Consider the following 43,012-nt stretch of genomic DNA (forward strand, 5'->3'; position numbering starts at 1 on the left):
GAGACTCCGCATGAGCGGCCTGGTCGATTGGAGTTCCCGTCAGGTCGGCGAGGCCCCGTCAGCCATCACCGCCACGGCACAGGCCGCCGCCCGCCCGACGGCCATGCGCCCGACACGGCGCTTCCAGCCCTGGACGGACTGCCCGCACTGTTCAAGGATGCCGGCTGGTTCTGAACCCCTCGCCCGACAGGAGGCCCCGCCATGGCCCATGAGCTGCAAGCCGCCGACCCGTCCCGCCTCTCGAACATCGGCGAGATCGACTGGGCGGCGCTGCGCCAGGCCCGGATCGACTTGGCCGCCTGCTTCCGCATGGCCGCGCGGCTGGGGCTGGAGGAAGGCATCTGCAACCATTTCTCGGCGATGGTGCCCGGCCGCGACGACCTGTTCCTGGTCAACCCCTACGGCCTGGCCTTCGCCGAGGTCACGGCGTCGAGCCTGCTGGTCTGCGACTTCCACGGCAACGTCATCGACGGCGACGGCAGGCCGGAGGCGACGGCCTTCTACATCCATGCCCGGCTGCACAAGCAACTGCCGCGGGTGCGGGCCGCCTTCCACACCCACATGCCGAACGCCACGGCGCTGAGCATGGTCGAGGGCGAGCCGCTGGTCTGGGCCGGGCAGTCGGCGCTGAAATTCTACGGCCGCACCGCGGTCGACGACGCCTATAACGGCCTGGCCCTGGACGAGGCCGAGGGCGACCGGATCGCCGCGACTCTGGGCGACGCCGACATCGTCTTCCTGCGCAACCATGGCGTGATGGTGTGCGGACCGACCATCGCCGAAGCCTGGGACGACCTCTACTATCTCGAGCGCGCCGCCGCGGTGCAGGTCAAGGCGCTGAGCACCGGCCGGACGCTGCGCCCGGTGCCGGCGGAGATCGCCCGCCGCACCTACCGGCAGATGCGCGAAGGCGACCAGGAGAGCGCCCGGCTGCATCTGGAGAGCATCAAGCGCCGGCTGCTGCGGGAGGATCCCGGCTTCGCCGCCTGATCGATGGAATAAAGCGCGGAGCTCGATCGTCCCTGGTCTGAGGGGCGTCCGTCTGGGCGCCCGGAAAGGGGATTGATCGAGATGAGCTTGAGACGACGCATCCTCGTGCCGGCACTGACCGTCCTGGCGGTGCTGGCGACCGCCGGGCCGGCCTTGGCCCATCACAAGCCCTGGCATGGCGGCGGCCCGCCCTGGGCGCGGCCCCACTACGGCCACAGCTACTACTATGCGCGGCCGCGGCCGCCGGTCGTGGTCTATGAGCGACCGTATTACGGCTATTACGAGCGGCCCTACTACTACCGCCGGCCGGCGCCGGTCTATGTGGAGCCGCCGCCCTACTATTACGCCCCGGCCCCGGGCGTCACGATCAACATCCCGCTGCGGTTCGACTGAGTGGGCCGGACAGCCAACAGCACCGCCGGCAAGGCCAGACCCTGCCGGCGGCGTTCCCGTCCAGGATCGTCAGTCGAACGGGCGGAAGCCTTCGCGGGCCAGGGCCAGGTCGCGGTCATCGACCACGCCATTGCCGTCGACATCCAGATTGGTCGTCTCCCAGTCGCCCGTCGGGCCGGTGCCGGGCTTGACCTCCACGATCCGGTCGGCGAGCTCGGCCTCGAGCGCGTCGATCTTGTCCGGGTCCGCGAACGGATCGGCCTTAAGCTCGGCGATCCGCTCCTGCAGGGCGCGGATGCCCGTCTCCTGCGGCGTGCCGAAATTGGCCTGCATGGCGCCGACATCGGCGCCGTAGCCGAGTTCCTTGGCCAGGCCGACCAGGGTGGAGACGCGCTGACCGTGGTTGGAGAACGTCCCGTTGCCGACCGTCGGCGACCAGCCGGAGCCGATCAGCGCGGCGGTGGTGTCGTCGTCGAGCGAGATGGTGTCGACCTTGTCGGGCCGCTTGCCCCTGGCCTTGCCGCTGTTGCCGGGACCGTCGAGGTCATCGGTCGAGCTGGCGACGCCGGTTCCATGGCGGTTGCCCCTGGTCTTGCCGCTGTTGCCCGGACCGTCGGAGTCATCCGTCGCACTGGCGGCGCCGGTTCCGTGGCGATTGCCCCGGATCTTGCCGCTGTTGCCGGGGCTGTCATCGTCATCCCCGGAGCTGTCGACGCCGGTGCCGGTGCTGCTGGAACCACTGCCGCTGCTGCTGGCCTTCCCGCCGGCGTTGCCGTTCCCATTGCCGCCGTCATTACCCCCGCCGTTCCCGCCCCCGTTGCCGCTGTTTCCGCCCTTATCGCCCCCGTTGCCGTTGCCGCCGCCGTTCCCACCACCGTTCCCGCCCCCATTGCCCCCGCCGTTGCCCCCGCCGTTCCCCCCGCCGTTCCCGCCGCCGTTGCCGCCGCCGTTGCCGCCACCATTCCCACCACCGTGGCCATTGTCCTTGACGGTAATGAATTGCGGCTTGGAGACGTCCTTGAGATCGCCCCAGGCGGCGGCGCTCGCCGCGGTGGCGTAGAGCAGTCCGAAAGCAGCCACGATGGGCAGTGTCGCAGCAGAACGGATACGCATAGGGAACTCCGAAATCCTAGTGTCGAAGCGGGCCGCGACGGCCCGTGTCATAACTCTGACGTCCGGGGGGCCACGGTCATTCCCCGGAGCCACGCAAAAATATTCGGATCCGGATCGGGACGACAGGCCCTGTCGCACGTTAATACGTCGGCGCGGACGGATGATTCGCAACAGCAGGGTGGTGATATGTCCGATCCGGCGGAGCATGTGAGGGGGGCGCTGCTGGCGTCGCTGCCGCGGCTGCGCGCCTTCACCCGCGCCCTCGCCGGCTCCTCCCCCGAGGGCGACGACCTGCTGCAGGCCACCTGCGAGCGGGCGCTGGAGCGGGCCCATCAGGCGGCCGCGGCCGCCACCCTGCAGGGCTGGATCTTCCGCATCGCCTACAACCTGCATCTCGACCGGCTGCGGGCCGGGCGCCGCCGCGGCGACATGGCCGAGCCGGTCGATCCGGACACGCTGCAAGGCGGCGACGCCGAGGCCGAGGTCGAGGCGACGCTGATGCTGGCGGCGGTGCAGCGGGCGATCGACCGGCTGCCGGAGGACCAGCGCAGCGTGCTGCTGCTGGTCTCGGCCGGCGGCCTCAGCTACGCCGCCGCGGCGGACGCCCTTGACGTGCCGGTGGGCACGGTGATGAGCCGGCTGCATCGTGGCCGCCAGGCGCTGCAGCACCTGCTGGCGCGGCGCTCGGTCGCCGCCATGGCCATGGCGGTGCGACGGTGAAGGAGGCGACCATGACGATCGACACCGACTGGATCGCCGGATATGCGGACGGCACGCTGGACCCGGAGCGCCGCCGGCTGGTCGAGGCGGCACTGGCCCAGGACCCGACCCTGGCCGCGACGCTGCGGCACGAGCGCGAGATGGCGGCGCTGCTGACCTCCGCTTTCCCGGCCGTGGAGGAGCCGCTGCCGCCGGCCCTGGCCGGGCTGCTGGCACCGCGACCGGCCGCCATTCCTCAGAGACCGCGACGCCGCCCGGCCGCCCGCTGGCTCGGGGCGATCGCCGCCGCCGTGGCGCTGCTCGCGGTCATCGGCGGCGGCTGGACCGCGCTCAGCGTGATCGACCGGCTTGAGAACCGGGTGGCCCGGATCGAGACGGCGGAGCAGCTGCGCCTGGCCGCCCAGCAGGCGGTCGAGGCCCGGCGGGCCGAGGTGCTGGAGCAGGCGCCAAACGGCGTCGAGACGCCATGGCGCGACGGCCCGTCGACCGGCCGAGTGCGCCCGGTCTCGACCTTCATCGACGCTTCCGGCCGCTTCTGCCGCGAGTTCGTCGAGGCGGTCGAGGGGCCTGAGGGCCCGCGCAGTGGCGGCGGCATCGCCTGCCGTATCGGCCAGCGCGACTGGCGCATCTGGTGGCCCGACGGCAAGGACAACGCCCAGGCGCTGTAGCTTGGCGGCGCGCCGGCAATCCGCGACGCCGGGCTTGTCGCGGCTCGACCAATGGCGAGGCAGCGTGTTTGCTGGCATGATGATCAACATTGAACGCTTGCTTCGGGCCTTCGTCACAGGCTCGCAGCGGCCATAATTTATAAGCCGACGCGGATCACCCGCGCATTTTCTGACACCAGCCGGACCGATTACGATCAATGAATTGCAGTGGAGGTATTTGTGGATAACAATACAACATCTACGTCCGATACCGTATCCAGATCCGACGAGACTGAATCCCTGGCTCTCTGGGACAATCTAGAGAAGAAGGCGCGGGATTCCTTCGGCAACTCAGTCAATCGCAGATCGCCAGGCTTCGTCTTGGTTCTCAGGAGAATCACCCGGTATGCAAAGATCGATCGGGAGAGACGGGAGATCGTTCTCGATCTGAGGGCATTTTTTCTTGCGATGCTGTCGGTCGGTCTCCCAGACGAGGTCTCTCGGAATTACGGAAACGAAGCGGCCTGGTTTGCCGAATGGCTCTCGAAGCGGGTTGGCGACAGCAACAACATCCGCCTCCAGTCCGTTGCCAACGGGGCCATGACTGACGCGGAGGCCCTCCTTGGTGCTTTCAAAGAGGGCTTCGAGGTCATCCCCTCGACATCCGTTCGCGACGCTCTCAGAATCGCCACCGGCTACGCGAACCAGACCGTCAGGCGTGACTCCGCGGATCTGCGCCACCTCTTTGCCGCGATGCTGGCTTCGAGAAGCGCCGCAGACGCGTTCGCCAGCTTCGAATGGGCTCCGACTGCAGCCGATCTGGCGGATCTGCGGCGGGCGCTCTATGCCAGGATCGAACTGAATGCGGAGCGAGACGAAAATCTGAGGGCCTGGCGGGAGATCCTGCTGACCAATCCATCACCGCGCACGGAGTTCCTGCCCCGCTTCACCAACGATCGCCCTGCCGCTTATGACCCATCGAGCAAAGACCATCTCGGTACGGACCCGGATATTGTCGCTCTCGCACGGATGATTTGTCTCAAGGAGGGGACCACGCCTCTCTCGGTCGGCATTTTTGGTGGTTGGGGCGCCGGCAAATCCACATTCATGGACCGTCTCGAAGCGGAGATAGCCAGGATCACCGGGGAGGTGGCTGCGAAGGCGTCGACACGTCGCGACGTCGGCGAGACGGCAGACGCCAATCACGAATTCATCTCCCAGGTCGTCCAGATCCGCTTCAACGCTTGGCAATTCGCCGACGCCAATCTGTGGGCCAGCCTGACCGCCGAGTTCTTCGACCAGTTGCGCGCCGGCGGCTTCTCGCGCCAGGGCAAGGTGGCTCATGCCAAGCTTGTGACCCAGGTCAATGACCACGTTCAGCAGCTCACGAAGGCGGCGGGAGCAGCGGAGGAAGCGGTCAACAAAGGCGACCGCCTCATCGTCGAGGCGCGAAAAGAGCGCGACGCGGCGATCAAGGAGCTCAAAGCAGAACAGTCCAAGGTCTTTTCACACGCCCTGGTCGAGACGATCACGACGGCCTATGAAAAGCACAAGCCTGATCTCGTCGAGCTCGGCCGCCGCGCCTATCAGGACGACCCTACGAAGGGCATCGACGACTTCGTCAGCGCAGCCAAGTCGGCCCAGTCGATCCTGGGACAGCTGAGGCTCATCTGGGACTCGGTGAGGGCGACCTCCTGGCGGACGGCCGCGGCCGCTCTCGCCGTTCTGTTCGTCCTGGCGTCCATCGCAGCCGCGACGCTGCTCGATCCCATGAGCATCGTCAGCTTCGTCACCGGTATCGGCGGATGGTCGGCACTGGCCGCCCTGGGTGCGGCGACCGGCGCCGTCCTCCCGGGCATCAAGGCCGTCGCCTCAATCCTGCGCAGCACCGCCAGTTTCGCCCAGACGCTGAAATCCAGCGTCATAGACGGGTTGAAGACCGTCCTGGAGAAGGAAGCGGCGCTGAAGGCCATGGAAGCGGAAGCGGCGGCGCGACGGGACGCGGCGGCGCGGGCGAGCAGTGCCTTGGCCCGCTATGTCAGCTCCGACGGACTCAGCAACTCGCCGCGGCTGCTGCGCTACGTGCTGGAGGACGATCCGGACACCAAGGCGATCGACCGCGAGATCGGGCTGATCAGCCGGGCACGGCGGCTGTTCCAGGCGGTCGACACAATCGTCACCGAGAAGAAGCCCGCTAACCGCAACACCCATGAGGACGTTCCCGACCGCATCATCCTGTACATCGACGATCTCGACCGCTGCACGCACCGGCAGGTGTACGAGGTGCTGCAGGCGGTCCATCTGCTGCTGGCCTTTCAGGCATTTGTGGTCGTGGTCGCGGTCGACGTGGCGTGGATCCAGGCGGCGCTGGCAGCGCAGACTGAGATGGGCATGCCAGTTGGGCCCGCGGTGTCTGACGAGGCCGCGGATCCGGAACGGCAAAGGGGAGCGGTGGATCTGGAACGGCGGAAGCGCGCCATCGCCTATCTCGAGAAGATTTTTCAGCTGCCGTTCTGGCTGCGCCCGCTCAATGCCGACGATGAGAGGGGCGGAAGCTACGGCGCTTTCGTTCGCGGCCTGCTCGAACGCGATACAGTCGTTGGCGGAGGAGAGCAGGCAACCGACGGAAGCGATCAGTCGGCGAAAGCGAGAGGGGAACTGCCAAACGAGGGCTGGCCGAGCACTGCCGACGTACCGAAGCGATCGGGCGAATCCAGTGGGCAGACAACCGGAACCGGCAACAAGCGGGAGGATGATCTGGACATCGCGCTCGAAGCCGTCAAGCTGTCGCAGGACGAGGTCAATTTCCTGTCCAGCCCTACGATCGGCACGATCGCCCCACGCACCCCGCGCGGCGCCAAGCGGCTGGTGAATGTCTACCGGCTCGTGCGGACGCGGATGAGCGATCCCGCCTCATCGCCCCTACCGGCGGCGGATGCCGAGGCGAGTCGCCCTATCGTCGCCCTGCTGGTGGCGGTCGAGACCGGCCAGCCGGTGGAGGTGGCCGACGCGCTCTACGACGGGCTGAAGGCGAGCGCGCCGGAAACGGATATTCTCAAGGTCGCAACCGATCGGGAGGCGGCGGCGGATCCCGGAGGAGTCGCCCTGAATGCCCTGTTCCAGGCCTGTCCAGCACTGAGGGAGGCGGTCATCGCCGTGCAGGACGCCCGCGGCGAACGCCCCCTCACCGTCGGCGACTGCCTGCCCGTGGCCCGGCTGGTCCGGCGCTACTCCTTCAACCGCTACCAGTAGCGGCGTCAGTTCCCCACCGGCCGGGCGTCGGACACGAAGGGCCGGTACTGGAACAGCCAGGTCTCAGACGCAACCTGGTCGCCGACCTTGAGGAACAGCCGCATCTCGACCGGGTCGTCGCCGTCGACCGCCAGGTCGAACTGGACGCGCCAATGGCCGGGCACGTCGTCCGGCACCGCCTCCATCAAGGTGTAGGAGGAGAAGGTGCCGCGCGAGGCCCAGAACACCGGCTCCGGCTTCACCCCGAAGGGCAGGTCCTTCAGCGGGCCGCCGAGGAACTCGACCATGAATTTGCGCACGCCTTCCGGGCGCGGCTGGCCGGGCTGGCCGCCGCGGCCGAGGCGCGTCGCCACCACCCGCGCCAGATCCGTCGGGTAGGGCTCGTCCGCCAGCCAGTGGATGCGGTAGGCGAAGGGCAGCTCGTCGCCGGCCTTGGTCGGCGCCTCCGGGTGCCAGTAGGCGACGATGTTGTCGTGGATCTCGTCGTCGGTCGGCAGCTCGACCAGCTGCACCTGGCCGCGGCCCCAGTCGCCCAGCGGCTCGATCCAGGCCGAGGGGCGCAGGTGGTAGCGCACCCCGTCCTCGTAATGGTCGAAGTTGCGGTCGCGCTGCAGCAGGCCGAAGCCGCGCGGCGACTGGTCGGAGAAGCTGGAGACCACGATCCGGGCCGGGTTGTTCAGCGGCCGCCAGATGTGCTCGCCGCCGCCGGTCCACATCGCCAGCCCGTCGCTGTCATGCACCTCGGGCCGCCAGTCGATCGCGGTCTTCTTCACCGTCTCGGAGTACCAGAACATCGAGGTCAGCGGCGCCACGCCCAGGCGCTCGACCGGCTGGCGCAGGAACAGGGTGGTCTCGACATCCATCACCACGCCGGCGGTGCGGCGCATCAGGAAGCGATAGGCGCCGGTCAGGCTGGGGCCGTCGAGCAACGCGTAGACCGTCACCGCATCGGCGTCGGAATTCGCCGGTTCGAACCAGTAGCCGATGAAGTCCGGGAACTCCTCCGGCCCGCCCGAGCCCGGGGTGATGGTGATGCCGCGGGCCGACAGGCCGACCTGGCCGAGCTCGCCCTTGGCGCGGAAATAGGAGGCGCCGAGGAAGGCCACCCAGGGCTCCTCGGTCTTCCAGTCGCCCTTGTCCTTGGCCTCCTGGATCCAGAAGCCGGCGAAGGCCGAGGCCTCCGGCGCCAGCTTGGCGGCCGGGCTGTCCGGGCCGACGGTGAAGTATTGCGGGTCGTAGGTGATCTCGCGCGCCGTGCCGGCGGCGGGGTCGACCGCATGCATCTTCACGGTCTTCGGGAAGAACCGGCCGACATGCTGGAAGGTGACTGGATAGGCTCCCGGCTGGCCGTCGCCGTACAGCGCGTATTCCGGCTTGTACTTCAGCTTGCCATGAGCGTCGTAGTCGATCGACTCCACGGTCGCCGGATCCGGCCGCGGCGGCGAGGCGTAGGGCGCGGCCGCCAGCGCGCGGGCGCGGCCCTTCAGCCAGTCATAGGAGAACGGCCCGGCCTCGCCGTAGCGCAGCCCCGCCGGCGGCGCGGCCAGGGCGGAGGCGCCGCCGAACATCCCGAACATCTGGGTGGCAGCGGCCAGCTTGAGCAGGGTACGGCGGTCGAGCATGTCGGTCCTTTCGCTGCGGCCTCCGGGCGGCGGGGCGCCGCCTTCCTTACCAAGCCGGACGGCGGTAAGCCAAGCCTCCGTCATGCCGCTGCCGGCAGGCCCGGATCGATGCCGGTCATCGCAACCGAGGCGTCCCACAGCCGCCGGGCCAGGGCGGGGTCCCGGGCCTGCCGGGTCGGCGAGGCCTCGCCGGAGACGCCCCTGAACTCCCGGAAGCCGGTCGGTCCGTAATAGCCGCCGGGGGTCACGGGACCGGCCGCCGCCTGCAGGGTGGGCCAGGCGCCCATCGCGGCGCTGTTGAGGCCCAGCCTGACCAGCGACAGCAGGATCTTCAGCGCCCCCATATGCCGTCCCAGGTCGGTCGATGCGATACCCGGATGGCAGCCCACCGCTGCGACCGGCGAGCCCGAGGCCTGCAGGCGCCGGTCCAGCTCGAAGGCGAACAGCGCATTGGCGAGCTTGCTGGCGGCATAGCGCCGGTACCGGTCATAGCGTTTCTCGGCATTGAGATCGTCCCAGTCGAGCTTCGCCCCGCGATGGGCGATGCTCGAGGTCACGACCACCCGCGCCCCCTCGGTCTCGGCCAGCTTGGGCAGCAGCAGCGCGGTCAGGGCGAAGCAGCCCAGATGGTTGACGCCGAACTGCAGCTCGAAGCCCTGCCTGGTGCGCGTCAGGGGCGGGAACATCACGCCGGCATTGTTGATCAGGGCGTCGATCCGCGGTTCGCGGGCCGCCAGATCCGCCGCCGCCCGGACACTGGCGAGGTCCGCCTGGTCGAGCGGCAGGACAGCGAGGTCCGCCCTGGGGCTCGCCTGGCGAATCCGCGCCATCGCGGCCTCCGCCTTCGCCTGGTCGCGGCAAGCCAGCAGCACCCGCGCCCCACGCGCGGCGAGCACGCGCGACGCTTCGAAGCCGAGGCCGGTGTTGGCCCCGGTGACGATGAAGCACTTGCCCGACTGGTCGGGCACATCGGCTTCGGTGAAGCCATTGCGGTTCGACATCTCACTTTCCTTCATTGAGTGAGTCCACGCTCATTAACGAAGCAAATGGATCAGGCGGCCGAGCCCTTCCAGAACAGGTCGAAGCCGGCCTGGCGGATCGATTCACGGTCCTGGGGATTCGCGGTGATCGCGTCCATGGCGATTTCCGCGAGCCCGAGCAGGACCGTGTCGATGTAGAACGGCATCCGGGCCGGGTCGACGTGCCCGGCGAGGCATTGTTCGACCATGGCGCGGGCCTCGCGGAACTGGGCCTCGAAACGCCGCAGGCTGTCTGCCCTGATGCGATCCGACACCTTGAGCTGGCGCAGCGCCTTGCGCCGGACCGGATTGGCCAGCCCCCAGTCGATCAGCCGGTCCCAGAGGTGCCGGACGCGGTCGCGCGGATCGCCATCCGGGAGACCGGCGGCGAGTACCGAACCGGCGAGGTCGCTCTCGATCTCGAGAAACAGCTGGTTCAGCAGGTCGTCCTTGGTCGGGAAATAAGTGAACAGCGTGCCTTCGGCGACGCCGGCCGCCTTGGCGATCTTGGCGGTCGAGGCGCCGAGACCCTGCGCGGCGATCAGATCGGCGGCGGCGGCCAGGATGGCGTCGCGCTTTTCTTCACTGAGGGGACGGGCCATGATCCGGAAATGAGTGAGCGGTTGCTCAATCATATGGAGCAGATCGCCGTCCGTTCAAGAATCGCCGTCCGTTCAAGAGATGTGTTCGGAGCGGGCGCGAGTCCCGCCGGCGACGGTGAAGGACACGCGTTCGGCCGACCACGCCGCGCTGGAGAAGCAGAACGGAACCCCGTCGAGATCGGCATCGACCTTGTCCACAACCATGATGGGGGGATTTCGGCTGCCGGAGGAGGCGGGCCTCCTCCGAAGTCGACGTCCGAGCCTGGATCGAGGTCGACACCCGCTGATAGTCGTCGATGCGATCTCCGCCGCCAGCGCGTCCACCAGCTGGTGCCAGAGGACGCTGCCGGGCTTGCGCCGGATCGCGGCCACAACGGCGCCTCAGGCGCGTTTCTCGAGCCGGAACAGCAGCTTGTGGTCGGCGGCATAAGTGATCGCATCGATGATGCTGGGATAGTAGGACCGGTCCTTGGTCGCCGGGATGAAGCCGTCATAGCCGAAGCGCTTCACCGAGACGGCGAAGCCGGCCGCGGCGAAGGCGTCGATGAAGTCCTGGGGCGCGCGGTTCTGCACCGGCGCGTTGCTGGCGCCGCCGATCACCTCGCGCCACCGCGGCCAGAGCGGGTTTTCGGTGTGGCAGCCCGTGACCGCGTAATAGACACCGCCGTCGCGCAGCGCATCGAACATGCCCCTGGCATGGCCGGCCAGGTCGGGCAGCAGATAGATCACCTCGTAGCTGAAGGCGATGTCGAAGCTGTCCGCCCAGGGCGCCAGATCCGTCGCCACCTCGAACTGGAGCGGCAGGTCACCCTTCGCCGCGGTCGCCGCCGCGATCGAATCCGAGGCGATGTCGATGCCGACGGCCCGGCGGAACGGCCGCAGCGTGTGCAGCAGACGCAGGAAGCCGCCGCGGTTGCAGCCGAAATCCAGGACCGTCCGGGTCGCGAGGTCGCGGTCCGGCAACGTCTCGATGAAATGGCGCCACAGCGGGGCATGCGAGGGGCCCATCGCGGCCTCTTTCTGCGGGTCGGTGTGCCAGGTGGCGTAGGAAGGGGCGGTCATGACCTGTCCTCGGTGTCGGGCGGAATGCGGCGACCCTATACCCCGGTTGTGACAGAGCGGAGAATTTGTCCGGACGACCGATCTCGATGTGCATTCGCGGGATCGACGGCATCCCCGGCCAAACCTACAGTGGCGGCCCTCGACACCCCGGAGCCTGCCCGGAGCCGCCCCATGGACAGCCGCCTCGACCGCATGATCGCCCGCCTCAACACCCAGCGCCGGGCGCTGGAGCGGGCGGCGGAGGAGATGGTGCCCGGCCCGGTGCTGGAGATCGGGCTGGGCAAGGGCCGCACCTACAGCCACCTGCGCAAGCTGTTCCCGGAGCGCCGGATCATCGCCTTCGACCGCGACCTGCACGCCCCGGCGGATGCGGCGCCGGCCGGCGCCGACCTGGTGCTGGGCGATTTCCGCGAGACGCTGGCCACCCTGCCCGGCTGGACCCCGTGGATCCCCGCCGCGCTGGCCCATGCCGATTTCGGCAGCGAGGACCGCGCCCGCGACGCCGCCCAGGCCGGCTGGCTGGCCGGGCTGATCGACCAGCTGATGGCGCCCGGCGGCCTGGTGGTCAGCGACCGGCCGCTACAGGCGCCGCGCTGGACCGCCCTGCCCTTCGACACGCCGGACTGGCCGTATTTCATCTGGCGTGTGGGCTGAGCAGCTGAGCCGTCGGTCACGGGACCAGCAGCAGCTTGCCCGTCGTGGCGCGACGTTCCATATCCGCATGCGCCCGGGCGGCTTCGGCGAGCGCATAGGTCCCGCCGATGCGGATGCTCAGCTTGCCGTCGGCGATCCAGTCGAACAGCCGGGCCGAACGGCTACGCAGCAGCTCCGGCGTGGGGATGTGGTCGAAGAACACGCCGTAGCCGATCTTGACGCTCTTCGGCAGGCTCATGAGCTCGAGTGGCCCGGGGCCGCCGAGCACGGGCCCGAACCAGCAGAAGGTGCCCGACCGGCGCAGCGAGGCCAGCGAATCCCGGAAGGTCGCCGGCCCGGAGCCGTCATAGACGACATGCACGCCCTCGCCGCCCGTCAGGCGCAGGACCTCCGCGGCGAAGCTGCCGTCGCGGTCGACGATGACGTGATCGGCGCCGGCCTCGCGGGCCGCGGCGACCTTGTCGGCGCTGGACACGCGTCCGATGACCCGGCCGCCGCGCAGCTTGACGATCTGGCTGAGGATCCCGCCGAGCCCGCCCGCGGCGGCATGGACCAGGGCGACGTCGCCCGGCTGGACCGGATAGAAGTCGGTCGCGAAGTGGCTGGCGGTCAGCCCCTGCATCATCACCGAGGCCGCGGTCGCGTCGTCGATGGCATCGGGCACCGGCACCAGCGACGCCGCCGGCACCACGATGCGCTCGGCATAGCTGCCCGGCGCATAGACCCAGGCGACGCGCTGCCCCGGCCGCAGCCCGGCAACGCCGTCGCCGACCGCGACCACCCGGCCCGCGCCCTCGACGCCGAGGATCTTGGGGTCGGGCATCTCGGTCCAGGCCATGCCGCGGCGCACGCCGACATCCATGAAGTTGACGCCGGCGGCGGCAACCTCGACCAGCACCTCGCCCGGGCCGGGCACCGGCTCGGGCCGGTCGGCCAGCGCCAGCGCCTCGGTGCCGCCGACATGCGTCATCACGATCGCTTTCATCTCGATGCTCCTCAGATCCGGACGGAGGCCCCCGCGGCGCGCTCGGCCGCGTCGACCGCCGCATGAACGCCCTTGGCCCGACGGACCTGCTCGATGGCGATGGTCATTGGTGTCTCCTGTTGCCGCCGATATATTGGAAGCAAGAGAGGTCGGTCGAGCGATGAACGTCCAGTTTCATTGCTCGATCGTCCAAACCCGCGAGAGCGCCATGGACCCTCTGACCGAAATTCTGGGCGAGATGCGCATTCGCCAGGCGACCTTCACCCGGCTCGATGCGACCGCGCCCTGGGCCTTCGAATCCTCCGGCGATCCCGTCGTGAAATTCGTGCTGGTCGTCCGCGGGGTCGGCGTGCTGACCACGGCGACCCACCCGGACCCGATCCCGCTGCGCGGCGGCGACGTCTTCATCATGCTCGATAGCGAGCCCTACCGGATGTACGACCGCGAGGACTCGCTGCCGATGGATTGCGTCGACGTCGAGAAGCTGCGCGTCGGCAACCGGATCGAGGTCGGCGGCGGCGGCGCGCTCACCACCTTCATCAGCGGCTTCTTCGAGATGGACACGCTGGAGGCCCGGCCGCTGGTGAACGTCATGCCGCCCCTGCTCCACCTCAAGCTCGAACAGAACCGCAGCCTGGCCTTCCAGTCGGTGCTGGAGTTGCTCGCGGCGGAGACGGAGGCGCCCGGGCTCGGTTCCGAGGCGGTGGTCAACCGGCTGTTCGAGCTGCTCTTCGTGCACGCGATCCGCGCTTATTCCGCGCAGCCCGACGGGCCGGCCCATGGCTGGCTCGCGGCCGTCTCGGACCGGCAGCTGGCGCGGGCGATCGAGGCGATGCATGCGGAGCCCGCCAGGGACTGGACGGTGGACGCACTCGCCAGGGTCTCCGGCATGTCCCGCTCGGCCTTTGCCGCGCGCTTCCGGGCCGTCGTCGGGCAGGCGCCGTTCGACTATCTCACGCGCTGGCGCGTCTACCGCGCCTCGCGGCTGATCCAGCAGCATGGCGCCTCGCTGGCGGAGGCGGCGCGCAGCGTCGGCTACGACTCCGCGGCCGCCTTCAACCGCGCCTTCAAGAAGGAGGTCGGCGTCACCCCCGGCGCCTTCCGCAGATCCGCGGTATCGGCGCTGCCCGCCGGGTGAGCAAGGGAATAGGAGGCGCTGCCGCCGCGCTCCCCTTCGCATCCGCAGCAACCATTTCCGCACTGCAACACACCCATACCGGATCGGGGGTGGTCCAGGTCGGACATATCCTATCTTGTATACGGAATGCACGGGTCACCCGAGCAAGTTGCGAGAGAGTGATGAGCAAGACACGCCGGGCTAAGCCCGACTGGTTCATGATCGCCCTTCCCCTCGTCGCCCTCGCGGCGTGTCTCTGGCCCACACCGGGCGTCACGGGCGGCCCCCTGCACTGGGACTGGATCTCGACCTACGGCGTCTCGGTCGTCTTCTTCCTCTACGGCCTGACTCTGGCGCCGGAGAAGATGCGGGCCGGCGCGTCGCATTGGCGGCTGCACCTCCTGGCGACCGCCGGCACCTTCATCCTGTTCCCGGCCCTGGTGCTGGGCGCCGGTGCGCTCGGCAAGGGCTGGATCCAGCCGGAGCTGCTGCTGGGCTTCTTCTTCCTCGCCGTGCTGCCCTCGACCATCTCCTCCTCGGTGGCGATGACGTCGCTGGCGCGCGGCAACCTGTCTGCCTCGATCTTCAACGCCACGCTGTCGAGCCTGATCGGCGTCGTTGCCACGCCACTGCTGATGGCCTGGTACACCCACAGCCAGGGCGCCGCGATGCCGCTCGGCCCGGTGCTGCTGAAGGTGGCGCTGCTGGTGGTGCTGCCGATCGTCCTCGGCCAGCTGGTGCGGCCGCTGCTCAGCGCCTGGGCCAACCGCCACTACGCCCGGATCAAGATGGCCGACCGGGTGATCATCCTCGCGATCGTCTACGGCTCCTTCGCTGATTCCATGGCGTCCGGCATCTGGTCGCAGCAGGACCCGATCGTGCTGGTCGAGATTGTCGTGGGCGTGGTGCTGCTGTTCGGCATCGCCTTCGCCGTGATGTGGGGCGTCTGCCGCCTGGTCGGCTTCGACCTGCCCGACACCATCGCCGCGACCTTCTGCGGCTCGAAGAAGTCGCTGGCCACCGGCGTGCCGCTGGCCCGGCTGATGTTCGGCACCTCGCCGCAGCTCGGCCTGGTGCTGGCGCCGCTGATGCTGTTCCACTTCTTCCAGCTGATGGCGGTCAGTGTCATCGCCGGTCGCCTCGCCGCCCGGCCGCTGACGGATGCGGAGGCGCGTGAGGCCAACAAGAACAGCAAACCCGCGCGCAGCCGGGCGGCAAAGGCCGCCTGACGTCCCATCTTTAGGACTTGTTGCCTCCCTCTCTCCATGCGAGCCTTCCGGCATTGCATGACAGGAAGGGGAACATTATGACCCGGATCAGCCGCCGCACATTTCTGGCCGCTGCCGGCGCCGCTATAGCGGGCGCCGCGTGGCTGCGCTCCGGCATCGCCGCGGCCGCGACGATCACGCCGGGAGACGCCGACGTGCTGCTGGTCATCGACGTCCAGAACTGCTTCCTGCCCGGCGGCAGCTTGGCGGTCGCCGATGGCGACAAGGTGGTGCCGGTGATCAACGCCTTGGCGCCGCGCTTCCACAACATCGTCGCGACCCAGGACTGGCACACGCCGGGCCATGTCTCCTTCGCCTCGGCGCATCCCGGCGCCAAGCCGTTCTCGACCACCAAGCTGCCCTATGGCGACCAGGTGCTCTGGCCCGACCACTGCGTCCAGGGCACGGCAGGCGCCGACCTGTCGGCCGATCTGAAGCTGCCGACGGCGGAGCTTGTGATCCGCAAGGGCTATCACCCGACGGTCGACAGCTACTCCGCCTTCAACGAGGCCGACGGCACGGCCACCGGCCTGGCCGGGTATCTGAAGGAGCGCGGCATCCGCCGGGTCTTCGCCGTCGGCGTCGCCACCGATTTCTGCGTCTGCTACAGCGCCATCGACGCCCGCAAGGCGGGGTTCGAGGCCTTCGTCGTCGACGACGCCTGCCGCGGCATCGACGCCGAAGGGTCGCTGGCCAAGGCCTGGACCGCGATGACCGCGGCCGGGGTGCAGAAGATCGTCTCGGCGGATATCGCCTGACCTCCTCCCCTGTCATTGCCGGGCTGACCCGGCAATCCAGAGAATGTCGACATCTCCTGGATGCCCGGGTCAAGCCCGGGCATGACAATTCGGGAAAGGCCGGGTGGGGCTCAGATCCCCTTCACCAGCCCGCCATCGACCAGCAGGTTCTGGCCGGTGATGTAGCCAGCCTCGTCGGACAGCAGGAAGGCCGTGGTGGCCGCGATCTCCTCGACCGTGCCGAAGCGCCGGGTCGGGATCTGGGCGATCAGTTCCGGCGTCTCCGGGTAGCTGTCGATGAAGCCGGGCAGCACGCTGTTCATGCGGATGCCGGCGGCGGCGTAACGGTCGGCATAGAGCTTGGTGAAGGCCGACAGCCCTGCCCGCAGCACCGACGACACCGGGAAGGCTGCACCCGGCTGCACCGCGCCGAAGGCCGAGATGTTGACGATCGCGCCCTTTCCGGCCGCCTCCATGGCCGGCGTCACCAGCCGGGCCAGCCGCACCACATTGACCAGCACCAGGTCGAGGCCGAGATGCCAGTCGCCATCGGGGATGGCCAGCAGGTCGCCCTTGGGCGGGTGGCCGGTGTTGTTGACCACCGCATCGATCCGGCCATAGCGCTCGAGCGTCGCATCGACCAGGCGCTGCAGGTCGGCCGGCTCGGTCACCGATCCCTGCACGGCGATGCCGCCCAGCTCCTGCGCCAGCGCGGTCACCGCGTCGGAGGTGGCAAACAGCGCCAGCTTATAACCGCGCCGGGCCAGCTCGCGCGCGATCGCGGCGCCCATCCCCTTGCTGGCGGCAGTGACGATCGCCACCCGTTCGGTCGTGCTCATGCTTCGATCTCCTTGTCGCGCATGCTTGACAGTGGCGCCTGCCGGGCGGAGGAGACAAACGGGAAGTTCTTCACCCGGGCTGCAGGAAAACTACATGCTCGCCGACCGGCTGCCGCCGCTGAACGGCCTGCGCGCCTTCCGCGCCGCGGCCCGGCACCTCAGCTTCCGGGCGGCGGCCGAGGCGCTGAACGTGACCCAGAGCGCCGTGGCTCAGCAGGTGCGCGGGCTGGAGCAGGCGCTGGGCGCCCCGCTGTTCGAGCGGCATGCCCGCGGCCTGGCCCTGACCCCGGCCGGCGAGGCGCTGCTGCCGCCGGTCGAGCAGGCCTTCCGGCTGATCGCCGACGCCGCTTCCCGGATCGCGCAGCAGGCTGATGTGCTGACGGTCAGCGCCACGCCCAGCTTCGTGTCGCGCTGGCTGGTGCCGCGGCTGGACGGCTTCACCCGCCGCCATCCCGGCATCGATGTCCGCCTCTCCGCCTCCAACGACCTGGTCGATTTCCGCCGTGACGGCGTCGACATCGCCATCCGCTACGGCACCGGAATCGATCCCGGCCTGGCGGCGCAGCTGCTGTTCCCGGCCGACCCGGTGGCGGTGTGCAGCCCGGCGCTGTGCCGTTCCGACGGCACGCTCGACCCGGGCGACCTCGGCACCCGGGTGCCACTGCTGCACGATTCCCATTTCCTGTGGGCCGAATGGTATCGCGCCGCCGGCCGCGACGAAGCCGAGGCCCGGCGCGGTGTCCGCTTCAGCCACACGCTGCATGCGATCGAGGCGGCGCTGCTGGGCCAGGGCATCGCCCTGGTGCCCCGCCCGCTGGTCGAACGCGAACTGCGGGCCGGCCAGCTGGCGGCGCCGCCGCTCGCCACCCGCCTGCCGCCGGGCCGTGGCTTCTTCATCGTCGCGCCGCCCGAGCTGTGGGACACCCGCAAGGTCGCGGCGATGCGGCTGTGGCTGCTCTCCGAGGCCGCCGGCTGACTTGCGGCGCCCTGCGCTTTCCGACATGAAGGGTTGATGCGGATCCTTCTGGTCGAAGACAATCCCGATCTCGGGGAGGCGGTGGAGAACCGGCTGCGCAAATCCGGCCATTCGGTGGAATGGGTGCGCGACGGGCTGGCCGCCGCCGAGGCTGCCGGCCACGATGCCTTCGACGCCGTGCTGCTGGACATCATGCTGCCGGGCCAGGACGGCTTCGCCGTGCTGCGCGACCTGCGTCGGCGCGGCATCGACGCCCCGGTGCTGGTGGTCACCGCCCGGTCCGAGATCGACGACAAGGTCGGCATCCTCGACCTCGGCGCCGACGACTACCTGGTCAAGCCCTTCGACCTGCGCGAGCTGGAGGCGCGGCTGCGCGCCCTGCTGCGGCGCCCGGCGGGCCAGACCAGCAGCACCGTGTCACATGGTAACGTCACGCTGGACCTGGCCGGCCGCGCCGTCACCGTCGCCGGCCAGCATGTCGAGTTCGGCCGGCGCGAGTTCCGGCTGCTGGAGATCCTGCTGACCCGCGCCGGCCAGGTCGCGGCCAAGGACCGGCTGATGATGCAACTGTTCGGCGACGAGGCGGACGTGTCGGTCAACGCGCTGGAGCTGCTGGTGTCGCGCGTCCGCCGCAAGCTGGAGGGCGCCGACATCGACATCGTCACCCTCCGCGGCACCGGCTACCGGGTGCAGCCGCGCGGATCCAAGGAGTGACCGCCAGGGCCGGCCGCGCCTCGATCCGGCGGCGCATGCTGGCGCTGACCGTGCTGGCGCTGCTGCTGGCCGGCATCGGCCTGGTGGCCCTGATCCGCGGCTATGCCCGCGGCGCGTCGGACAGCGCCTTCGACCGGCTGCTCGCCGCCTCCGCCTTCACCATCGCCGGCGCGGTGCAGATCGAGGACGGCGCGGTCACGGTCGAGCTGCCCACCGCCTCGCTGGCGATGCTCGACTTCTCCGACGACGACCGCGTGTTCTACGAGGTGGCGGCGCCCGACGGCGCTTTCGTCACCGGCTATCGCGACCTCGGCGCCGGGCTGCCGACGGCTGCCTCGGCCACCCCTGGCTTCATCGACGGCACCTATCACGGCGAGGCGGTGCGGATTGCCACGGTCGGCCGGCTGGTCTTCGTCGAGGGCAAGGCCGGTTGGGCCACCATCCGCGTCGCCGAGACCCGCGGCGCCCGGGAGGCCCTGGCGTCGGAGATCCTGGGCCAGGCCGCCCTGCCCCTCGCTGCCCTCGGCCTGGTGGCCATCGCGCTGGTCTGGTTCGGCATCCGCTATGCCTTCGCCCCCCTCGTGGTGATGGAGCGCGAGCTGCGCCGCCGTGCGCCGGAGGACCTGTCGCCGGTGCAGGTGCCGGTGCCGGTCGAGGTGCAGCAGCTGACCGGGGCGCTGAACGATTTCATCGCCCGGCTGCGCAGCGTGATGGAGCGGGTCAGCGGCCTGGTCGCCGACGCCGCCCACCAGGTGCGTACGCCGCTGGCCTCGCTGCGCGCCCAGGCCGAGGTCGCGGTCGAGGAGGAGGACCCCGCCCGGCTGCGCGACCGCGTGGTCCGGATCCACCAGAACGCGGTCCAGGCTAGCCACTTGGTCAACCAGCTGCTGATGGACGCGACCGTGCGCCACCGGCTGGAGGCCCGCGAGGCCACCGTCGTCGCGCTCGACGCCATCGTCGAGGATGTCCGCCAGCGCCTGGATTTCGAGGAGGCCGGCCGGCTGTCGGTCACGCTGGCGCCGGAGGCGGCGCGGGCCGGCATCAGCGGCGACCGGGTGGCCCTGCGCGAGATGCTGTGGAACCTGGTGCACAACGCCCTGACCCATGCGCCGGCCGGCGATGTCGAGATCGAGGCGGCGGTCGAGCGCGGCCGGGCCGTGATCCGGGTCTCCGACCGCGGCCCGGGCATCCCGGCGGTGGAGAAGGACCTGGTGCTGGAGCGCTTCGCCCGCGGCGAGGGCAGCCGCGACCGGCCGGGATCCGGGCTGGGCCTGTCGATCGTCCGCACCGTGGCCGAGGCCCATGGCGGCACGCTGGCGCTCTTGGACCGGCCGGGCGGCGGGCTGCGGGTCGAGGTCACGCTGCCCGTCGTGGAGGCGGCGCGACGACGGCCGAACGGCACGGCCGCAGCGCTGCTGCTGGCCGCGGCCCTGCTGGTGGCGACCATCGGACCCGTGCGGGCCGCGCCCGGCACCACCGTCTACCCCGCCCCGGCCGGCGGCGAGCGGACGCTCACCATCCTCGGCGCCACCGACACCCCGCTCTTCGCCCGCTTCATCGCCGATTTCCAGGCGCTGCGGCCGGAGATCCGGGTGGTGTACCAGGAGACCGACACGCTGCCGATGTACCAGGCAGCGTCGAGCGGCCGGCTGTCGCCGGTGCCGGACCTGATGATCAGCTCCGCCCCCGACCTGCAGGTGAAGCTGGCCAATGACGGCTTCGCCCAGGCCTATGCCTCGCCCTGGCTCGACCGGCTGCCGCACTGGGCGCAGTGGCGGGCCGAGGCGATCGGCTTCACCTTCGAGCCGGCGGTGATCGCCTACAACCCCGACCTTCTGGCCGAGGCCGAGGTGCCGCATTCCCATGCCGAGCTGATCGCGCTCCTGGAGGCGCAGCCGGAGCGGTTCCGCGGCCGGGTCGCCACCTATGACATCGCGGTCAGCGGCATCGGCCATCTGCTGGCCAGCCAGGATGCGCTGATCTCCTCGAACTTCTGGCGCCTGGCCGCAGCCTTCGGCCGGGTCGACGCGAAGCTCAGCGGCAGCAGCCCGGAGATGCTGGACCGGATCGTCAGCGGCGAGCTGATCCTCGGCTACAACCTGCTCGGCTCCTACGCCTTCGCCCGCCAGGCGGCGGGGCTGAAGCTGGGCGTGGTGGTGCCGGAGGACTACGCCCTCGTCATGACCCGGGTGGCGCTGATCCCGCGCGGCGCGCCGGATGCCGAGCTGGCTCGCGCCTTCGTCGACTACCTGCTGTCGCCGCGCGGCCAGGCCCTGGCGGCGGGCGTCACCGGCCTGGGCGCGATCATGCCCGACATCTCCGGCCCATGGTCCGCCGGCAGTATCGCCGGCAAGACCGAAGGCGCGCTGCAGCCGATCCCGCTGGGGCCGTCGCTGCTGGTGGCGCTCGACGAGCGGCGGCGCGAGCGGTTCCTGCAGACCTGGCGGCGCCTGGTGTCCGACGGCACCGAACCGATGACAGGACGCTGACAGGTTCGGCGGCTAGACTGATCCCTGGAACCGGGCCGATCGCGATGCCCGGGCGCAAGCAACAGGCCAGGGAGGTCCCGATGTCACCCGAGATGCAAGAGCCCCGCGACCGGCGGCGGCCCGTCCAAATTCCGTCCATCACCAGCGACCGATGAGCGACCGGCCTGCGCCTTGACGGCGCAGGATGCTATGCTTTCGGCAAAACCAAACCGATAGGGGGAGGACACCCATGAAGACATTTGCGATCGCCGCGCTGGCGGCCGTCCTGGCGCTGCCGCTGGCGGCCCGGGCAAACGACTACACCATCATCGCGCCGGCGGCTCCCGGCGGCGGCTGGGACCAGACCGCGCGGTCGATGCAGGCGGCTCTGCAGACCGAGGGCATCTCGCGCAGCATCCAGGTCGTCAACGTGCCCGGCGCCGCCGGCACGGTCGGCCTGGCCCAGTTCGTCAGCCAGAACAAGGGCGACCCGAAGGCCCTGATCGTCGGCGGCTACGTCATGGTCGGCGGCATCATCACCAACAAGTCGCCGGTGACCCTGGCCGACGTCACCCCGATCGCCCGCCTGACCGGCGAGTACGAGGCGATCGTCGTGCCGAAGGATTCGCCGCTGAAGTCGGTGCAGGATCTGGTGGATGCTCTGAAAAAGGATCCGGGCGGCGTGACCTGGGCCGGCGGCTCGGCCGGTGGCGTCGATCACGTCACGGTCGGGCTGACCGCCAAGGCGGCCGGCGTTGACCCAACCGAGATCAACTACATCGCCTATTCCGGCGGCGGCGAGGCGCTGGCCGCGGTGCTGAGCGGCCAGGTGACGGCCGGGATCTCCAGCTACGGCGAGTTCGAATCCCAGATCAAGGCCGGGGCGCTGCGCCTTCTGGCCGTGTCCAGCCCGGAGCGGCTGCCCGGCGCCGACGGGCCGACCCTGAAGGAAGCCGGGCTCGACGTGGTGGTGCAGAACTGGCGCATGGTCGCCGCGGCACCGGGGCTGAGCGACGAGCAGAAGGCCGCCGTCGCCGCCGACATCGAGAAGCTGGCCAAGTCCAAGACCTGGCAGGAGACGCTGAAGACCAAGGGCTGGACCGACACCTACCTGGCCGGCGACGCGTTCGACAAGCAGCTCGCCGCCGACATCAGCACCACCGGCCAGATCCTCAAAGACATCGGTCTGGCCGAATGAGCGCCGCCCCGGAACAGCCTGCGCGGCGTCGGCCGGACTGGCCGGTCCTGGGGATCGCCGCGGCCCTGGCTGTCGCCGCCGCGGTGCTGTTCTGGGACGCCAGCCTGCTCAATGTGAAGGGGTTCGCGGCCCGGTTCGGGCCCGCGATCTTCCCCCGCCTGATCGGCGGCCTGCTGCTGATCATGGCGGTGTGGACGGCGGTCGCCGCCTGGCGCGGCGACCCGCCGCCGCGCGAGAAGGACGACCTGCCGCCGATCCTCTGGATCATCGGCGGCCTGGCCGCGCAGATGCTGCTGCTGACCACGGCCGGCTTCTCGATCGCGACCGGCCTCCTGTTCGCCGCGACCGTGAAGGCGTTCGGCCGCGGTCCGCTGTGGCAGACCATTCCGATCGGCATCGTCTTCGCCTTCGCGGTCTGGTTCATCTTCAGCAAGGGGCTGGACCTGACCCTGCCGACGGGCCCGCTGGAAAAGCTGTTCTCGTGATCGGGGCCTGACGCATGGACACCTTCAGCTTCCTCGCCCAGGGCTTCGCCGTCGCCCTGCAGCCGATCAACCTGCTGTACGCCTTGATCGGCGTCACCCTCGGCACCGCGGTCGGCGTGCTGCCCGGCATCGGCCCGGCCCTGACCGTGGCGCTGCTGCTGCCGGTCACCTACTCCCTCGACCCCGGGGGATCGCTGATCATGTTCGCCGGCATCTATTACGGCGGCATGTATGGCGGATCGACCACCTCGATTCTGCTCAACACTCCGGGCGAGAGCGCCTCGATCATCACCGCGCTGGAGGGCAACAAGATGGCCCGCTCCGGCCGCGGCGGCCCCGCTTTGGCGACCGCGGCGATCGGGTCCTTCGTCGCCGGGCTGATCGCGACGGCCGGCCTGGCCTTCATCGCCCCCGAGATCGCCAAGATCGCGATCTCCTTCGGCGAGCCGGAGAAGTTCGCGCTGATCATCCTGGCCTTCGTCACCGTCTCCGCCGCCTTCGGCGATTCACCGATGCGCGGGCTGACATCGCTGGCCATCGGCCTGGCCATCGGCCTGATCGGCCTGGACGAGCTGAGCGGCCGGGCCAGGCTGACCTTCGGCAGCCCGGAACTGCTGAGCGGCGTCGGTGTCACCATCCTGGCAGTCGCCCTGTTCGCGATCGGCGAGGCGCTGTCGGTCGCCGGCGGCCGGGGCCGCACCGAGGAGCATGTCGAGGCGATCCGCGGCTCGATCTGGATGAGCAAGTCGGACTGGAAGCGGTCCTGGAAGCCGTGGCTGCGCGGCACGCTGTTCGGCTTCCCGATCGGGGCGATGCCCGCGGGCGGCGCCGAGATCCCGACCTTCCTGTCCTATGCCACCGAGAAGAAGCTGTCGAAGCACCCTGAGGAGTTCGGCCATGGCGCCATCGAAGGCGTGGCCGGGCCGGAGGCGGCAAACAACGCCTCGGCTGCCGGCACGCTGGTGCCGCTGCTGACCCTCGGCCTGCCGACCTCGGCGACGGCGGCGATCATGCTGGCCGGGTTCCAGCAATACAACATCCAGCCCGGCCCGCTGCTGTTCCAGAGCAATCCGGGCCTGGTCTGGGGCCTGATCGCCAGCCTGTTCGTCGCCAATGCCATGCTGCTGGTCTTGAACCTGCCGCTGGTGGGGCTGTGGGTTCGGCTGCTGTCGATCCCCCGCCCCTGGCTGTATGGCGGCATCCTGGTGTTCGCCACGCTGGGCACGATCGGGTCCAACCCGTCATCGTTCCAGCTGGGGCTGCTGCTGGCCTTCGGCCTGCTCGGCTACATGCTGCGGCGCTTCCACTACCCGATCGCGCCGGTGGTGGTCGGCTTCATCCTGGGGCCGATGGCGGAGCTGCCGCTGCGCCGGGCACTGCAGAACAGCCGCGGCGACCCGATGATCCTGGTGTCCTCGCCGATCTCGATCACCCTGCTGGCCATCACCGTGTTGGTCGTGGTGGTGCCGCTGGTGCTGCGCCAGATGGGCAAGGGCCGCATCCTGGCGCAGCTGGCGGCCGAAGAGGACTGAGCGCCTACCCCTGCCCCGCCGCGATCCTCTGCCAGATCGCGAGCGGCGTCGCCGGCATGTCGATGTGGCGGATGCCCAGGCCGGACAGCGCGTCAACCACGGCGTTCATCACCGCCGGCAGCGATCCGGCGCAGCCGGCCTCGCCGCAGCCCTTGGCGCCCAGCGGGTTGGTCGCGGTCGGCTGCGGCCGGCTCTCGAAGGTGAAGACCGGCGGGGCGTCCGCGGCGCGCGGCATCTGGTAATCGACGAAGGAGCCGGTGGTCAGCTGGCCCTCGCCGTCGTAGACGGTGCGCTCCATCAGCGCCTGGCCGACACCTTGCATGACACCGCCATGCAGCTGGCCCTCGACCAGCAGCGGGTTCACCACCGTGCCGAAATCATTGACCATGACATAGCGCACCACTGCGGTGTTGCCTGTGTCCGGATCGATCTCGACCTCGGCGACGTGGCAGCCATTCGGATAGGCCGACGGCGCCTGCTTGAAGACGTGGTCGACATCGAGCGAATCCGGCACGTCCGGCGGCAGCTGCAGCCCTGCGGTCAGCCGGCCGGTCAGCTCCATCAGGCCGATGCCGCGGTCGGTGCCGGCCACGGTGAAGCGGCCGTTGCGAAACTCGACGTCGAAGGCGCCGGCCTCCAGCAGGTGGCCGGCGATCTGGCGGCCCTTCTCGATCACCAGCTCGCCCGCCTCCAGGATCGCGGCGCCGCTGGCCATGATCGATTTCGAGCCGCCGGTGCCGCCGCCCGCGATCAGGCGATCGCTGTCGCCCTGGACCAGGCGGATGCGGTCGAGTGGGATGCCGAGCTTCGAATGCAGCACCTGGGCGAAGGGCGTCCAGTGCCCCTGGCCGTAATCGAGCGTGCCGGTGACGATGGTGACGGTGCCGTCCGGCTCGAAATGCAGGCCGCCCATCTCGTTCGCCGGCGGCGCCGTGACCTCGAGATAGCAGCCGATGCCGCGGCCGCGCAGCTTGCCGCGGGCGGCGCTGTCCTCGCGGCGGGCGACGAAGCCGTCCCAATCCGCAGCAGCGACGGCGCGGGCCAGCAGGCCCGGGAAGTCGCCGCTGTCATAGGCTGTTCCCGCCGGGGTCTTCCAGGGGAACTGGTCCGGCGCCACCATGTTGCGGCGGCGCAGCTCGACCCGGTCGAGACCCATCTCCGCGGCCGCCGTGTCGATCAGCCGCTCCATGTAGTAGTTGCCTTCCGGCCGCCCGGCGCCGCGATAGGCACCGATCGGCACGGTGTTGGTGACGGCGCAGATCGTGTTCACCTCGACCAGCGGCGTGCGGTACATGCCGATCGAGTTCTTGGCGATGTTGAGCGTCGTCATCATCGGGCCGACCTGAGACACATAGCCCCCGAGGTTGCCGTAGCCGGTGAAGCGGGTGGCGAGGAAGCGGCCCTCGGCATCGAGCGCCAGCTCGCCCACCACCTCCATGTCGCGGCCGTGATGGTCGGAGACGAAGCTGTCGGAGCGCTGGTCGGTCCACTTCACCGGCCGGCCGAGCGCCCGGGCGGCGTGCAGCAGGCAGACATATTCCGGGAACACCGCGCCCTTCATGCCGAAGGAGCCGCCGACATGGCCGGTGATCAGGTGGATCCGGTCGGGCGGCAGGCCCATCGCCTCGGCCAGATTGTTGCGCTTGCCGAACACGCCCTGGCTCGGCGCATGGACGGTGAAGCGGCCGGTTTCGGAATCGTAGGCAACCACCGCCGCGCGCGGCTCCATGGCGTTGACGACGACGCGGTTGTTGAGGATCTCCAGCCGGGTGACATGCGCCGCCCTGGCAAAGGCCTCGGCGACCTTCTCCGCATCGCCGAAGTGATAGTCGAGCACCAGGTTGCCGGGCGCGTCGTCATAGAGCAGTGGCGCCCCGGGCGCCACCGCCTCCGCCACGCGCGTCACAGCCGGCAGCGGGTCGATGTCGAGCGCGACGGCCTCGGCCGCGTCGCGGGCCTGATGCGCGGTCTCGGCGATCACCACCGCGACCGGGTCGCCGACGAAGCGCACCTTGCCCGAGGCCAGGGCGTGGCGCAGCGGCGTCGTCATCGGCGTGCCGTCGCGGTGCTGGAACGCAATCACGCATTTCAGCGGCCCGTAGCCCATCGGCGCGAGGTCGGACGCGGTGTAGACCGCCAGCACGCCGGGCATGGCGCGGGCCGCCTCGGCGTCGATGCCGGCGATCACGCCATGGGCATGAGGGCTGCGCACGAAGGCGGCATAGGCCTGGCCGGGCAGGCTGACATCGTCGGTGTAGCGGCCTTCGCCGCGGAGCAGGAGCGGGTCCTCCATCCGCGACACCGGCTGGCCGATGCCGAACTGCAGGGCGGCGGAATCCTCGGCCTTGAAGAGATCGTTCATCGGCGAAGCCTCGATCGCTGCGGAGGGAGCCGAGGCGTCACGCTCGATGGCGAGGCGTCTGCCGTGGCTCTCGAGAAGGGTGAAATTCAGACTAGGGGCGGGGCCAGGGATGGGAGAGGCGCCGTTTCGGCAACGCTCCCCCCGGCTGGGCGCAGGCCTCGCCAGCATAGGAGCCCGGCCGGGCCGGATTCCAGCCCGAATTTCGATCCCGCTACCTGGAAAGCTGCTGAGCGATCTCGCCGATGCGGGCCTCCGCATCGGTGACGACGCGGAACTCGACCCTGCGCGACCGGTCGGACTCCTCGGCGCCGCCGCGGTCCAGCACCGGGCGGCTCGAGGACATGCCCACCGCGACGAGCATATGCCTCGCCCAGCCCTCGACAGGCGCGATGTCCCGGAGCCCCAGGCAGTATTCCAGCACCGATCGCGTCCGCTCCTGCGACAGCCCCATATTGAGGAAATAGGCTTCTCTCGCGGGGGTGCTCTGCCGCCATTCCGAGGAGGTGTGCCCCTCGATCCGGATCTCCGCGATCGCGTCGCGTCGCTCGTTCAGCAGCCGCAGGAATCGTGGGCAGAAATCCGCGAGAGTGCCCTTGAATGCCGGCGTCAGGCTGGCGCGGCCCTGGTCGAACAGCACGTCGGGGGACAGGAAGCGGAACACGGATCCGTCATCATCGATCTCCGCATTCCAGCGCGACAGGTCCTTGCCGAACTCCCCCTTCAGCGCCTGCCCGATCCTGCGGTTCGAATCCTGCCAGGAATCGGTGATGCTGCGGACCGTGTCGACCAGATCCGCATTCTTGGCAATTCGGGCGATGTCGTCGGCCGTGATTTCGCCGTTCCGCTTCTTGGCCGCAATCCCCCGCACCAACTCGACGAAGTCGTCGATCTCCTTCTTGTCCATCCCGGCGGTGGCTTCGAGAAGCGGCCGGGCCTCCTCCTTCTCCGCCAGCAGCGCGGCGATCCTCTCGTCCCGGCTCTGCACCGCCTCTTCGAGGGCGCTGATGCGCTTGAGCACGTCCCGCACGCTGTCCTGCGACCCGGCGTCGACCAGCATCCGCTGCATCTCCTTCAGCGCCGCCCGGTCGCCGGACTGGCGCGCCAGGAACAGAGCCAGGGACAGGACCAGAACGAACGACAACAGCAGGAAGAACTCGGCCACGGTCAGGCCCAGGATCACGCCGCGGCGGTAGGATCGGCGATCCGAAAGCGGCAGGCTCGGCCGAGGCTGGTCAGTCGTCATGAACGCGACCACCAGCTCCTGGGCGCCGCCGGTTCGCCTGGAGAGTCCCCTTCCGCATCAGCGCCGCGGATGCCGGTCTCCGCCCGCGGCCGCTGATCGATACGGGCCCCGAGTTCGCGAAGGGCCTGCGCGATCGCCGCCGCGTCCTCGCGTCCGGCCGCGCGGACGACGCCCATCGCCTCGGAATGCTGGGCCATCGTGTCGCGAAGCCGCCCCAGATCCGTCCGCAGCAGCGTGAGCTGAGTCACGAGAGTGCCGGACGCATCGAGCGCCTGGCTGTGCGCGCGGCCGGTTTCCTCGGCAAAGCGATCGGCCAGCGAGCCCGCGCGCCGCGATGAATCATCCAGTGATTTGGTGAACGAACCCGCGGCCTTCCTGACCTCGGCGGCAGATGTGGACAGCTGCTGGGCCAGTTCCTCGGCACGGGACCGGAGCGCTTCCGTCGCCCGCCCGATATCCTGAGCCCCGCTGGCGAGCGGTGCCGCCAGGTCGACCGAGACCCGCTCGGCGACGGAGCGGACTTCCGCTCCGATCGTGTGGCTATAGTGCTCCAGCACCTCGCCCTGATGCCTGACCGTGAGCTCGGCCCCCTCCCGGAGGATCTGGGTCATCTCCGTCCGGAAATCGTTGAACTGAAGGACGATCCCCCGGAATTCGCCCTTGAGGCGTGCCGCCGCGTCGACCAGCTCGAGCCGGGCCTCGCGCTCGACCTCGACCGGATCGCGCCGGATCTGGCTCACCATGACCCGGAGAAAGATCCCCAATATCGTGGACAGCAAGGCAATGCCGAAATTCGAGAGCAGATCCTCGATCAATCGGTCGTCCTGGACAGATGCCACTTGATAAAGCGCCATCCCCAGGCTGGTCAAGGTATACAGGAAGCCCAGATAATAAACATTGTCGGCCACGATATCTTCACGGATTTGCGCGATCTGCACAGTCAGGCAGATCGAAACATACCCGACCATGCAGAACACGATGCCAAGGCTGATCATCCATTGCTTCGCGTCGTAAAGCTTGAGACCGATGATCAGCCCGACTCCCAGCACGAAGGCGCCTGCAAACAGGACCTTGTCGGCCACGCCGGAGACCTGGGTCTGGAAAGCGCGGCGCGGCTGCGCCGACAGGCCGTGAGTCATCCGAATATCCTCACAATTCTGGCTACGCTGGCGCCGTCGGCGGCGAAGAAATCCGTCCAGAACTCGATTAGGTCTGCGTTCTGGCGCCGCTCCTGATTGGCTCGGGCGATGTACAATATGTCGACGTCGACGTCCCTGAGATCGCTCTTCAGGGACCGGTAGGCACCCGTCTTTGCGAATTCGGCGAAGCTCTTGTTGCCATTGTACTGCGAGAAACTGCGGCTGTATTGAAGCATGTCGGACACCAGAACCAGCCGCTTCGGCAGCGTCTTCTTGTCGGGGTCCCCGAACTCGGCGACGGCCACGGACTGGATCGTCTCCATGATCGGGGACGAGGTTCCCTGCCCTTCCGAAACCAGGCTGCCGAGAAGATCCTGGAGGGGACCATCGAAGGCCTCGTGCCACCGCTTCTCCACCAGAGCGGGGTTCGAGGTCAGTTGGCTCAGCCCCTCCCCCCGGCCGGGATTGCACAGCGACAGCGATGCCCGGGGCGGCTGCTCCGGCGTCGGCTTGACCGGATAGATCGCAACCAGCCAGCCGCGCGGCAGCTCCTCGCGAAGCCCGCGCAACTTGTTGAGCACGTCGAGGCGCTGCACCGGCGAGAGCGTATCCGTCGTGTCGACGAGGACCGCCGCCACCCCGGCAGGACCGTCGGCCGGGCAGAGCGTCACCGGGTCGATCTTCGGGTTGGCGCCGGCCGCTGCCATATAGATCCATGCGCCACCGGCAAAGAGGGCGCAGGCCACCGCCGCGATCAGGCCGGCCTTCCAGAGGCCCTCGGACTCCGATGCGCTACGCCTTTTCCGCAGGCGACGGCGTCTCGCGACCATCATTCATTCCCCTGGCACTCAATCCCCTGGCAAACCGGCTGATCCGCTCATATTCGCCGAATGTCGACTCGAACTCCGCCAGCAGCTCCGCCGTCCGGTCCGAAAGCATGGCGTCGGCCCGCTCGGTGAGGTTTCCCAGCTCCGTCCGCCTGGTCGACGCTTCGGCTTCGCCGGCCACCGGCTCGACCTTCGACAGGGAGACGGGCTTGGCGAAATAGGCCGGCGCGGCAGTGGAACGGTTCCGGGTGTTGGTCTCCCGATACCGCCCGATCAGGGCGTTCGCAGCCTGCTGGGTCTGCTCCAGGAAGACCGGCAGCGCGAGCCGCAGATGATCCCGGTAATCGGACGCCTGGATGTAGTTCCGGATCCGCGACGCGATGTCGGCCCGGGCGCTCTTGATGGTTTCGAGCACCTCGTCCTTGGTGTCGCGGAGCTCCTCCAGCAGGCTTTCCTTCTCATGCGCGTAATCGGCGATCGAGCGCTCCCAGCGCCGCCACACATTGCCGAAGCCGGGATAAGGGTCGTCCCATCCGTAGCCTTCGATCCAGGCCACCGTGGCAAAAGCGAAGCCGACGAAGACGAGGATCCACGAATTGAAGATCGTCAGGCCCAGCGGGTCCGCCCAGAACTGGCCTGCCGCCTGCCGCGTTGCGGCCTCCCAATTGACCAGGCCCGCGACCTCTCGGAAATGCGCCACGAAAAGATTGAAGCCGATCGCGAACACCAGGAACGCCAGGAATGCGACCGCCCCCGCCGTCTTCCTGATCAGATTCCGGTGATTGACCTGGACAGTCATTCTGCCGAACAGGAACGAGAAGAAGATATTGACCGCCGCGATCGTACAGGCAGTGAACACGCCGCCGATCAGGCCGAGCTCGTTCGACTCCATGAAGAAGCTGCCATTGATGATCGACTCCGCGGCCAGCATCAGAAAGATGATCGCCCGCATCGTATGACGCTTGGCGGATGTCGGCAGATGGGCGGTCCGGTCCAGGCGATGGCGATCGCGGAACCGCTCCAGCTCTTCCCGCAGCAGCTTCAGTCTTTCGCCCTGAAGATAAAGATGATCCGTGCCGACATGGACCCGTTCCCGCAGCGCCGATATCCCATTGGAGATGGAGATGTCGATCTCGGATACTTTGCCCTCGACATCCAGGCCGCTCATACGGTCGGCATAGACCCGCATCTCGCTCTCATAGGCGGTCAGTCCGATCCGTCTGACGTCCGATACCTCATCGAGGATTTTGGCTTCCACAACATCCAGGTCGAGGGCATCGGTTTGCGGCAAATTCTCCTTGCCTCTGCGCTCCGCCTCCCGTTCGAGGTCCAGCCGCTGAGCGATAGATTCACTGCTGATCGATGGAAATACCGTGGTCGTAGCGTCAATGTTGCTTGGCGCCAAATTCAGAACTGCCGTCAACGACTTCAGAGGCGACCCCATAATCCGGCTCAAAATCTGCTTACCACATGGACAGAGATATCCCCTGTCAGAGACGGCGCGTCAATCTGCCTCGATCCGATCGCGGCCGGCCGGTCACGGGCCGACCCCTGTAGCGCCGGATGCGGGCCGCCTCCTCCCGCGCGGCGGAGGGACGCGCTTCCGGCGGCGGACGGGTGTGCTAGGTCTCTCTCTCATCGATTGCCCGGGTTATCGTTGCCGAGGTCACCATGAGACGGACCGCCCTGTTCCGTGCCGTCATCTGCGCGCTCGCGATCGCGGCCGCCGCGCCCTCTGTCGCCGGCGAGAAGAAGGGCGTGGCGATCGGTCCCGAGGACGCCGATGCGGCCGGCACCATCAGGCTGCTGAAGGCGCACTGGTACTACACCTGGAACACGACGGCGATCGAGTCGGCGGGATCGGCACAGTTCGTGCCGATGATCTGGTCGGACGGCGACAAGATGGGCCGGCAGGTCGCGCAGCTCAAAAAGGGACCGACGCCCTGCGCCTTGCTGGCCTTCAACGAGCCGGACGGGCGCCGCCAGGCCGACATGCCGGTCGATGCGGCGGTCGAGGCCTGGGACCGGCTCCGTCCCCTCGCCCGCCGCATCGGCAGCCCGGCCGCCGTCAATGCGCTCGGCCCCTGGTTCGAGGGCTTCGCGGCCCGGATGGCCGAGCAGGGCAAGGAGTATGATTTCGTCGCCGTCCACTGGTACGGGGCGCCATCGGCCAGGAGTTTCCTGCGCAAGATCGACGACATCCACGAGGCTTATGGGAAGCCGATCTGGATTACCGAATTCGCCGTCTCCGACTGGGCCGCGCGGGACGGGCGCAGGAACCGCTACAGCATCGGGGCGACGGAGCGGTTCATGCGGAAAGTCCTGCCCGAGCTGGAGCGCCGCCCCTATGTCGAGCGCTACGCCTGGATGGGCGCCGGCGCCTGGCGCGAGGCGACCGTCACCTCGCGGCTGGTCGACGACACCGGCGCGCTGACCGCCCTCGGCCGGATCTATGCCGAGTTCGACGGGAATGCCGCCGGATCGGTCACCACCGAGCCGCCCTGCGCCGCGGGAGATTAGGGCCCGCCTACAGCACGAAGTCGGCCGCCACCAGGGCGGTGGCGCCGGTCAGGATGATGTGGAAATCGCTGACCTTGTCGCCGTCGACGTCGCCGGCGATGGTGGTGCTGCTGCCGACCACGGAATAACGGAGCTGGCCGGCGATGCCGGTGTAGAGCGCGCTGCCGATGAAGCTGAAGGCCTGGTTGCCGGCGGCGACGGTGTTCGCATCGATGGCGAAGAGGTCGACGCGGTCGCCTTGGGCATGGCTGAAATCGGTGATCCGGTCGGCGCCGGCCCCGACCGGGCTGTGCACCGTGCCGATATAGACGAAGCGGTCGGCCCCGGCGCCGCCGGTCAGCGTGTCCGCGCCGCGGCCGCCAATGAGGACGTCGTTGCCGTTCCAGCCCTGCAGCACATTGGCGCCCGTGTCCCCGGCCAGCTGGTCGCTGCCCTGGCCGCCACTGAGGTTCTCGATGCCGGACAGGGTGTCGCCCTGGGCCTCGCCGCCGCTGCCCTTGCCGGTGGAGAGATCGACCACGACTCCCGTCGTGCCGCTGTAATAGCTGGCAGTGTCGATGCCAGCGCCGCCGGCCAGCACATCCGCCCCTGCCCCGCCCCGGAGCACGTCGTTGCCGTTCCAGCCCTGCAGCGTGTTGGCCCCGGCATTGCCGGTGAGCGTGTCGTTGCCCTGGCTGCCGGAGAGGGTCTCGATCCCGATCAACGTGTCGCCCTGGGCGTCGCCGCCGACGCCGGCGCCGCCGGCGAGGCTGACGGTGATTCCGACCGAGCTCTCATAGTAGCTGGCGGTGTCGATGCCGGCGCCACCGTCGAGCGCATCGGCCCCTGCCCCACCCCGGAGCACGTCGTTGCCGGCGCCACCGCGCAGGTCGTCCTTGCCCGCATCGCCCGCCAGGGTATCGGCGAAGGCGGTGCCGGTGATGCGGTCGTCGCCGCCGAAGCCGCGCCAGGTGCCGGGGATCACCGCCGCGATCACGTCGTTGGCGCCGGTGCCCTGGCCGAGGACCGTGGCGAAGACGTCTTCCTCGACCAGAGCGCCGCCGTGCCAGCTGACGACGATGCCGCCGTCGCGCAGCTTGATGGCGCCGAGGTTGCCCATGTCCTCATAGACGAATTCCGAGATGTAGAAGACGTCGCTCGTCGGCCGGCCGGCGGCGTCGTAGGTGCGGCCGTTCGCCCCGTAATAGTCGTAGGGGAACTCGCTGACGTCGGCCGACCACGAGGCGTAGGTCACCAGGAAGCCGCCGCCCGGCAGCGCCAGGACCTCGCCGAGATACTGGCCCTCGGTCATGTCGGTGTTGACCTGCACCGGCGCGGTCAGGGCATGGCCCATGCTGTCATAGGTGCGCAGCCACACATCGGTGTTGTCGAGATCCGCGTCGTCCCGCTTGGTCCAGGCCACGGCATAGCCGCCGCCATCCAGGCTCGTGATGCGCGGAGACGTGTTGTCGTCGAGCCCCGCCAGGGTCGACACCAGGCTCCGCGCGCCGACCGCGTGGCCCGCGGCGTCGTAGCGCTGGGTGTAGATCTGCCGGCCGTTGTAGCTCTCCGGCTCCTCCCAATAGGCCGCGATGAAGCTGCCATCGGCTCGCGGCAACAGCTGATAGCCGGGGGTCAGGTAGCCGCCGGCGAAGGCGAGGCCGGTGTCGACATCGGTGTTGATCAGCACCTCGCCCCCGACCCGCGCGGCCGTGGCGCTGAAGCGCTGGGTGTAGACGTCCCAGTCGGTGCGCAGGTTGGAGGCGACATAAACCATGCGGAAGCCGCCATCGGGCAGCGCCACCAGCTCGTCGAGCCGCTGGTCGAGCTCGCGGTCCGGGGTGACCTGGACCTGGTCGCCGATGCGCTGCCCGGTGGCCGAGAAGCGCTGCATGAAGATGTTGAAGTCGTTGCTGTCGGCGCCGGTGCGGTCGACCCCGTCCGATTCCCAGGCGACGACGAAGCCGCCGTCGGACAGGCCGACGACCTTGGCGTGCAGCTGCTGGTCGTAATCGTCGATCGGGACATGGAATTCGGGGGTCAGCGCCCGCCCCTGCGCGTCGAAGACCCGGCCATAGACGCCGGTGAAGCCGTCGACGTCGTCATCCTGGTTGCCGTCGTCCCACACCGCCACGAAGCCGCCGCCGGCCAGCGCCGCCGTCGCGGGCTCGTCCTGCGAATATTCGGTGTTGGTGTTGAGGATGATGTCGTCGGCCATGTGTCCCCCCGTTTTCCTAGCGACAAACAACTATAGGAACGGAAGGTTGCAGATCCGGGTCAGGACACGCAGTCCAACAGGTCGCCGAGCTGGCCGATGCGGCGCTGGATGGTGGCGGCGCGGCCGGCGACGTAACGCGACGGCTTGCCGGCCGACCAGCCGCGCGGGTTCGGCAGCACCGCGGCCAGGAGCGACGCCTCGCGCGCCGAGAGCTGCGCCGCGCTCTTGCCGAAATAGGCCTGTGACGCGGCCTCGACCCCATAGACGCCGGGGCCGAGCTCGACCACGTTGAGATACACCTCCATGATCCGGCGCTTCGGCCACAGCGCCTCGATCATCACGGTCAGATAGGCCTCGAAGCCCTTGCGGATGAAGGTGCGGCCGTCCCACAGGAAGACGTTCTTCGCCGTCTGGTTCGAGATGGTGCTGCCGCCGCGCAGCCGGCCGACGCCGGACTGGTAGCGGTCCCAGGCCTTCTGCATCGAGTCCCAGTCGAAGCCGTCATGCCGGCAGAACAGGTTGTCCTCCGCCGCCACCGCGGCCTTGGCCATCACCGGCGCGATCTCGCTCCAGGCCACCCAGTCGCGATGCCAGCCTTCGCCCTCGAACAGGCGCAGCACCATCAGGGGCGTCGCCGGCACCGGCAGCACGCGGTAGACGACCGTCAGCGCCAGCGGCGCCAGCACCAGCAGGGCGAACAGGCCCCACAGCATCTTCGACCACCAGCGCCGCCGGCCCCACCAGCGGCCGAGCGCGCCGGGCAAGGCGAGGCGCGGCAGAGGCAGGCGCGGCAGCCGCCAGCGGGACGCCCGGCGCCGCGCCGCCCGCGCCATCCTAACGCAGCCAGCGATGCAGCCGGTCCGCCGCCTCGGCCATCTCCCCGGTCGCGCCGGCGAAGGAGAAGCGCATGGTGGCGTGGCCGCGCACCGGGTCGAAATCGACGCCCGGCGTCGCCGCCACCCCGGTCTCCGCCAGCATGCGCCGGCAGAACTCGACGCTGTCGTTGGTCAGGTGGCCGATCTCGGCATAGAGGTAGAAGGCGCCATCGGCCGGGGCCAGGCGGTCGAAACCGGCACGCGGCAGCGCCTCCAGCAGCAGGCTGCGGTTGCGGGCGTAGCGGGCGACGTTGCGGTCCAGCTCCTCGCCGCAATCGAAGGCGGCGACGGCCGCATATTGCGACAGGGTCGGCGGCGAGATGGTGAGGTTCTGCGCCAGGCATTCGACCGGCCGCAGCAACTCCTCCGGCAGCACCAGCCAGCCCAGCCGCCAGCCGGTCATCGAATAGTATTTCGAGAAGCTGTTGACGATGATGGCGCTGCCGCTGGTCTGCAGCGCCGTCGCCGTGCCCATGCCGTAGGTGATGCCGTGGTAGATCTCGTCCGACACCAGCCGGATCGACTTGGCCTCGCAATAGGCGGTCAGATCGGCCAGCGCCTCGGGCGACAGCATGGTGCCGGTCGGGTTCGCCGGGCTGGCGATGATCAGCCCGGCGAGCTTGCCGCCATGCTTCTCCAGCAGCTCCGGCGTCGGCTGGTAGCGGGTGTCCGGCCCGGCCGGGATCTCCACGACCTCGATGCCCAGGGCCGTGAGGATGTTGCGGTAGGCGGGATAGCCCGGCGCCGCCAGCGCCACCCGGTCGCCGACGTCGAAGGCGGCCAGGAAGGCCAGCAGGAAGGCGCCGGACGAGCCGGTGGTGACCACCACCTGCTGCGGCGCCACCGTAGTGCCGTAGGCCCGGCCGTAGTGGTCAGCGATGGCCTGGCGCAGCGGCGGGATGCCCAGCGCCACGGTGTAGCCGATCTTGTCGTCGCGCAGCGCCGCCTGCGCCGCTGCCAGCACGCCGGCCGGCGCCGGGGTGCTGGGCTGGCCGACCTCGAGATGCAGCACGTCGCCATGCGTCTTCTCGCGCGCCGCGGCGGCAGTCATTACATCCATGACGATGAAGGGCGGCACCTGGCCGCGGCGGGAGATCTTCATGACGGGTGGGTCTCGGCAACGGTCTGGACGGGCACTGCGCCACCGGGTCGACACAGTCGGCTTCTAGCGTGATGATCCATCGGAACGGATCGCCGGCACGGGGGGAGCGGAGCGTTGGGACGGGTCATTCGGATCTTGGTGCTGGCCCTGGCGGCGGTCATCGTCGGACCGCTCGCGGCGGCCCAGGCGCAACGCATTCCGGTGGTCCGCGACGCCGAGATCGAAACTAGCATCCACAAGATGCTGACGCCAATCTTCCGGGCGGCCGGGCTGAACCCGGAGGCGGTCACCATCTTCCTGGTCAATGACGACGACGCCAACGCCTTCGTCGCCGGCGGCCAGAACATCTTCGTCAACACCGGGCTGATCCTGGAGACCCGCAGCGCCGGCGAGCTGATGGCCGTGCTGGCGCATGAGACCGGCCATATCGCCGGCGGCCATCTGGTGCGCGGCGCGGAGCAGATGGAGCGCAACCGGCTGATCGCCACCATCGGGTCGCTGCTGGGCGCCGCCGCCGGGGCCGCGTCCGGGCGCGGCGACGCCGGCATGGCCGGCGTCATAACCGCCCAGGACATGGCCCGGCAGAACATGGTCAACTTCACCCGCGGGATCGAGAGCTCAGCCGACCAGGCGGGCCTGCGCTTCCTGGCCCAGGCCGGCATCCCGGCCGACGGCATGCTCAGCTTCCTCAAGCGCATGCAGGATGCCGAGCTGGCCCGTCCCTCCGGCTCGGAATACGCCCGCACCCATCCGCTGACCAACGACCGGATCGAGGCGGTGCAGCAGGCGGTCGAGACGTCGCCGCTGCGCGGCCGCCCGATGCCGCCCGGCTATGACGACATGTTCGCGCGGATGCGGGCCAAGCTGTTCGGCTTCACCGAGCCGCTGAGCGTGGCCCGGGTCTATCCGCCCAGCGACACCGGCATCCCGGCGCAATATGCAAGGGCGATCGCGGCCTATCGCAACAACGTCTTCGCCGACGCGCTGGGCCGCACCGACGCGCTGATCAAGGCCGAGCCGCGCAACCCCTACTACCTCGAGCTGCGCGGCCAGATCCTGCTGGAGACCGGGCGTCTGACCGAGGCCCGGCCCTATTACGAGCGCGCTTTGGCGCTGCTGCCGGGCGAGCCGCTGCTGCTGATCCCGCTGGCGCAGACCAAGATCGACCGCGGCTCGGATGCCGAGCTGCGCAGCGCCATCCGCGACCTGGAGCGAGCCAGCGTCGACCCGGAGAAGACGCCGCCGATCGTCTGGCGGCTGCTGGGCACGGCCTACGGCAAGATCGGCGACATGGGCAAGGCCGCGCTGGCCCTGGCCGAGGACAACCTGTCCCGCGGCGACAAGCCGAACGCCCGGGCCCAGGTCGACCGGGCGCTGCAGTTGCTGCCGCGCGGCTCGCCCGGCTGGCGCCGGGCTCAGGATCTGCAGCGGCAGGCCGAGGACAAGCCTGGTTGACAGCCGTCTCCGAGCCATGCCGCCAGCGCAGACCGTTGCGGTCGAATGCCGCCGGAGTGGCGGTAACCCTTGATCATCCCGTCGCGAAAGGCGACTAGTTGGGACATGCTTCAGCGAAAGGATACCCCGATGCTCCGCCCCCGCCTCGCCAGCCTGGCCGTCCTCGCCGCGGTGGCGATCGCGTCGCCGTCGATCTGGGCCCAGCAGAGCACGCCCGCGGTCGACCCGGCCCAGAAGGAGGCGATCGAACAGGTCGTGCGCGACTATATCCGCGCCCATCCGGAGATCGTGGTCGAGGCGCTGGACGCCTACCAGGCCAAGAAGGACGAGGAGGAGCGCTCGGCCAAGGCCCAGACACTGACCAGCCGGGCCGAGGAGATCTTCCGCAGCGCGTCCTCGCCGGTGATCGGCAACGCCCAGGGCGACGTCACGCTGGTGGAGTTCTTCGACTACCAGTGCGGGTACTGCAAGCGGGCGCAGCCCGACCTGGAGCGGCTGATGAAGCAGGATAGCGGGCTCAAGGTCGTGCTGAAGGAGTTCCCGATCCTCGGCCCGGCCTCGGTGACCGCGGCCCGCGCCTCGCTGGCGGCGCAGAAGCAGGGCAAGTATCTCGACTTCCACACCAAGATGATGGGCCTCAAGGGCCAGCTGACCGACGATGTGATCTACGAGACCGCCAAGCAGGTCGGGCTCGACCTCGACAAGCTGAAGCAGGACATGAACGACCCGTCGGTGGTGGCGGAGCTGCGCGCCAACATGGACCTGGCCGAAGCTCTCGGGGTTCAGGGCACGCCGGCCTTCGTCATCAACGACCAGATCATCCCGGGCGCCGTCGGCTTCGACGCGCTGAAGAGCCAGATCGACAAGGACCGGGCGGGCTAAGGCCCTCGCCGGGGCAGCGCCACCTCGTCATCGATCAGGTCGAGCCGGGACTCCAGCTCGCGGATGGCGCTGCGCTGGGTCAGGACCTGGACGCCGAGCCAGATCATGGCGGCGATCATCAGTAGGAACACGATCGGGTCGATCATGAGCGTCTCCTTGCGCTGAGACGGACGGGGGATGCGGATGTCAGGCGGCGGGGCCGCCCAGCGCCCGCAGGATGGCGCCGGCGATCGCTGGCGCATGGTCGGTGAGGCCGCCTTCGAGCCGGCCGTAGAGCAGGAACACCGCGGGCTGCAGCACGCAGCCGAAGACGATGGCGGTGGCCAGCCGGGCGTCGGCGATGGTCACGGCGCCCTCGCGGATGCCGTCGAGGATCACGGCGCCGACGACGTCGCCCGGGTTGGGCTCGCCCACGGCAAAGCTGGGCAGCGCCCGGTGCTGGACGATCAGCAGGAAGCGGAACAGCGCCGGGTCGCGGTCGTGCTGCCGGCAGCAGGCCTCGACCATCGCCCGCATCCGCGCGGCAAAGCCGTCCAGCCCCTCCTGCGCCGCATGGACCTGGCGGCCGAGCGCGACATAGCGGTCGGCGAACAGCCCGGCCACGAACTCGTCCTTCGAGGTCAGGTGGCGGTACAGCGCCGCCTCGGTGACGCCGACCGCGGCGGCGATGTCGCGCACCGAGGTGCCCTCGACCCCACGCTCGGCGAACAGGCGGATGGCCGCCTCCTCGATCCGCGCCCTCGTCTCCCTGCCCTTGCCGGCCATGCCGCGACTCAAGAAGTTAGTGATCGTTAACTAACTATGATGAGATGGGCGGAGATGTCAATGCCTCGCAAGGAGCCGCTCTTACACCCCGAGCACCGCGGTGCGCAGGATCCGGACCAGCAGGAACAGGGCGGTGAAGGCCAGGGCCTCGTCCCACAGGGCGAGCCGGCCGGGTTGCGGGGCCTCGCGCGCGGCCCAGGCGAACAGGCTGGTCCAGATCGCGGACAGGAACATCACCATCTGCAGCAGGGCCAGCATGTCGGCCAGCGAGCGCTTGCCTGGCAGCGCGATCAGCCCCAGCAGCGCCAGAACCATGCCGAGCCGCAGGCCGAAGCTGGCGATGCGGCGGCGGGACTCCGGGTCGGTGCGCTGCCAGATCGTCCCGGCCGGGGCCGGCCGGGCGGCCGCCCGGGACGTGTCCGTGTCATGCATGATCGTCATCCTTGACCGGCCCGTCGCGTCATCGCGGCCGTGTCGGAGCGCGACCCTGCGCCTCCTCCGCATCAAGTCTCCATACGGGTTCCGCGCTCGCGGTCCCGCTTGGCCCGCGCCTCGGCTGCGAGCTGGCAGTATTCCTTGCGGATCTGCTGCAGCTCCTCCTCGGAGTGCTCCTCCAGGTCGAGCATCGAATTCCGGGCCACCTCGGTCGCCCGGATCAGCTCGTCGAGCTTGATCTGCACCGCCGCGCTGTCCCGGTTCTGCGTGTTCTGGATCAGGAACACCATTAGGAAGGTGACGATGGTGGTGCCGGTGTTCACGGTCAGCTGCCAGACGTCGGAGAAGCCGGCGAACGGCCCGATCGCGGCCCAGACCACCATCACACCCGCCGCCACGCCGAAGGTGGCGGGGTGGCCCGCGAGGTGCGCGACCCGGTTGGCGAAACGAGAGAACCAAGGCGCGTCCTTCATGGCAATCCTCCGGAACGGGACGGATGCCATGACAACGGGACGACGGGCCGGATCGTGCCGAACCGGGGCGGTGGTTCAGCCCGGCCGGTTGTAGTCGTACAGCACCCGGCCATAGGGCAGAGTCAGGTCGGCGATCAGGTGATGGGCGCCGATCACCTTGCGCACCGGCAGGTCGGCCACCGGCGCGTTGACATGCGGCACCAGGTGCAACCGCGCCGGCCCGATCCAGGAGCCCTTCGGGGTGATGTCGACCAGGTTGTAGGCGACCAGCTGGCACACCTCCGGCCGGCCGTCGACGCCCGGGATCAGCTTCAGGTTCACCTGGGTGCGCGACAGCGTCGCCATGGTCCGCTCGCCGTTGCCGGCCATGCTCTCATGCTTGTAGCCCATGGTGCCCATGGCCACGAGCTGGTCGGCATAGGACAGGGTGCCGGTCAGCGTGTCCTTGACGATCTGCAGCTTCGGATGGGCGTATTTCTTCGGAAAGCCCCAGATCTCGCGGCCGGCCGCGATCGGCGGGTCGTCGTCGAGATACATCTGGGCGACGAAGCTCATCTCCTCGCCGCGGAACTTGCAGGGGATGACCATGCCGGATTCGGTGTAGCTGCCGAAGCCCGAGCTGTCCGGCATCCGGATCCATTCGTAATGCACCAGCGGCCGGTCAAGCGGCTCCAGCGGCTCCGGCAGCTGATCGCGCACCACCTGCGGGTCGGTCTCGTAGGTGATGATCATGTATTCGCGATTGACGAAGCGATACGGCCCCGCCGGGTAGCTGGGCCCCGCCGCGGGCATCGACGGCAAACGGAGGACGTCTTCGATGCGCATGATCTCACCCTCTTTCACCGAACGGCCGCGATCCGGCCGGGGCGGTTCATAGAGGGCAAGCGCGGACGCTCCTGCGACAGTCTTTCGACAGTGATGTGACATCGCAGCGGGACGGCTCACGCGTCATCAGCCCGTCATCCATCCCGACCTATCGTGCCGGCCCCGAGCAGGAGACCGGTTGCCATGGATGCGAAGAGCCCCGTTGCCCAGCCCGATGTGATCGCCCGCGGCTGGCGGCCCGACCGCTGCGACCGCGTCGCCCTGGTGCTGCAGGGCGGAGGCGCCCTCGGCGCCTACCAGGCCGGGGTGTACCAGGCGCTGCACGAGGCCGGGATCGAGCCCGACTGGGTCTCGGGCGTGTCGATCGGCGCCATCAACGCCGCGATCATCGCCGGCAACCCGCCGGAGCGGCGGCTGGAGCGGCTGCGCGCCTTCTGGGAGCGGATCACCGAGCGCAAGATCTGGCACTACACCCCGGATGGCGACCTGTTCCGCCAGATGCGCAACGCGACCAGCACCTGGATGACCATGGCGCAGGGCCAGCCCGGCTTCTTCTCGCCGCATCCGGTCAGCCCGTGGCTGAGCCTGGCCGGGGCGAAGAGCGCGACCAGCCATTACGACACCGCGCCGCTGCGCGAGACCCTGGCCGAGCTGGTGGATTTCGGGCGGATCAATGCCGGCCCGGTGCGCTTCGCGGTGGGCGCGGTCAATGTCCTGACCGGCAACTTCACCTATTTCGACAGCGCCGAGGAGGAGATCGGGCCCGACCATGTGATGGCCAGCGGCGCCCTGCCCCCGGCCCTGCCGATGGTGAAGATCGGCACCGATCATTACTGGGACGGCGGCATCGTCTCGAACACGCCGCTGCAGCATCTGCTGGACCAGGATGGCGGGCTGAACACGCTGGTGTTCCAGGTCGACCTGTTCAGCGCCCGCGGGCAGCTGCCGCGCGACATGAACGACGTGATGGCCCGGCACAAGGACATCATGTACTCGTCGCGCACCCGCTATACGACGGATCTCTACAAGCGGCTGCATCTGTGGAAGACGCGGCTGGCCCAGGCGCTGGCGAAGGCGCCGGAGGAGTCGCTGACGGCCGAAGAGCGCCGGATGCGGGACGAGATGGCGCATCTGCCGGAGATCACCATCCTGCACCTGATCTACCAGCAGAAGGCCTATGAGGGCCACGCCAAGGACCACGAATTCTCAGGCACCTCGATGCGCGAGCACTGGCAGAGCGGCTACGAGGACACCAGGCGCACACTGAAGCGCCGGCAGTGGATGGAGATGCCCCCCGAAGGCGCCGGCATCCTGATCCATGACGTGCATAGGTTGGAGGATTGAGGACCACTCTCTCCGAGTCCCCCTCCCCTCGCGGGAGGGGGATAGGGGGAGGGGGTTGTCGATCGTAGAGAGCCGGCCCGAGGCTCGGTGATCCGGCCTTGGGGGCGAACCATGATCTTTCGCGCATTCGCGCGCGGACGCGCGCAGCCCCTCCCCCTGCCCCCTCCCGCAAGGG

General features: G+C 69.2%; 40 protein-coding genes. 19 read left to right on the forward strand and 21 right to left on the reverse strand.

Annotated features, from left to right (window positions below):
- The first annotated feature begins 201 nt into the window (after positions 1 to 201).
- Positions 202 to 990, forward strand: coding sequence for an aldolase (locus FFK22_RS29805; protein ID WP_138891593.1), 789 nt, complete (start codon positions 202 to 204; stop codon positions 988 to 990).
- An 81-nt stretch (positions 991 to 1,071) separates the two neighbouring features.
- Positions 1,072 to 1,383 (forward strand): hypothetical protein, encoded by a 312-nt coding sequence (locus FFK22_RS29810; RefSeq protein WP_138891594.1) that lies wholly within the window; start codon positions 1,072 to 1,074, stop codon positions 1,381 to 1,383.
- 69 nt (positions 1,384 to 1,452) lie between these two features.
- Here the strand turns inward: FFK22_RS29810 and FFK22_RS44010 are convergent, their stop codons facing one another.
- Complete coding sequence (locus FFK22_RS44010) at positions 1,453 to 2,547, reverse strand: hypothetical protein (protein ID WP_221938961.1); 1,095 nt, start codon at positions 2,545 to 2,547, stop codon at positions 1,453 to 1,455.
- A 135-nt stretch (positions 2,548 to 2,682) separates the two neighbouring features.
- Here FFK22_RS44010 and FFK22_RS29825 point away from each other — a divergent pair, with 135 nt between their 5' ends.
- From FFK22_RS29825 to FFK22_RS29835, 3 genes are all read left to right on the forward strand, one after another.
- Complete coding sequence (locus FFK22_RS29825; RefSeq protein WP_138891596.1) at positions 2,683 to 3,216, forward strand: RNA polymerase sigma factor; 534 nt, start codon at positions 2,683 to 2,685, stop codon at positions 3,214 to 3,216.
- A gap of 11 nt (positions 3,217 to 3,227) precedes the next feature.
- Positions 3,228 to 3,884 (forward strand): hypothetical protein, encoded by a 657-nt coding sequence (locus FFK22_RS29830; RefSeq protein WP_138891597.1) that lies wholly within the window; start codon positions 3,228 to 3,230, stop codon positions 3,882 to 3,884.
- A 219-nt stretch (positions 3,885 to 4,103) separates the two neighbouring features.
- Positions 4,104 to 7,115, forward strand: coding sequence for a P-loop NTPase fold protein (locus FFK22_RS29835; protein ID WP_138891598.1), 3,012 nt, complete (start codon positions 4,104 to 4,106; stop codon positions 7,113 to 7,115).
- A 5-nt stretch (positions 7,116 to 7,120) separates the two neighbouring features.
- Here the strand turns inward: FFK22_RS29835 and FFK22_RS29840 are convergent, their stop codons facing one another.
- From FFK22_RS29840 to FFK22_RS29855, 5 genes are all read right to left on the reverse strand, one after another.
- Positions 7,121 to 8,737 carry a glucan biosynthesis protein gene (locus FFK22_RS29840; protein ID WP_138891599.1) on the reverse strand — a complete coding sequence of 539 codons (1,617 nt, stop codon included), beginning with the start codon at positions 8,735 to 8,737 and terminating at the stop codon, positions 7,121 to 7,123.
- 80 nt (positions 8,738 to 8,817) lie between these two features.
- Positions 8,818 to 9,738 (reverse strand): oxidoreductase, encoded by a 921-nt coding sequence (locus FFK22_RS29845; RefSeq protein ID WP_138891600.1) that lies wholly within the window; start codon positions 9,736 to 9,738, stop codon positions 8,818 to 8,820.
- Positions 9,739 to 9,788: 50 nt separating this feature from the next.
- On the reverse strand, positions 9,789 to 10,358 hold the full coding sequence (locus FFK22_RS29850) for a TetR/AcrR family transcriptional regulator (protein ID WP_138891601.1): 570 nt from the start codon (positions 10,356 to 10,358) through the stop codon (positions 9,789 to 9,791).
- 72 nt (positions 10,359 to 10,430) lie between these two features.
- The gene (locus FFK22_RS44555; RefSeq protein WP_306770192.1) at positions 10,431 to 10,562 is read right to left on the reverse strand and encodes a hypothetical protein; all 132 of its coding nucleotides are present in this window, start codon (positions 10,560 to 10,562) and stop codon (positions 10,431 to 10,433) included.
- 177 nt (positions 10,563 to 10,739) lie between these two features.
- A complete protein-coding gene (locus FFK22_RS29855; protein ID WP_138891602.1) occupies positions 10,740 to 11,420 on the reverse strand; it encodes a bifunctional 2-polyprenyl-6-hydroxyphenol methylase/3-demethylubiquinol 3-O-methyltransferase UbiG in 681 nt (226 codons plus the stop codon).
- A 171-nt stretch (positions 11,421 to 11,591) separates the two neighbouring features.
- Here FFK22_RS29855 and FFK22_RS29860 point away from each other — a divergent pair, with 171 nt between their 5' ends.
- Positions 11,592 to 12,074 (forward strand): class I SAM-dependent methyltransferase, encoded by a 483-nt coding sequence (locus FFK22_RS29860; protein WP_138891603.1) that lies wholly within the window; start codon positions 11,592 to 11,594, stop codon positions 12,072 to 12,074.
- 16 nt (positions 12,075 to 12,090) lie between these two features.
- Here the strand turns inward: FFK22_RS29860 and FFK22_RS29865 are convergent, their stop codons facing one another.
- Positions 12,091 to 13,059 (reverse strand): quinone oxidoreductase, encoded by a 969-nt coding sequence (locus FFK22_RS29865; protein WP_138891604.1) that lies wholly within the window; start codon positions 13,057 to 13,059, stop codon positions 12,091 to 12,093.
- Positions 13,060 to 13,267: 208 nt separating this feature from the next.
- Here FFK22_RS29865 and FFK22_RS29870 point away from each other — a divergent pair, with 208 nt between their 5' ends.
- The 3 genes from FFK22_RS29870 to pncA all read left to right on the forward strand — a co-directional run bounded on the left by FFK22_RS29870 (position 13,268) and on the right by pncA (position 16,202).
- Entirely contained in the window at positions 13,268 to 14,197 is a 930-nt protein-coding gene (locus FFK22_RS29870) for an AraC family transcriptional regulator (RefSeq protein ID WP_138891605.1), read from the forward strand.
- 161 nt (positions 14,198 to 14,358) lie between these two features.
- Entirely contained in the window at positions 14,359 to 15,405 is a 1,047-nt protein-coding gene (locus tag FFK22_RS29875) for a bile acid:sodium symporter family protein (protein ID WP_138891606.1), read from the forward strand.
- 77 nt (positions 15,406 to 15,482) lie between these two features.
- Positions 15,483 to 16,202: a bifunctional nicotinamidase/pyrazinamidase gene (gene pncA / locus FFK22_RS29880; RefSeq protein ID WP_138891607.1), complete on the forward strand. Its 720-nt coding sequence runs from the start codon at positions 15,483 to 15,485 to the stop codon at positions 16,200 to 16,202.
- 110 nt (positions 16,203 to 16,312) lie between these two features.
- Here pncA and FFK22_RS29885 read toward each other — a convergent pair whose 3' ends face one another.
- Entirely contained in the window at positions 16,313 to 17,020 is a 708-nt protein-coding gene (locus FFK22_RS29885; RefSeq protein ID WP_138891608.1) for an SDR family oxidoreductase, read from the reverse strand.
- 94 nt (positions 17,021 to 17,114) lie between these two features.
- Here FFK22_RS29885 and gcvA point away from each other — a divergent pair, with 94 nt between their 5' ends.
- The 6 genes from gcvA to FFK22_RS29915 all read left to right on the forward strand — a co-directional run bounded on the left by gcvA (position 17,115) and on the right by FFK22_RS29915 (position 24,393).
- Positions 17,115 to 17,996 carry a transcriptional regulator GcvA gene (gcvA, locus tag FFK22_RS29890; RefSeq protein WP_138891609.1) on the forward strand — a complete coding sequence of 294 codons (882 nt, stop codon included), beginning with the start codon at positions 17,115 to 17,117 and terminating at the stop codon, positions 17,994 to 17,996.
- Between the two features lie 36 nt (positions 17,997 to 18,032).
- Complete coding sequence (locus tag FFK22_RS29895) at positions 18,033 to 18,710, forward strand: response regulator transcription factor (RefSeq protein WP_138891610.1); 678 nt, start codon at positions 18,033 to 18,035, stop codon at positions 18,708 to 18,710.
- Positions 18,707 to 21,199 carry an extracellular solute-binding protein gene (locus tag FFK22_RS29900; RefSeq protein ID WP_221938962.1) on the forward strand — a complete coding sequence of 831 codons (2,493 nt, stop codon included), beginning with the start codon at positions 18,707 to 18,709 and terminating at the stop codon, positions 21,197 to 21,199. Before FFK22_RS29895 ends, FFK22_RS29900 begins: the two co-directional genes overlap by 4 nt.
- Before the next feature lie 229 nt (positions 21,200 to 21,428).
- The gene (locus FFK22_RS29905; RefSeq protein WP_138891611.1) at positions 21,429 to 22,376 is read left to right on the forward strand and encodes a tripartite tricarboxylate transporter substrate binding protein; all 948 of its coding nucleotides are present in this window, start codon (positions 21,429 to 21,431) and stop codon (positions 22,374 to 22,376) included.
- Positions 22,373 to 22,861 (forward strand): tripartite tricarboxylate transporter TctB family protein, encoded by a 489-nt coding sequence (locus FFK22_RS29910; RefSeq protein ID WP_138891612.1) that lies wholly within the window; start codon positions 22,373 to 22,375, stop codon positions 22,859 to 22,861. Before FFK22_RS29905 ends, FFK22_RS29910 begins: the two co-directional genes overlap by 4 nt.
- Before the next feature lie 14 nt (positions 22,862 to 22,875).
- Positions 22,876 to 24,393 carry a tripartite tricarboxylate transporter permease gene (locus tag FFK22_RS29915; RefSeq protein ID WP_138891613.1) on the forward strand — a complete coding sequence of 506 codons (1,518 nt, stop codon included), beginning with the start codon at positions 22,876 to 22,878 and terminating at the stop codon, positions 24,391 to 24,393.
- 4 nt (positions 24,394 to 24,397) lie between these two features.
- On the opposite strand, the gene FFK22_RS29920 is transcribed toward FFK22_RS29915, so the two are convergent.
- The 5 genes from FFK22_RS29920 to FFK22_RS29940 all read right to left on the reverse strand — a co-directional run bounded on the left by FFK22_RS29920 (position 24,398) and on the right by FFK22_RS29940 (position 31,369).
- Positions 24,398 to 26,755, reverse strand: coding sequence for a xanthine dehydrogenase family protein molybdopterin-binding subunit (locus tag FFK22_RS29920; protein WP_138891614.1), 2,358 nt, complete (start codon positions 26,753 to 26,755; stop codon positions 24,398 to 24,400).
- A 211-nt stretch (positions 26,756 to 26,966) separates the two neighbouring features.
- Complete coding sequence (locus FFK22_RS29925; RefSeq protein ID WP_138891615.1) at positions 26,967 to 27,998, reverse strand: OmpA family protein; 1,032 nt, start codon at positions 27,996 to 27,998, stop codon at positions 26,967 to 26,969.
- On the reverse strand, positions 27,995 to 29,137 hold the full coding sequence (locus tag FFK22_RS29930) for a hypothetical protein (RefSeq protein ID WP_138891616.1): 1,143 nt from the start codon (positions 29,135 to 29,137) through the stop codon (positions 27,995 to 27,997). Before FFK22_RS29930 ends, FFK22_RS29925 begins: the two co-directional genes overlap by 4 nt.
- Positions 29,134 to 29,970, reverse strand: a complete 837-nt coding sequence (locus FFK22_RS29935) for a hypothetical protein (RefSeq protein WP_138891617.1) — start codon at positions 29,968 to 29,970, stop codon at positions 29,134 to 29,136. The genes FFK22_RS29930 and FFK22_RS29935 overlap by 4 nt, the downstream gene beginning before the upstream one ends.
- Complete coding sequence (locus tag FFK22_RS29940) at positions 29,930 to 31,369, reverse strand: hypothetical protein (RefSeq protein ID WP_143956892.1); 1,440 nt, start codon at positions 31,367 to 31,369, stop codon at positions 29,930 to 29,932. The genes FFK22_RS29935 and FFK22_RS29940 overlap by 41 nt, the downstream gene beginning before the upstream one ends.
- A 266-nt stretch (positions 31,370 to 31,635) precedes the next feature.
- Between FFK22_RS29940 and FFK22_RS29945 the strand changes: the two genes are divergently transcribed.
- Positions 31,636 to 32,484: a glycosyl hydrolase gene (locus tag FFK22_RS29945; RefSeq protein WP_138891619.1), complete on the forward strand. Its 849-nt coding sequence runs from the start codon at positions 31,636 to 31,638 to the stop codon at positions 32,482 to 32,484.
- A 7-nt stretch (positions 32,485 to 32,491) separates the two neighbouring features.
- Here the strand turns inward: FFK22_RS29945 and FFK22_RS29950 are convergent, their stop codons facing one another.
- The 3 genes from FFK22_RS29950 to FFK22_RS29960 are packed head-to-tail and all read right to left on the reverse strand — an operon-like array spanning position 32,492 to position 36,658.
- Positions 32,492 to 34,681 (reverse strand): calcium-binding protein, encoded by a 2,190-nt coding sequence (locus FFK22_RS29950; RefSeq protein ID WP_138891620.1) that lies wholly within the window; start codon positions 34,679 to 34,681, stop codon positions 32,492 to 32,494.
- 59 nt (positions 34,682 to 34,740) lie between these two features.
- On the reverse strand, positions 34,741 to 35,514 hold the full coding sequence (gene mtgA, locus FFK22_RS29955) for a monofunctional biosynthetic peptidoglycan transglycosylase (protein ID WP_221938963.1): 774 nt from the start codon (positions 35,512 to 35,514) through the stop codon (positions 34,741 to 34,743).
- A gap of 1 nt (position 35,515) precedes the next feature.
- Entirely contained in the window at positions 35,516 to 36,658 is a 1,143-nt protein-coding gene (locus FFK22_RS29960) for an aminotransferase class I/II-fold pyridoxal phosphate-dependent enzyme (protein ID WP_138891621.1), read from the reverse strand.
- 114 nt (positions 36,659 to 36,772) lie between these two features.
- Here FFK22_RS29960 and FFK22_RS29965 point away from each other — a divergent pair, with 114 nt between their 5' ends.
- Positions 36,773 to 38,113, forward strand: coding sequence for a M48 family metalloprotease (locus FFK22_RS29965; RefSeq protein ID WP_138891622.1), 1,341 nt, complete (start codon positions 36,773 to 36,775; stop codon positions 38,111 to 38,113).
- A gap of 129 nt (positions 38,114 to 38,242) precedes the next feature.
- Positions 38,243 to 38,995: a DsbA family protein gene (locus tag FFK22_RS29970; protein ID WP_138891623.1), complete on the forward strand. Its 753-nt coding sequence runs from the start codon at positions 38,243 to 38,245 to the stop codon at positions 38,993 to 38,995.
- On the opposite strand, the gene FFK22_RS43290 is transcribed toward FFK22_RS29970, so the two are convergent.
- From FFK22_RS43290 to FFK22_RS29990, 5 genes are all read right to left on the reverse strand, one after another.
- The gene (locus tag FFK22_RS43290) at positions 38,992 to 39,141 is read right to left on the reverse strand and encodes a hypothetical protein (protein ID WP_186002729.1); all 150 of its coding nucleotides are present in this window, start codon (positions 39,139 to 39,141) and stop codon (positions 38,992 to 38,994) included. The genes FFK22_RS29970 and FFK22_RS43290 overlap by 4 nt on opposite strands.
- Positions 39,142 to 39,181: 40 nt before the next feature.
- Entirely contained in the window at positions 39,182 to 39,760 is a 579-nt protein-coding gene (locus FFK22_RS29975; protein WP_138891624.1) for a TetR/AcrR family transcriptional regulator, read from the reverse strand.
- 81 nt (positions 39,761 to 39,841) lie between these two features.
- Positions 39,842 to 40,192, reverse strand: a complete 351-nt coding sequence (locus FFK22_RS29980; RefSeq protein ID WP_138891625.1) for a hypothetical protein — start codon at positions 40,190 to 40,192, stop codon at positions 39,842 to 39,844.
- 71 nt (positions 40,193 to 40,263) lie between these two features.
- Positions 40,264 to 40,668: a low affinity iron permease family protein gene (locus FFK22_RS29985; RefSeq protein ID WP_138891626.1), complete on the reverse strand. Its 405-nt coding sequence runs from the start codon at positions 40,666 to 40,668 to the stop codon at positions 40,264 to 40,266.
- Between the two features lie 75 nt (positions 40,669 to 40,743).
- Positions 40,744 to 41,493: an acetoacetate decarboxylase gene (locus FFK22_RS29990; protein WP_138891627.1), complete on the reverse strand. Its 750-nt coding sequence runs from the start codon at positions 41,491 to 41,493 to the stop codon at positions 40,744 to 40,746.
- Positions 41,494 to 41,676: 183 nt separating this feature from the next.
- On the opposite strand from FFK22_RS29990, the gene FFK22_RS29995 reads away from it, so the two are divergent.
- Entirely contained in the window at positions 41,677 to 42,837 is a 1,161-nt protein-coding gene (locus FFK22_RS29995; protein ID WP_138891628.1) for a patatin-like phospholipase family protein, read from the forward strand.
- Positions 42,838 to 43,012 lie beyond the last annotated feature (175 nt).

The sequence above is a fragment of the Mycobacterium sp. KBS0706 genome (genome assembly GCF_005938675.2).
Classification (GTDB): domain Bacteria; phylum Pseudomonadota; class Alphaproteobacteria; order DSM-16000; family Inquilinaceae; genus Inquilinus.

Excerpts from the sequence above, each read along its gene's own strand:
- FFK22_RS29805 (WP_138891593.1), top strand. The coding sequence starts at position 202 with ATGGCCCATGAGCTGCAAGCCGCCGACCCGTCCCGCCTCTCGAACATC.
- FFK22_RS29810 (WP_138891594.1), top strand. The coding sequence starts at position 1,072 with ATGAGCTTGAGACGACGCATCCTCGTGCCGGCACTGACCGTCCTGGCG.
- FFK22_RS44010 (WP_221938961.1), bottom strand. The coding sequence starts at position 2,547 with ATGACACGGGCCGTCGCGGCCCGCTTCGACACTAGGATTTCGGAGTTC.
- FFK22_RS29825 (WP_138891596.1), top strand. The coding sequence starts at position 2,683 with ATGTCCGATCCGGCGGAGCATGTGAGGGGGGCGCTGCTGGCGTCGCTG.
- FFK22_RS29830 (WP_138891597.1), top strand. The coding sequence starts at position 3,228 with ATGACGATCGACACCGACTGGATCGCCGGATATGCGGACGGCACGCTG.
- FFK22_RS29840 (WP_138891599.1), bottom strand. The coding sequence starts at position 8,737 with ATGCTCGACCGCCGTACCCTGCTCAAGCTGGCCGCTGCCACCCAGATG.
- FFK22_RS29845 (WP_138891600.1), bottom strand. The coding sequence starts at position 9,738 with ATGTCGAACCGCAATGGCTTCACCGAAGCCGATGTGCCCGACCAGTCG.
- FFK22_RS29850 (WP_138891601.1), bottom strand. The coding sequence starts at position 10,358 with ATGGCCCGTCCCCTCAGTGAAGAAAAGCGCGACGCCATCCTGGCCGCC.
- FFK22_RS44555 (WP_306770192.1), bottom strand. The coding sequence starts at position 10,562 with ATGGTTGTGGACAAGGTCGATGCCGATCTCGACGGGGTTCCGTTCTGC.
- FFK22_RS29855 (WP_138891602.1), bottom strand. The coding sequence starts at position 11,420 with ATGACCGCCCCTTCCTACGCCACCTGGCACACCGACCCGCAGAAAGAG.
- FFK22_RS29860 (WP_138891603.1), top strand. The coding sequence starts at position 11,592 with ATGGACAGCCGCCTCGACCGCATGATCGCCCGCCTCAACACCCAGCGC.
- FFK22_RS29865 (WP_138891604.1), bottom strand. The coding sequence starts at position 13,059 with ATGAAAGCGATCGTGATGACGCATGTCGGCGGCACCGAGGCGCTGGCG.
- FFK22_RS29870 (WP_138891605.1), top strand. The coding sequence starts at position 13,268 with ATGGACCCTCTGACCGAAATTCTGGGCGAGATGCGCATTCGCCAGGCG.
- FFK22_RS29875 (WP_138891606.1), top strand. The coding sequence starts at position 14,359 with ATGAGCAAGACACGCCGGGCTAAGCCCGACTGGTTCATGATCGCCCTT.
- pncA (WP_138891607.1), top strand. The coding sequence starts at position 15,483 with ATGACCCGGATCAGCCGCCGCACATTTCTGGCCGCTGCCGGCGCCGCT.
- FFK22_RS29885 (WP_138891608.1), bottom strand. The coding sequence starts at position 17,020 with ATGAGCACGACCGAACGGGTGGCGATCGTCACTGCCGCCAGCAAGGGG.
- gcvA (WP_138891609.1), top strand. The coding sequence starts at position 17,115 with ATGCTCGCCGACCGGCTGCCGCCGCTGAACGGCCTGCGCGCCTTCCGC.
- FFK22_RS29895 (WP_138891610.1), top strand. The coding sequence starts at position 18,033 with ATGCGGATCCTTCTGGTCGAAGACAATCCCGATCTCGGGGAGGCGGTG.
- FFK22_RS29905 (WP_138891611.1), top strand. The coding sequence starts at position 21,429 with ATGAAGACATTTGCGATCGCCGCGCTGGCGGCCGTCCTGGCGCTGCCG.
- FFK22_RS29910 (WP_138891612.1), top strand. The coding sequence starts at position 22,373 with ATGAGCGCCGCCCCGGAACAGCCTGCGCGGCGTCGGCCGGACTGGCCG.
- FFK22_RS29915 (WP_138891613.1), top strand. The coding sequence starts at position 22,876 with ATGGACACCTTCAGCTTCCTCGCCCAGGGCTTCGCCGTCGCCCTGCAG.
- FFK22_RS29920 (WP_138891614.1), bottom strand. The coding sequence starts at position 26,755 with ATGAACGATCTCTTCAAGGCCGAGGATTCCGCCGCCCTGCAGTTCGGC.
- FFK22_RS29925 (WP_138891615.1), bottom strand. The coding sequence starts at position 27,998 with ATGACGACTGACCAGCCTCGGCCGAGCCTGCCGCTTTCGGATCGCCGA.
- FFK22_RS29930 (WP_138891616.1), bottom strand. The coding sequence starts at position 29,137 with ATGACTCACGGCCTGTCGGCGCAGCCGCGCCGCGCTTTCCAGACCCAG.
- FFK22_RS29935 (WP_138891617.1), bottom strand. The coding sequence starts at position 29,970 with ATGATGGTCGCGAGACGCCGTCGCCTGCGGAAAAGGCGTAGCGCATCG.
- FFK22_RS29945 (WP_138891619.1), top strand. The coding sequence starts at position 31,636 with ATGAGACGGACCGCCCTGTTCCGTGCCGTCATCTGCGCGCTCGCGATC.
- FFK22_RS29950 (WP_138891620.1), bottom strand. The coding sequence starts at position 34,681 with ATGGCCGACGACATCATCCTCAACACCAACACCGAATATTCGCAGGAC.
- mtgA (WP_221938963.1), bottom strand. The coding sequence starts at position 35,514 with ATGGCGCGGGCGGCGCGGCGCCGGGCGTCCCGCTGGCGGCTGCCGCGC.
- FFK22_RS29960 (WP_138891621.1), bottom strand. The coding sequence starts at position 36,658 with ATGAAGATCTCCCGCCGCGGCCAGGTGCCGCCCTTCATCGTCATGGAT.
- FFK22_RS29970 (WP_138891623.1), top strand. The coding sequence starts at position 38,243 with ATGCTCCGCCCCCGCCTCGCCAGCCTGGCCGTCCTCGCCGCGGTGGCG.
- FFK22_RS43290 (WP_186002729.1), bottom strand. The coding sequence starts at position 39,141 with ATGATCGACCCGATCGTGTTCCTACTGATGATCGCCGCCATGATCTGG.
- FFK22_RS29975 (WP_138891624.1), bottom strand. The coding sequence starts at position 39,760 with ATGGCCGGCAAGGGCAGGGAGACGAGGGCGCGGATCGAGGAGGCGGCC.
- FFK22_RS29980 (WP_138891625.1), bottom strand. The coding sequence starts at position 40,192 with ATGCATGACACGGACACGTCCCGGGCGGCCGCCCGGCCGGCCCCGGCC.
- FFK22_RS29985 (WP_138891626.1), bottom strand. The coding sequence starts at position 40,668 with ATGAAGGACGCGCCTTGGTTCTCTCGTTTCGCCAACCGGGTCGCGCAC.
- FFK22_RS29990 (WP_138891627.1), bottom strand. The coding sequence starts at position 41,493 with ATGCGCATCGAAGACGTCCTCCGTTTGCCGTCGATGCCCGCGGCGGGG.
- FFK22_RS29995 (WP_138891628.1), top strand. The coding sequence starts at position 41,677 with ATGGATGCGAAGAGCCCCGTTGCCCAGCCCGATGTGATCGCCCGCGGC.